Consider the following 57671-nt stretch of genomic DNA (forward strand, 5'->3'; position numbering starts at 1 on the left):
ATGGGATTACATGGGGCGTTTACGCACCGGTCAAAACAGGCCGGCCTTGGACGCGCAGAGCACGGCGGCGATCTTGCTGTTGACGCCCAGCTTCTTGAGGCAACTGCTGATATGAAAGCCCACCGTGCGCTCGGCCAGACACAGGATGGTGGCGATCTCAGACGCTGTCTTGCCCATGGCCGACCAGCGCAGGATTTCCGTTTCCCGTGGTGTCAGCTTGCAAGGAGGGCTGATGCCGGGCGTATCGGCAAATTTCTGCGCGACCACCGCGTGCATCGCATGGCACATCCAGAGCACCTGGCCGGCTTTTTCGTAAAGCTCCTCGGGGCTGACCTCGCGCTTGCCTCGACCCAGGGTCAGCATGCTGAACACGCCCTGGAAATCATGCACCGCCTGCGTCCATCCCTGATGTACGCCAAACGACTTGGCCAGCGCCCATAAATCGGGGGTGGCAGCGAAGGTTTTTTCCTCCCAGACAATAGGCAGCACGCTGCGTTTGCAATGAGCGACTATGGGATCAACTTCAAAGAAGTGAGCTTGTTTATAGGTGCTGGTCCATTCATTTGGGTAATTGTTGAAATTGATGGGTTTCGTTTGGTTGTTGGGTTGTTGTGAGCTCATTGTAAACGAACAGTATTCAAATCCGAGTTCGTAGGTCTGATTAATAACCATCTCATAAACAGTGGTGCTCTTGTTCTCGCCTTCCAGCTTGGAAAGCCTCGTGTTTCGCCAGTTAACCATCAGGAACGCTCCATGAATTTTGGTGTGACTTGGGTACGTCCCAGCTCCCAACGCGGCACGAAAACAGTGTAGGACATGACTTGCAGGATTGAACGAAAAATCTTCTTTAAATGTCAGATTGGATCTTTGGTTCTTTGTACGAAGACAAGGGCTTTGTATAACTTAATTGATTAAGCGGTTGAATTTCGGCCTGTTTACTCAGAGTTTGCAGCTAATTAAGAGGGGTGTTGGAAGCAGCGTAATAGCGAAATGTTCAGTAATCGTTATAAACATGCGATGCCAAGCAAGTGTGTCTAAAAGTTAACACATTACCCTTCGTTACAGAGTGCCGCGGTGGCAACCAGTGGCAATGCCAGTACAAACCGACGGTGTTTAGCCGCCAGGGTTTGAGGGACACTAGGGCACCTGTAGAACGGAGCCTCCCATGACGGCCAGTGCTGAGAAATTTACCCGCCAGACCTTGCTCGATGTGCAATCGCTGACCCCCAGCCTGTTTACCCTGCGCACTACCCGCGACGCCGGCTTTCGGTTCACCGCCGGCCAGTTCGTGCGGCTGGGCGTGACCAGGGCGGATGGCAGCACCGTATGGCGTGCCTATTCCATCGTGTCTTCGCCGTTCGACGAGCACCTCGATTTCTTCTCCATTGTGGTGCCGGGTGGCGAATTCACCAGTGAGCTCAGCCGCCTGAAGGTGGGCGATACCTTGATGGTGGAACGCCAGGCCACGGGCTATCTGACCCTGAACCGTTTCGTCGATGGACGCGATTTGTGGCTGCTGGGCACCGGCACTGGCGTGGCGCCGTTCCTGTCGATCCTGCAGGATTTTGAGGTGTGGGAAAAATTCGAGCGCATCGTGCTGGTGTACAGCGCCCGCGAGGCGAGGGAGTTGGCCTATCAATCGCTGATCAGGGAGCTGGGTGAGCGCGAGTACCTGGCCGAGTTCGCGCACAAGCTCACGTATGTGCCGATTGTTACCCGCGAGCAGCATCCGGGCGCCTTGAATGGGCGTATCACCACGCTGATCGAAAACGGCGAACTGGAACGCGCGGCCGGCGTTGCGCTTACCCCGGAGCACTCCCGCGTGCTGATCTGCGGCAACCCGCAGATGGTCGATGACACACGTCAGTTGCTCAAGCAGCGCGACCTGCAGTTGAGCCTGAGCCGGCGCCCCGGGCAGGTGGCGGTGGAAAACTACTGGTAAGCAAAAAGGCGCCCGCAGGCGCCTTTTGCGAAAACCGTTGGGCCTACAGCGGCTTGTCGTTCTGCGCCTTGAGCAGATCGCGGATCTCACCCAGCAGCACTTCCTCTTTGGTCGGCACTGGTGGCAGGCTGGGGGCCTTGGCTTCTTCACGCTTGAGGCGGTTGATGACCTTCACGCCCATGAAGATCGCAAACGCGACGATGAGGAAGTCGACCACGCTCTGGATGAACTTGCCGTAGGCCAGCACCACGGCCGGTGCATCGCCCTGGGCTGCCTTGAGCGTTACCGCCAGGTCGCCGAAATCGACGCCGCCGATCAACAGGCCCAGGGGTGGCATCACCACATCGCCCACAAATGAGGACACGATTTTGCCGAAGGCGGCGCCGATGATGATACCGACAGCCATGTCGACCACATTACCTTTGACCGCGAAGGCCTTGAACTCACTGATCACGCTCATAGGTTTATTCCTTGTTACACATGAGAAGGGTGGGGCTCAGTGTAAGGCAGTCATAGCGGGCTCGCCCGACACAACTGTTAACACTGCCAGGTTTTATCGACACACCAAATCGCAAATAGTTTGCAAAGTGCCACCAATCGCGCGCGAAATACGCGCTATTTGACGGGGTTGCGAGAATAATTTCTCAATCGGCCTGGTGGGCTTTTTCTATTTATCTTCTGACTCCCGGGTCACTAGCCTCTGGCAAGCACAACTGAATGTGCGCTAAAAAAACCAGAGGAAACCTCGATGAATATTTCAACGAACCGTGGGCCCATACTGGCGCGACATGCCTTGCTGCTGGCCACCGCCAGCCTGCTCTCGCTGTCCGTACAGGCCGCCAACCTCACCCGTGACAACGGTGCCGCCGTCGGCGACAACCAGAACTCCCAGACCGCCGGCCCCAATGGCCCGGTCCTGCTGCAAGACGTGCAGCTTATCCAGAAACTGCAGCGCTTTGACCGCGAACGCATCCCGGAGCGGGTGGTGCACGCGCGTGGCACTGGCGCCCACGGCACCTTTACCGTCACCGACAACCTCAGCGACCTGACCAAGGCCAAGGTCTTCGCCGCCGGCGAAGCCACTCCGGTGTTCGTGCGTTTCTCGGCCGTGGTGCACGGCAACCATTCGCCGGAAACCCTGCGTGATCCACGCGGTTTCGCCACCAAGTTCTATACCGCCGAAGGCAACTGGGACCTGGTCGGGAATAACTTCCCGACCTTCTTTATTCGCGACGCCATCAAGTTCCCGGACATGGTCCACGCGTTCAAACCCGACCCGCGTACCAACCTGGACGATGACTCCCGTCGTTTCGACTTCTTCTCCCATGTACCGGAGTCCACCCGGACATTGACCGAGCTGTACTCCGACTCGGGCACGCCGGCCAGTTACCGTGAGATGGACGGCAACGGCGTACATGCCTACAAACTGATTAACGCCAAAGGCGAAGTGCACTACGTCAAGTTCCACTGGAAGAGCCTGCAAGGCATCAAGAACCTTGATCCCGAGCAAGTCACCCAAGTGCAGGGGCGTGATTACAGCCATATGACCAATGACCTGGTCACTCATATCAACAAGGGCGACTTCCCCAAGTGGGACTTGTATGTGCAGGTGCTCAAGCCTGAAGACCTGGCCAAGTTCGATTTCGACCCGCTGGACGCCACCAAGATCTGGCCAAACGTACCCGAGCGCAAAGTTGGGCAAATGGTGCTGAACCGCAACCCGGCGAACGTCTTCCAGGAAACTGAGCAGGTGGCCATGGCCCCGGCCAACCTGGTGCCGGGCATCGAGCCTTCGGAAGACCGTCTGCTGCAAGGTCGGGTGTTCTCCTATGCCGACACCCAGATGTACCGCCTGGGCGCCAACGCCTTGCAATTGCCGATCAACGCGCCACGCGTAACCGTCAACAACGGTAATCAGGACGGCACCCTCAACAGCGGCAAAACCACCAGCGGCGTGAACTACCAGCCAAGCCGTCTAGAAAATCGCGAAGAGCCGCAAGCCGCGCGTTACAGCCAGTCGGCCCTGACCGGCAGTACCCAGCAGGCGAAGATCCAGCGCGAGCAGAACTTCAAGCAGGCCGGCGACCTGTATCGCTCCTACACCCCCAAAGAGCGCCAGGACCTGATCGACAACTTCGGTGGCTCGCTGGCCACTACCGATGACGAGAGCAAGCACATCATCCTCTCGTTCCTCTACAAGGCGGACCCGGAGTACGGCACCGGCGTGACCAAGGTCGCCAAGGGTGACCTGGCCCGCGTGAAGGCGCTGGCGGAAAAACTCAAAGACTGACCCGCAGGCTGTGGTCGGCGCCCCCAGGGCGCCGACCCTTTGGAGAACACTATGCGTATTTCCATCGGTTTACTGATTGCCATGCTGGCCTTTGGCGCCCATGCCGAATCGCCTGACCCGGTCGCGCTCAAGGCGCAGCTTCAGGACTATTACTTCGACGCCGCCCGCCGTGGCGACCTCGACATGCTCAACACCTTCATCGAGTCGGGCTACGCGCTCAACACCCAGGACGACAAGGGCTACACCGCGTTGATCCTCGCCGCCTATCACGGCGAAAGCGCCTACGTTGAGCGCCTGCTGGCGGCCGGTGCCGATGCCTGTGTGCAGGACAAACGCGGCAACACCGCGCTGATGGGGGCGATCTTCAAAGGCGAGCTGAAAATCGCCCAGCGCCTGCTGGCCACCGACTGCAACCCCGACCAGCGCAATGGCGCCGGGCAGACGGCGGCGATGTACGCCGGGCTGTTCAAGCGCGTCGAACTGCTCGACGCGCTGAAGGCCAAGGGCGCCGATCTCAATGCGCAGGACCCGGTCGGCAACAGCGCGGCACGCTTGGCCAGCGGTGAAATCCGGACCCCGGCCTCGCGCTGAGCTATCATCGCGGTTTTTCGGTTGGAGGTTCTCAAATGGCAAAGGCCAAGCGCATGTACGGCTGCACCGAGTGCGGCGCGACCTTTCCCAAGTGGGCCGGCCAGTGCACCGAGTGCGGTGCGTGGAACACCCTTACGGAAACCATGATCGAGAGCGGCGGCGCTGCGGCCCCCACCGGTCGGGCCGGCTGGACCGGGCAGCAGGCGCAGATCAAGACCCTGGCCGAAGTCAGCGTCGAAGAGATTCCGCGTTTCTCCACCGCCTCCGGTGAGCTCGACCGCGTCCTCGGCGGCGGGCTGGTGGACGGTTCGGTGGTGCTGATCGGCGGCGACCCCGGCATCGGTAAATCGACGATCCTGTTGCAAACCCTGTGCAGCATCGCCAGCCGCATGCCGGCGCTGTACGTCACCGGTGAGGAATCCCAGCAGCAAGTGGCCATGCGCGCCCGCCGTCTCGGTCTGCCCCAGGACCAACTGCGGGTGATGACCGAAACCTGCATCGAAAGCATCATCGCCACCGCCCGTATCGAAAAGCCCAAGGTGATGGTGATCGACTCGATCCAGACGATCTTCACCGAACAACTGCAATCGGCACCGGGCGGCGTGTCCCAGGTGCGCGAGAGCGCGGCGCTGCTGGTGCGCTACGCCAAGCAGAGCGGCACGGCGATCTTCCTGGTGGGCCATGTGACCAAGGAGGGCGCATTGGCCGGGCCGCGGGTGTTGGAACACATGGTCGATACCGTGCTGTATTTCGAAGGGGAGTCCGACGGCCGCCTGCGTCTGCTGCGGGCGGTGAAGAACCGCTTCGGCGCCGTCAACGAATTGGGCGTGTTCGCCATGACAGACCGCGGGCTCAAGGAAGTCTCCAATCCCTCGGCGATTTTTCTTACGCGCGCCCAGGAGGAAGTCCCGGGCAGCGTGGTCATGGCAACCTGGGAAGGCACCCGGCCGATGCTGGTGGAAGTGCAGGCGCTGGTGGACGACAGTCACCTGGCCAACCCGCGCCGTGTGACCCTCGGCCTGGACCAGAACCGTCTGGCAATGCTGCTCGCGGTGCTGCACCGTCACGGCGGTATCCCCACCCACGACCAGGACGTGTTCCTCAACGTGGTGGGCGGGGTCAAGGTGCTGGAGACCGCTTCCGACCTGGCCTTGATGGCGGCGGTGATGTCCAGCCTGCGCAACCGGCCGTTGCCCCATGACTTGCTGGTGTTTGGCGAGGTTGGCCTGTCGGGCGAAGTGCGGCCGGTGCCCAGTGGGCAGGAGCGCTTGAAGGAGGCGGCCAAGCATGGCTTCAAGCGGGCGATCGTGCCCAAGGGCAACGCACCGAAGGAATCGCCGCCGGGCATACAGATTATCGGGGTGACACGCCTGGAGCAGGCGCTGGATGCCTTGTTCGAGTAATCAGCCACACAGTAAAACAATCTGGGGTGGCTGCCGATTTTTCGGCAGCGCCTGCATTTTTTTGCCATCGCAAGGCTCTAGACCAACGTGGGGGGTGGCCTTTAGGGCAAGGAGCGCTAAACTCCGAATGGCTGTCTTTCTGTCCACCCTGGCTGGAATATAAAAATGAAAAATAATAATAGCCTGCTACGCCACCTGCCCTGGCTGGTGCTGGCAGTTGTAGGAGCATGCGCCCTGGGCGTAGTGGCCTTGCGCCGCGGCGAGGCGATCAACGCCTTGTGGATTGTGGTCGCGGCCGTGGCCATCTATCTGGTCGCGTACCGTTATTACAGTCTGTTCATCGCTAACAACGTGATGCAACTCGATCCACGTCGGGCCACGCCCGCAGTGGTCAACAACGACGGTCTGGACTATGTGCCGACCAACAAACACATCCTCTTCGGGCACCACTTTGCGGCGATTGCCGGTGCAGGCCCGTTGGTCGGCCCGGTGCTGGCGGCGCAGATGGGCTATCTGCCCGGCACACTGTGGCTGATTGCCGGCGTGGTACTGGCCGGTGCGGTGCAGGACTTCATGGTCCTGTTCCTGTCCACCCGCCGTAACGGCCGCTCCCTGGGCGACATGGTGCGCGAAGAGATGGGCCGCATTCCCGGCACCATCGCGCTGTTCGGTTGCTTCCTGATCATGATCATCATCCTCGCGGTGCTGGCGCTGATCGTGGTCAAGGCCCTGGCCGAGAGCCCATGGGGCATCTTCACGGTGATGGCGACCATCCCGATTGCGATGTTCATGGGCATCTACATGCGCTACATCCGCCCCGGCCGTATCGGCGAGATCTCGATCATCGGCGTGCTGTTGCTGCTCGGTTCGATCTGGCTGGGCGGGCAGATTGCCGCTGACCCGGTCTGGGCCAAGGCCTTTACCTTTACCGGTATCCAGATCACCTGGATGCTGATCGGCTACGGGTTTGTGGCAGCGGTGCTGCCGGTGTGGCTGATCCTCGCGCCACGTGACTACCTGTCCACGTTCCTCAAGATCGGCACCATCATTGCCCTGGCCATCGGCATCCTGGTGACCATGCCCGACCTGAAAATGCCGGCACTCACCCAGTTCATCGACGGCACCGGCCCGGTGTGGAAGGGCGGTCTGTTCCCGTTCCTGTTCATCACCATCGCCTGTGGCGCGGTTTCGGGGTTCCACGCGCTGATTTCCTCGGGCACCACGCCCAAGCTGCTCGCCAGCGAAAGCCACGCCCGTTACATCGGGTACGGCGGCATGCTGATGGAGTCGTTCGTGGCCATCATGGCGATGGTTGCCGCGTCGGTGATCGAGCCGGGCGTGTACTTCGCCATGAACAGCCCGGCCGCGATTGTCGGCACCGACGTGGTGACCGTGGCGCAGACCGTCAGCAGCTGGGGTTTTGCAATCACCCCCGAGGCGTTGTCGGCCGTGGCCCATGACATCGGTGAAACCACCATCCTGGCGCGTGCCGGCGGTGCACCGACCCTGGCCGTGGGGATCGCGCAGATCCTGCACAGTGTGCTGCCGGGTGAAAACACCATGGCGTTCTGGTACCACTTTGCGATCCTGTTCGAAGCGCTGTTCATCCTGACCGCAGTGGACGCCGGCACCCGTGCCGGGCGCTTCATGCTGCAGGACCTGCTGGGCTCCTTCGTGCCGGCGCTCAAACGCACCGAATCCTGGACCGCCAACCTGATCGCCACCGCAGGCTGCGTGGCGATGTGGGGCTACCTGCTGTACCAGGGCGTGATCGACCCGTTGGGTGGCATCAACACCTTGTGGCCGCTGTTCGGTATCTCCAACCAGATGCTGGCCGGTATCGCGCTGATGCTCGCCACCGTGGTGCTGATCAAAATGAAACGCCAACGCTACATCTGGGTGACCATGGTGCCGGCGATATGGCTGCTGATCTGCACCACCACCGCAGGCTTCATCAAGCTGTTCGACGCCAACCCTGCGATCGGTTTCCTGTCGCTGGCGAAGAAGTATAGCGATGCCCTGGCCAATGGTCAGATCCTCGCGCCGGCGAAGAGCGTCGACCAGATGCAGCACGTGATCTGGAACGCCTACACCAACGCAACGCTGACGGTGCTGTTCCTGTTCGTGGTGTTCAGCATCCTGTTCTATGCGCTCAAGGTTGGCGTAGCGGCCTGGGGCAACAAGGAACGTACGGATAAAGAAGCGCCATTCCAGGCCGTACCGGACGCATAACCGAGGATTGCAAACATGTTCAATGACATCAGTCGCCTCGGTAAATACCTCGGTCAGGCCGCACGCCTGATGGTCGGCATGCCCGACTACGACACCTACGTCGAGCATATGCAAACCAAACACCCGGACAAGCCGATGATGGACTACAAGGCGTTCTTCCGTGAACGCCAGGAGGCGCGATACGGCGGCAAGGGTGGGCCCAAGTGCTGCTAGCCCGATAACCTCGGGATGGCGGTGATCCCTTGTGGGAGGGGGCTTGCTCCCGATAGCGGTGTGTCAGTGATACACAAGTGCCTGACACACTGCTATCGGGAGCAAGCCCCCTTCCACATTTGTTTTATGTTCCTTCAGTTATAAGGAGAACTGTCTTTGTCCTCTCCCATTCCGGTAACCGTTCTCAGCGGTTTCCTCGGCGCCGGCAAGACCACCTTGCTGCGCCACCTGCTCAAGGCCGAGCACGGTCTTAAAATCGCCGTGATCGAAAACGAATTCAGCGATGCCGGCATCGATACCCAGCTGTTGGGCGCCGAACCCGTGCAAGTCATGACCCTGTCCAACGGCTGCGTGTGCTGCACCATTCACACCGACCTGACCAAAGCCCTCTACCTGCTGCTCGAACGTCTGGACAGTGGCGAGATCGCCTTCGACCGCCTGGTGATCGAGTGCACCGGCCTTGCCGACCCCGCGCCGGTGGCCCAGACCTTCTTCATCGACGAGGACTTGCGCGAGCGCTACATCCTCGACGGGATCATCACCCTGGTGGACGCGGCCCACGCCGAGCACCACCTGACCCAGACCATCGCCCAGGCGCAGATCGGCTTTGCCGACCGCCTGCTGGTGAGCAAGCGTGACCTGGTGGACGACGCCACGTTCGACGCCCTCAGCGAGCGCCTGAGCCGCATCAACCGGCGCGCGCCGATTCGCGTGGTGGACCACGGCAACATCGACCTGGCCGAATTGCTCGATGTGCGCGGTTTCAATCTCAACGCTGGCATGAGCCTGCGCCCGGTGAGCAAGGCGCCGTCCATCGATCGTATTTCCAGCCTGGTGCTGCGCACCGATCAGCCGCTGGATATCGACCGGCTCAGTGAGTTCATGAACGAGCTGCTCGAAGACCACGGCAAGCAACTGCTGCGCTACAAGGGCGTGCTCAATATTGCCGGGGAAGACCGGCGCATGGTGTTCCAGGGCGTGCTGAAGTTGTACGGCTTCGATTGGGATACCGAATGGGCCGAAGGTGAAGCGCGGGAAAGTGTGATTGTGTTTATTGCCGATGAGTTGCCGGAAGACAAAATCCGCGAAGGCTTTGCGCGGGTCTACCAACCCTGACCTGACTGACTTGAAATGCAATCAAATGTATTTCAAATTTGGAATTGGCATAAAAAAGCCCGGCTCTAGAGCCGGGCTTCTTGTTCAAGCAACTGCAATCAGGCGCCGTACACCGGCAGCTTCTTGCAGATGGCCTTGACCTTCTCACGAACAGAATCAATCACTGCTTCGTTGTTCAGGTCAGCCAGGATGTCGCAGATCCAGCCGGCCAATTCCTTGCACTCGGCTTCCTTGAAGCCACGGGTGGTCACTGCCGGGGTGCCGAAGCGCAGGCCGGAGGTGACGAACGGCGAACGTGGGTCGTTCGGCACGGAGTTCTTGTTCACGGTGATGAAGGCTTTGCCCAGCGCAGCGTCAGCGTCCTTGCCGGAAATGTCCTGCTTGATCAGCGACAGCAGGAACAGGTGGTTCTCGGTACCGCCGGACACCACGTCAAACCCACGCTCGATAAACACGCCGGCCATGGCCTTGGCGTTTTTCACCACTTGCTGCTGGTAGGTCTTGAACTCAGGCTGCAAGGCTTCCTTGAAGCAGATCGCCTTGGCCGCGATCACGTGCTCCAGCGGGCCGCCCTGGGCGCCCGGGAATACCGCGGAGTTCAGCTTCTTCTCGATCTCGGCATTGGCGCGCGCCAGGATCAGGCCGCCACGTGGACCGCGCAGGGTCTTGTGGGTGGTGGTGGTGACCACGTCAGCGTAAGGCACCGGGTTCGGGTAGACGCCAGCGGCGACCAGACCGGCCACGTGGGCCATGTCGACGAACAGGTAAGCACCGACCTTGTCGGCGATGGCGCGGAAACGCGGGAAGTCGAGGATCTGCGAGTAGGCAGAGAAGCCGGCCACGATCATTTTCGGCTTGTGCTCAACGGCCAGGCGCTCGACTTCGTCGTAGTCGATCAAGCCGTTGGCGTCGATACCGTATTGAACGGCGTTGTACAGCTTGCCGGAGGAGGACACGCTGGCGCCGTGGGTCAGGTGACCGCCGTGGGCCAGGCTCATGCCCAGGATGGTGTCGCCGCCTTGCAGCAGGGCCAGGTACACCGCGCTGTTGGCCTGGGAACCGGCGTGTGGCTGGACGTTGGCGTAATCGGCGCCGAACAGTTCCTTGGCGCGGTCGATGGCAAGCTGCTCAACCACGTCGACGTATTCGCAGCCACCGTAGTAGCGCTTGCCCGGGTAGCCTTCGGCGTACTTGTTGGTCAGTACCGAACCTTGAGCTTCCATCACCGCAGGGCTGGTGTAGTTTTCCGAAGCGATCAGCTCGATGTGCTCTTCCTGGCGCACGGCTTCTTGCTCCATGGCGGCGAAGAGATCGGCGTCGTACTTGGCAATAGTCAAATCACGGCTGAACATGGCAGTCCTCAAGGATCGGGGGCAGAAAAGGAGGGCATTCTAACCCAACGGGTTTTGGATGGCATATGAAAGGACATCATGTCGCGGACAAGCGGGATTCACTTAGGGGCAAGGGGTGCCTTTTGGCGAGCGGGATTGCTGTGGCGAGCTGGCATGCTGTGGCGAGCGAGCTTGTTGTGGCGAGCGGGCTTGCCCCGCGTTGGGGCGCGAAGCGGCCCTGAGACAGTCGACGCGGTTTTTCAGATAGAAACATAAGTCAGGTTTTGGGTCTGCTACGCAGCCCAACGCGGGGCAAGCCTGCTCGCCACGACAAGCCCGCTCGCTACAGGTAAGAGTTCAGTCGAACAGGAACAGCGCCTCATTGCTGAACTGCGCCTCGAACCGGTTCGCTGGCATCGGCCGCCCGAACAGGTAACCCTGCACCTCGTCACACCCGTGCTCGCGCAGGAAGTCCAACTGCTCGTGGGTCTCCACGCCTTCGGCGATCACCGCCAGGTTCAGGCTGTGGGCCATGGCGATAATGGCGCGGGCAATCTGCGCGTCCTGCTCGCCGGACGGCAGGCCGTCGACGAAGGTGCGGTCGATCTTCAGCACGTCGATGGGGAACTGCTTGAGGTAATTGAGCGAAGAATAGCCGGTGCCGAAATCGTCCACCGCAATGCTCAGGCCCAGGTTTTTCAGGCTGGCGAGGATCTGCATGGCTTCGTTGACCTCGCGCATCAGGATGCTTTCGGTCAGCTCCAGCTCCAGGCACGCCGGCGGCAGGCCGGTGTCCTTGAGGATGGTGGCGATGCGCGTGCCCAATTGGCCATCGGAGAACTGCCGCGCCGAGATGTTCACCGAGACTTTCGGCACGCGCACCTTGTTCTGGTGCCAGGTTTTCAACTGGCGACAGGCCTCGCTGAGCACCCAGTCGCCCACGTCCACCACCAGCCCCAGCTCTTCCAGCACCGGAATGAAGTCTCCCGGCGGCACCAGCCCACGGCGCGGGTGACGCCAGCGCAGCAGCGCCTCGGCGCCGGTCAGGCGTTTGCCGTCGCCGCTGAACTGCGGCTGGTAATAAAGCACGAACTCGTCCTGCTCCAGTGCATGGCGCAGGTCGCTTTCCAACTCCAGGCGCTCCAGGGCGCTGGCGTTCATGTCGGCCTGGTAGAACTGGAAGTTGTTCTTGCCACGTTCCTTGGCGTGATACATCGCGGTGTCGGCGTTTTTCATCAACTGGCTCAGCTCATTGCCGTCCTGCGGGCTCAAGGCAATGCCGATACTGGCGGTCACGAAGAACTCGCGGCCCTCGAGCACAAAGGGTTTTACCAGGCTGGCGAGGATTTGCTCGGCCACATTGATCGCCCGGTTCAGCGCCAGTTCGCGACTGCCCCGCGGTTGCAGAAGCAAGGTGAACTCGTCGCCGCCCATGCGCGCCACGGTATCGTCCTCGGCCACGCAGCCCAGCAGGCGCGTGGCCATTTCCTTGAGCATGCGGTCGCCGGCGGCATGCCCGAGTGAGTCGTTGATCGGCTTGAAACGGTCGAGGTCGAGGAACATCAGCACCACCCACGACTTCTGCCGCTCGGCCGACTGCAGCGCGGTGTGCAGGCGGTCCTGAAACAGCGTGCGGTTGGGCAGGTGGGTCAGGGCGTCGTAATACGCCAGGCGGTGGATGCGCTGTTCGCTGGCCTTGCGTTCGCTGATATCGCTGAAAAAGCACACATAGCTGGCCAGGTCGCCTTCGTCGTCGAACACGGCGGTAATCCCTACCCAGGCCGGATAATGCTCACCGTTGCGCCGCTTGAGCCACACTTCGCCTTCCCAGGTGCTGTGCTGGTGCAACTGCTTGAGCACGTAGCGCAGGTGGGCTTCCTGTTGTTCATCCACGGTGAGCATGTTCGGCAACTGGTCGAGCACATCCGTCACCGCATAGCCGCTGACCCGGCTGAACGCCTCGTTGGCCTGCACGATATAACCGGCCGGGTCGGTGATCAGGATCGCCGAGGTGGAATGTTCGAATACCGTGGCCGCCATGCGCAGGTCTTTCTCGGCGCGGCGTTGCTGGCTGATATCGCGGCCCACGCCGAGGATGCCCTCGAAGGCGCCGTGTTCGTCCCACACCAGCACCAGGCGCATCTCGATCGGCACTTTGCGTCCATCGGCGCGCAGGCAGTCGAACAGGAACAGTTGCGTGTGGGTTTCATCGCGCAGCGCCGCCAGCGCCAGCGGATCGCCCGCCGCGCGGTTGACCTGTTCGAACAGCGCGCTGATGCCGGTCAGTTGCTGCGGGTTGGCAATGATCGACTGCCAGCCGTGCTTGAACACCCACTCCACGTCATAACCCAGCACCGCATTGACCGAGGGGCTGATGTAATTGAGGGCCATTTGGCTGTCGGTGGAGCAGATCACGTCACTGATGCTCTCGGCCAGCATGCGGTAACGCTGTTCGCTGTCACGCAGGGATTCGCTGGCTTCGATCTGGTCGGTAATGTCTTTGGCCACGCCAATGATGCGCGTCACCTGGGCGCTGTTGTCGCGGGCCAGGGCCTGTTCGCGGATATCGAAACGCCGCCATTGGTTGTTGCGATGGCGAAAGCGCAGTTGGCAGTGCAACTGGGTCGAATAGCCGACCTCGCGCTGCTGCTGGCGCTGATCCTGATAATGCTCGGCGTCTTCGGGGTGCAGCAGGATCTCCCAGAAATACTCGCCCATCTGCGTAAGTTCGGGCTTGTTGTAGCCCAGGGTATGGCCGAGGTGATGGTTGCTGAAGATCATGCGCTGGCTGATCACGTCCTGCACATACAGGTGGTCCGGCACGGTGCGCACCACGTCCGACCAGAAGCTTTCGCGTTCCACCAGCGACAACTCGATCAGCTTGCGGCTGGTGATGTCATTGATGCTGAGGATCACCGCCTTGAAGTCGTCCAACTGTTCCGGCAGGCGCATCACCAGCCACAGGTATTGCGGGTTGCCGGCGACATCGTTGAGCTGGATCTCCAGCTCCAGCTGTTTTTGCTGGGTCAGCACCGCTTCGAGCACCTGGTAGCCAATCGAGGTGGCGTTGTGCGGTGAGTCATCGAGCAGGCGCTCCCAGGCCTGATCGCAGGAGCTGACATTCAATAAGCGCACGGCCACCTGGTTGACCTCGGTGATCCGCAGCCCTTTGAGCAATTGCCCGCGCGCCTCGGGATTGTCCTGCAGCCAGGCGTGCAGTTGCTCGCGACTGTGCAACTGTGCCTTGTCGAAGAACGCCTTGAGGCTCGACAGGTCGAGCACGCACAGGGCCACGCCGGTGCCTTCGAAAATATCCTGATAGCGGCGCCGGCCTTCATTCACCTGGCGTTGGCGCCGACGCATGTTCAGCAGCACGATCACCGGAATCAGCGAAAATGCCAGGCCCAGCAGGCATTTGCCGATAAACGCCGGCAGCAGTTCTTCAAGCACCGCGCTGCGGTCGAACAGGCCGCGCAACTGCCAGTCGCTTTTGCTCAACGGCGTGATCAGCACGCTTTTGTTCAGTTCGTCGGTGGTCAGGTTGTTGACCCCTTGCGCCGACATACCGCCTTCACGGCTGACCACCTGATGGTTGATGCGGTTTTCGATGGCCCACATCGGCCGCTGACCCTGGCCGTCCTGGCGGGTGAGGTTGGTCAGGTAGTCGGGCGCCAGGCGCAGCGCCCAGTACATCCGCGAGCCGCCGCTGGGCTGGTGCAGCAGCAGGTAGATAAGACTGCCGTCTTGGTTGTTGCTCAGGTAATAGGACTGGCCGTGGCTGCGTTGCACCAGCTCTTCAAGCCAGGCGCTGTCCTGGCTGTCGGTGGCGCTGTCGCTGATGATCGCGCCGCTGGGGGCGAGCAGGGCGAGGCTGCGCAGCTCGGGCAGCGAGCGTTGCAGGCTGCGCATCAGGGCTTGTTGCTGTTCGTTGTCACGCGGGGGCTCGACCATGGGCAGCAGGTTCAACGCGATTTTCGCGCTCAGGGCCATATTCAGGCTGATCTGCTCGGCCAAGTCGGCGCTGTAGTCGATGGTGTATTGCTGCTGGTTTTTCTGGTTTTGCTGCAATTGGTCAAGCAACTGCCAGAACAGCAGCGCGAGCAGCATCAGCACAAGGGTCGCCAATGCGCCTTTGAGGGTGCCGTGCAGGGGCGCTCCCGGTGCCAGATGGGCGGCGCGCAGGGGCGAGGGCGGCGTGACGTTGGACAAGCTGTGATCCTGCGGTTTGGCGGACTGGCGCGGCGTGCACTATAAGCCTGACGCCCGGAGGGCGGCTAGCATGCCTTGACTTGTGGCAAAGTGCCAGCCCTGGCCTGGCTGGACTGACCAGGCGCATTCAGGTAGCTTTGCCGGTTACGCGGGGGCGTTCCAGCCCCAGACATTCAGGCTTTTTCCGCTCGCTGGCATTGATCATAGTCAAAGGCCCGCGCCGCGCATGGCCTGGCACGGGCTTCGCCCGCTCAATTCATCAGTCACTGACGCTAGGTTCACCATGGCTCAATACGTCTTCACCATGCATCGGCTGGGAAAAGTTGTTCCGCCGAAGCGGGAAATCCTGAAAAACATTTCGTTGTCCTTCTTCCCCGGCGCCAAGATCGGCGTGCTCGGCCTCAACGGCTCGGGTAAATCCACCCTGCTGAAAATCATGGCCGGCGTCGACACTGAGTTCGAAGGCGAAGCGCGCCCGATGCCGGAACTGAACATCGGTTACCTGCCGCAAGAGCCGATCCTGGACCCGACCAAGACCGTGCGTGAAGTGGTCGAAGAGGCCGTCAGCGTGATCAAGAACGCCCAGGCGCGCCTGGACGAGGTCTACGCCGCTTACGCAGAAGAAGACGCCGACTTCGACAAGCTCGCCGCCGAACAGGCCAAGCTCGAAGCCATCCTGCAGGCCAGCGACGGTCACAACCTGGAGCGCCAGCTGGAAGTCGCCGCCGACGCGCTGCGCCTGCCGGCATGGGACGCCAAGGTCGAATTCCTCTCCGGTGGTGAAAAACGCCGCGTGGCCCTCTGCCGCCTGCTGCTGTCGGCCCCCGACATGCTGCTGCTCGACGAACCGACCAACCACCTGGACGCCGATTCCGTCGCCTGGCTGGAGCATTTCCTGCACGATTTCCCGGGCACCGTGGTTGCGATCACGCACGACCGTTACTTCCTCGACAACGTCGCCGGCTGGATCCTCGAGCTCGACCGTGGCGCCGGTATCCCTTACGAGGGCAACTACTCCGGTTGGCTGGAAGCCAAGTCCGACCGTCTGGCCGCCGAATCCAAGCAGCAATCGGCCCACGAAAAGGCCATGAAGGAAGAACTGGAATGGGTGCGCAAAGGCGCCAAGGCCCGCCAGTCCAAATCCAAGGCACGTCTGCAACGCTTCGAAGAAATGCAGTCGCAGGAATTCCAGAAGCGCAGCGAAACCAACGAGATCTACATCCCGGCCGGCCCGCGCCTGGGTGACAAGGTCATCGAGTTCAAGAACGTTTCCAAAGGCTACGGCGACCGCGTGCTGATCGACAACCTGTCGTTCTCCATGCCAAAAGGCGCAATCGTCGGCGTTATCGGCGGTAACGGTGCGGGTAAATCCACCCTGTTCCGCATGCTGATGGGCAAGGAAACCCCGGATTCGGGCAGCATCGAGATCGGCGAAACCGTGCAGCTTGCCTGTGTCGATCAGAGCCGCGACGACCTCGACGGCAGCAAGACGGTGTTCCAGCAGGTGTCCGACGGTTCCGACCAGATCCGCATCGGCAACTATGAAATCCCGTCGCGCACTTATGTGGGCCGTTTCAACTTCAAGGGCGGCGACCAGCAGAAGTTCGTCAAGGACCTGTCCGGTGGTGAGCGCGGTCGCTTGCACTTGGCCCTGACCCTGAAAGAAGGCGGCAACGTGTTGCTGCTCGACGAACCGTCCAACGACCTCGACGTTGAAACCCTGCGTTCCCTGGAAGAAGCCCTGCTGGACTTCCCGGGCGCCGCCATTGTGATCTCTCACGATCGGTGGTTCCTTGACCGCGTCGCGACTCACATCCTGGCGTACGAAGACGACTCGCAAGCGGTGTTCTTCGAAGGCAACTACACCGAGTACGAAGCAGACCGTAAAAAGCGCCTCGGCGATGCGGCGGCGCAGCCGCACCGGGTGCGGCACAAGAAACTGGCCTGATTCAGGCGGGTTGTTTGTAAGAACGGAGCCTTCGCGCTCCGTTTTTTTTGCGTTTTTTCAGGAATACCGAGGTGAGTTCATCGGGAGCAAGCCCCCTCCGACAGTTGGAATGCATTCCCCTGTGGGAGGGGGCTTGCTCCCGATAGCGGTATAACTGCCAGCACCCTCTTGGGCTAAGCGTCGGGCTCGATGCGCAACACTTCAATCACCTGATCGCCGACCGGCCGCTTCCACATCACCTCGTCGCCCACCTGAGCACCCAGCAGCGCGCGACCCAGGGGAGAGCCCCAGTTGATCAGGCCGGCATTGGCGTCGGCCTGGTCTTCCCCGACCAGTTGAATGCGCTGCTGTTCGTCCTGCGCGTTGGCGAAGGTTACCCAACTGCCAATCTGCACCTTGTCGGTCGACGTGGCCGGTGCAACGACCTGAGCGCTGTGTACCCGCTGGTTGAAGTAGCGCAGATCCCGCTCGAGATCAGCCTGGCGTTGTTTATCCGCCTTTTCGCCCCTGGCCGTCTCGGCACTGTGCTCGGCCTGCAACTGCGTAACCCTGGCCTGCAACTGCGCCAAACCGGACGCGGTGAGGTGATTGGGCTGCTCGCTGACCTGGCGTTCCACCGGCTGATCAGCCTGGGCGGCGGCGTTGTCTTCGTTTACAAAAGCTCGGCTCATGACATTCTCCTCAATGGAGGTTGGGCCCTGTGCGCCGCGCGATCGTTCCCGCGTTCTGCGTGGGAGCGATCTATTGGGCGCGGTAGGCCCTGGCGGCGTCGCGGTCTTTCTCCCGCTGCCAGGCACGCTCGCGGTAGTCCCAGCGATTGTCTCTGTAGTCACGCAGCTCTTCATGTTCACGCATGGCCTTGCACTGGCGAAAGCCGTCTTCCCAGCCTGAGGCGTATTCCCGCTCTTTCAGGTAGCGCGGGACATTTTTGCGAAACTCCCCGCTGATCACCCCGGCTGCCTGGCGTCCGCTGCTGCAGCCATCATCGAAGCCATCGGCAAACACCGGTGGATAACCCTTGGCCAGCAGATCCTGATGGGTTGTTTGGCAACCCGACAACCACAACACCGCGCCCAGCATCACCGCATACCGCCACATGGCGTACTCCCTGGCCGTTTCTCGGCTTATGGGAGGAAGTCTAGTCAGGGAATTGTCGGGGCGGCGTGAAAGGCGGGTGAGAACGCTGTGAGATGGGCCCTCTCACCGTTTAATTTTCATCTGGTTTGGATCGGTGCCCAACGTTCCCTGGCTGTGTCTTGGCGAACCACCACCAGACGCCCACCCCCAGCAAGGTCGCCAGCACGGCCAACATCAGGATCACCGATTGCGTGCCCAGCGGCGCCGCAAGCAATGCCACCAGCAGGCCTGCGAGAGGCTGCGACAGGTTGTTCAACAAGGTGATCACGCCCACGGTCTTGCCGAAGTCCTGGGGCGGGATCACCCGTTGCCGGAGGGTGCGCAGGTAGACGTTGAACATCTTGTCGAAGCCTGTAATCAACAGGAAACCCAGCACATAGCCGCCGAGGTTCGGGCTCAGCGCGCTGATCAAAGCCCCCGTGGCGATCATCGAATAGCCGACACCGCCCAGCAGCCGCAGAGGCAGTGCCACTCGGGCGAGGAAAAACAGGATCACGATCGTCGTGACCGCGCCCGCCGCCTGCAGCCCGGCATAGCTGTCCTTGCCGGCGCGGTAGTGGCCGATCACCATGGCCGCCGAGGTGGCCAGGGTGACGCCGACGATCAGGTTCACGCCTACGGCCAGCAGGATGACTTTTTTCAGCTCCGTGAGACGGCGGATATGCGCGAACGCGATTCGCAGAGGTCGCAGCCAGATACCCTGATGCTGCTCGAAAACCTCCAGGGTCACGCGGCTCAGGCGTTGCCACGCGAGCATGCTCAGGTCCGCCAGCAAAAACAGCCCGGCGACCCCCAGCACTGCCCAGTGCCAGGCCCACACCTCCAGCATCAGTGCCGCCAGCAGTGGGCCGAGGACCAGGCCTGTCTGGTCGGCGATCTGAGAATACGACAGGGTTTTGGTATAGCTGTAGTGCTCGAAGATATGCGGCATCAGCACTTCGCGCGCCATGATGCCTTGCGTAGTCAGCACCCCGCACAGCGCCGACAGCACCACCACCCAGGTGATACCGCCAAAAAAAGCGTGGAGCGCCACGGCCAGCACACACAGCAAGGCCCGGTAGACCTGGCTGATATGCAGGATTTTTATCGGGGAGTATTTGTCGCACAGGGCGCCGCACAACGGAAACGCGAGATAGCGCGGCAGCGATTCGACGAAGAAGGCCAGCCCCGCCCAGGCGACACTGTTGGTGGTCTGGAATACCACCAGCGGCACGATGAACAGCAGGATCTGATCGGCCAGCCTGGATAGAAACAGCGAGATGAAAAAAGCCAGGTAGTCCTTACGCATCAAAGCTCTTCTGTCAGCGAAGACGGGGCGACGATATTTTTCAGCACCGCCGCAAGCCTCCGTGGCGAGCGGGCTTGCGCTAATGCCGTTCAGTTAAGCGCAGATTCCCTGTGGCGAGCAGGCTTGTCCTGCGTTGGGCTGCGCAGCAGCCCCAAAGCCAGGCGCTGAGCCGTATCAGGTACACCGCGTTTTGCTCGATTGGGGGCGCTTCGCACCCCAACGCGGGGCAAGCCCGCTCGCCACAATAAGCCCACACATTTTCCTTAACTGAACGGCATTAGGGCTTGCCACAGAGGTCCTATGGGTTGGCGTGGGTCAGTAGTGATACCACTTCACTTCCAGCATCACTTCATTCACCGGCGTCGACAGGTGGCTGTACTCGCGCTGGGCGCTCAGGCGCAGGCCCAGGTTGCGGGACAGCTCCCACTGCTGGTTCAGGCTGATGCTGCGGCGCACTTCGCCATTGGTGAAGAAGTCGCCCTTGGCCTCCAGGCTGAGGTTGCCCAGCGGGTTTTTCCACAGCACGCCGGTGTTGAAGCCGGCGGCGGGGGAGATAGCTTCGCTGAAGTCGTTGTTGTGTTCCACGCGCACGGTGCCGAGGGCGAAGCCGAGCATGTCGTCGCTCAGCTGCCAGGTGCCGCCTGCGCCGCCGTTGACGTGGGCCACCAGGGTTTCGTCGTCGTGTTTGCCCGGCACGCGCTCCAGGCCACCGGTGACTTGCCATGACCAGGGTTGCAACAGGGCGTTGCGCGGGGTCAGGGAGCGGATGGTGGCCAGGTCCAGTTGCTGCAGTTGCCAGTGATTGCCTTCGTACTGGCGCAGTTTCATCTGCAGGATTTCGATCTGCGCACCCAAGGGGAAACCTTCGGCGTTGTCGTTGAGGTCATGGTAGGCCATGCGCAGGCCGTATTCGCCGAAGGCCTTGTCGCCTCGGGTGCCGATGCCGGCCTGCCAGGTGCGTGATTCGTGGCCGTTTTCCGGAAGGCCCGGCGGCGTGATTTTCAGGTCCGGCGCAGGGTTCTGGTTGATCGCGCGCAGCAATTCGAAGCTGCGCTGGGAGCGGGCGGTGTCGCGCTCCAGGCCATTGGCGCGGTAGCGGCCCAGGCGGTAGGCGGCGTCGATGACCAGCGCCTGGCGGTCACGCGGCAGCGCCTTGAAACCCGGCGCCTGCAACTGCTTCTGGTCGTCACTGATCTTCAGCACCCATTGCTGCTCATCGCCGTCCAGCGGCTTGGCGCGCTCCAGCAACTCGCGCTCGCGGGACGGGCGGTAGTCGATTTTTTCTACCAGGCCCGCGTCCTTGACCGCCTTGACCGTGTCGGTGGGGATGGCGGTGAGGGGGAATTGCTCGGTCAGGCGCAGGCCGGGGCGTGCCACTTGCAGCAATTCCAGCAGGCGATAGGAGCAGTTTTCATCGAAGAAGAAGTAGTCGAACTTGATCTGCTTGAGTTCCCACACATGCTCGACCATGCGCTTGGTCTCGACTTCGGTGAGGTTGAGGCGGTATTCCCACAGGTCACGGTTTTCGAGGCTGCGGTATTCCGAGAGTTTTTCCTGATACGGCACCAGGGCGAACAGGCCGGGGTAGCCGCCGGCGAGGCCCTTCCAGGCGTAGAGAATGCTGTTGTCAGAGCCTTCGATGTAGGCGCCGAAGTTGATCGCGTAGCTGAGCAGCGCGGTCTTGTCCCGTTGCACATCCGCCTGGTCGATACGCAGCAGGGTATGGCCGAACATCGACGACGGGCTGTTGAGGTACGCCGCCGGGAAGATCATCACCGCGCTGTGGGGCGCGACGTCCTTGAACCACTGGGTGAATTCCTTGCACTCCAGCGCAGGCAGGTCGTTGAGTTGCAACTGCGCCTTGAGCCAGCGGGTGCGCGCGGGGTAAACGCATTGGGCGTGTTTTTCGCCAAGGCTGGCCGGCGCATACAACGCTTCAACGGTGGCCTTGAGCTCGGCATCCGGGTGGTGGGCACCGTCGGCTGCGAGAAAGAATTTTTTGTCGCTGACATAGCTGCGCCAGCCTTTGATCTTGCCGGCTTCGTAATGGCCCAGAGATAGCCAGAACGGATCGTTGGCCAGTTGCTGCAAACGTTGATCATCAATATGCGGGGCCGCGTACAGCGGGGCGCAGGCGAAGAGTGCCAGCCAGGCAAAGCGTTTGAGCATAAGGGCTACTTAAGTCGGAAAAAGTGAGACCCAAAGGGGAGGCGGGCCCAAAAAATAAAACCCGCGCCTCAAGAGGCGCGGGCAGGTCGAGCTTAAGCCTGGGTAGCGTATTTCGCCAGACGCGAATCACTTTTCAGTACAGCAAGGGTGTTGTTGTGCACGTCGTCAGCGGTCACGTCAGCCTTGCTGAAGATCTGCTGGAAGTGCTCGTGGGTCACGGCAGCAAAGTGCTCGCGGTCTTCTGGCGCCACGCCCAGTACCACGGCGTAGGTGGTCAGTGCTTCGCCGTTGCCCTTGGCCATGTCTTCGGACAGCTCGTTCATCATGCCATTCATGGCAATCCAGGACTTGCCGCCGTAGGTCAGGGCGCTGTTGGTGCTGCAACCGTTGGTGCCCGAGGTCATGCCGAAGGTGGCGTTACCCGAGGTGCCGTTGGTGGTGGAAGCCAGGAAGTGAGCTGGAGTGCCGCGCTGGCCTTCGAACAACATGTTGCCCCAACCGCAGTTCGGGCCGCCTGGTGCTTCTGCCATTGCATTGAGGGAGACGACGGTGAAAAGAGTACCAAGAAGGATCCGTTTCATAGCTTTGTTCTCTTTGTGTGCAAACCAATGGACAAGGGGTTCAGGCGCTTGATCGCGCCCTAGGGGCCAGTTATTAGTCCAACCCGCGCAGTTTGGAGTTTAGGCACGTTCGAAGGGTTCCGTGGGTTTTTATAAAACAATCGCCGTTGTCGCGATTTTTTTGCAGGACGCACTCGCTGTCTATGCTTTCCCTACGGCTCGCCTTGCCAGAGCGCGCAAGGGGGAGCCAGAATGCCGTTATCTGCCCCGCCTGATGTAAGGAAGCCCGATGCCTGATCCTGTTGCTGCCAGCTTGCGTCTAGCGCCCGAAGCGCTGACTCGCCCTTTCTCCGCTGAACAGTTCAGCTTCTCGACCACCAATGATTTGGAGCCCTTTCGCGGTGTGCTTGGCCAGGAACGTGCGGTTGAAGCCTTGCAGTTCGGTGTGGCCATGCCACGCCCCGGTTACAACGTGTTTGTCATGGGCGAGCCGGGCACGGGTCGCTTTTCGTTCGTCAAACGCTACCTGAAAGCCGAAGGCAAGCGCCTGCAGACCCCGTCGGACTGGGTCTATGTGAATAACTTCGACGAGCCGCGCGAACCGCGTGCCCTGGAATTGCCGGGCGGCTGCGCGGCGGCGTTCATCGCCGATATCAACGGGTTGGTCGACAACCTGGTGGCAACCTTCCCGGCGGTGTTCGAACACCCGACCTATCAACAGCGCAAAAGCGCCATCGACCGCGCGTTCAACCAGCGCTACGACAAGGCCCTGGACGTGATCGAGCGCCTGGCCCTGGAAAAGGACGTGGCGCTGTACCGCGACAGCACCAACATCGCCTTCACCCCGATGCTCGACGGCAAGGCGCTGGACGAGGCCGAGTTCTCGCAGTTGCCGGAGGCTGATCGCGAGCGCTTCCACTCGGACATCTCCGAGCTGGAAGAGCGTCTCAACGAGGAACTGGCCAGCCTGCCGCAGTGGAAGCGTGAGTCGAACAACCAACTGCGCCAGTTCAACGAAGAAACCATCACCCTGGCCCTGCAACCTTTGCTCGCGCCGCTGTCGGAAAAGTACGCCGAGAACGCAGGCGTTTGCGGTTACCTGCAAGCCATGCAGGTGTACCTGCTCAAAACCGTGGTCGAGCAACTGGTAGACGACGCCAAGACCGACGCCCAGGCGCGCAAGCTGCTCGAAGAGCAATACTGCCCGAGCCTGGTGGTGGGCCATGCGGTCAACGGCGGCGCGCCAGTGGTGTTCGAGCCGCATCCGACCTACGACAACCTGTTCGGCCGCATCGAATACAGCACCGACCAGGGCGCGCTCTACACCACGTATCGCCAACTGCGTCCGGGTGCCCTGCACCGCGCCAATGGCGGTTTCCTGATCCTTGAGGCCGAGAAAATGCTCGGCGAGCCGTTCGTGTGGGACGCGCTCAAGCGCTCCCTGCAATCGCGCAAACTGAAGATGGAGTCGCCCCTGGGCGAACTGGGCCGCCTGGCCACCGTGACGCTCAACCCGCAAATGATTCCGCTGCAGGTCAAAGTGATCATCATCGGTTCGCGCCAGCTGTATTACGCGTTGCAGGACGCCGATCCGGACTTCCAGGAGATGTTCCGGGTGCTGGTGGACTTCGACGAAGACATTCCGATGGTCGACGAAAGCCTGGAGCAGTTCGCCCAGTTGCTCAAAACCCGCACGTCGGAAGAAGGCATGGCGCCGCTGACCTCGGATGCCGTGGCGCGGCTGGCCACTTACAGCGCGCGGCTGGCGGAACACCAGGGGCGCCTGTCGGCGCGCATCGGTGATTTGTTCCAGTTGGTGAGCGAGGCGGATTTCATTCGCCACCTGGCGGGCGACGAGATGACCGATGCCGGGCATATCGAGCGCGCGCTCAAGGCCAAGGCCACGCGCACGGGGCGGGTCTCGGCGCGGATTCTGGATGACATGCTCGCCGGGGTGATCCTGATCGACACCGCCGGCGCTGCCGTGGGCAAGTGCAACGGCCTGACCGTGCTGGAAGTCGGCGACTCGGCGTTCGGCGTGCCCGCGCGGATTTCCGCCACGGTGTACCCGGGCGGCAGCGGCATTGTCGACATCGAGCGCGAGGTTAACCTTGGGCAGCCGATTCACTCCAAGGGCGTGATGATCCTCACCGGTTACCTGGGCAGCCGCTATGCCCAGGAATTCCCGCTGGCGATCTCGGCGAGTATTGCGCTGGAGCAGTCCTACGGTTATGTGGACGGCGACAGTGCGTCCCTGGGCGAGGCGTGCACATTGATCTCTGCGCTGTCGAAAACGCCGCTCAAGCAGTGCTTTGCCATCACCGGTTCGATCAACCAGTTTGGTGAAGTGCAGGCGGTGGGCGGGGTCAACGAGAAGATCGAGGGCTTCTTCCGCCTCTGTGAAGCGCGCGGGCTGACCGGCGAGCAGGGCGCGATCATTCCCAAGGCCAACGTGGCCACGCTGATGCTGGATGAGAAAGTGCTGCAGGCCGTGCGCGCCGGGCAGTTTCACATCTACGCGGTGCGCCAGGCGGATGAAGCGCTGAGCCTGCTGGTGGGCGAGGACGCCGGCGAGCCCGACGACGAAGGGCAATTCCCCGAAGGCACGGTGAATGCGCGGGTGGTCGAGCGTCTGCGCGCGATTGCCGAGATGATCAGCGAGGAAGACCTGAAAGAAGCGGAGAAGGAGCTGGCGCAGTTGGCGCTGGCCGAAGCCAAACCGACCTGACGCTGAGTAAGCAGTGTGAGAGGGGGCAAGCCCTAATGCCGTTCAGTTAAGCGCAGATTCCCTGTGGCGAGCAGGCTTGTCCTGCGTTGGGCTGCGCAGCAGCCCCAAAGCCAGGCTCTGCGCAGTGTCAGGTACACTGCGTTTGTCTTGATTGGGGGCGCTTCGCACCCCAACGCGGGGCAAGCCCGCTCGCCACAATAAGCCCGCTCGCCACAGAGGTTCCAGTTTGCTGCGAGACGTTAAATTGACGGTTTATCGCCGTTGGTCTCTACAGCCTTGGTTTGTCTTGGTTTTCTTCTATTCTGAGTTAAACCAGTCTACCGAGGGGCGCCGCCATGCCGCGCAACCTTTGCCTTATCCGTCAATGCCTGGGCCTGGAAACCCGTATCGAATGCACCGTGCGCCCGCTCGCGGGGGACAGCGGGCTGTGGATGTTGTTATTCGCAGCAGGCATGGCCGGCGAGCAGCCGTCCGCCATCAAGGCCGAGGGCCCGTTTCATGGGGCCTGCGCCGCTGAAACCCTACTGGGCACCATCGTCGACGGCCTCACGCTGCAAGGCTATGTGCAGAGGCGCGAGCCGCCGATATGGGGCCTGCATTTGCAGGCCTATCTGCGCCAACTCAATCGCAGGCAAGAACGCCTCGCCCTGTAATCGCCGCGTTATTTGCTTTCCGGCTTGTCCAGCTTGACCTCGAAGCCGTATTGCACGGTGCTCAGGTCGGTGCGCTGGTAGCCTTCCAGGCGGGTCGGCTGGCCGTAGAAGTAATGCACGTCGAACATCGCCGTGCCGTATTCCTCGGCGCGGTGGCTGACGCCGAGGATTTCCTTGAGGTAATTGCCGCTGGCGTCCTTGGCGTAGAAACGCCAGCTGTCGGCGGGGAAGGCTTGTTGATCGACAATCAGCGCGTTGTCCTTGAGCGCCAGGCCCTTGGGCAACTTGGCCGCATCCAGCGTGGTTTTTTCGATAGTGGCCAGGAACAGCGGGATCGAGCCCACCACGAACGCCGGGTTCTCCGGGAACAGGTTGAGGTCGTAGGTGAGCATGCCGCGCGCCGGGTTCAGTTCGAAGGCCTCGGTGGGCAACTCGATAGGGTCGCCGCGCTCGCCTTTTTCGTCGGCGGTAAAAAACGTCACCGGCGCCTCACTGCTGTTGCGCTCGGCGCCCACCAGGTCGTCGTTGAAGGTAAAGGGGTGATCGAACACCACATGCGCAGCGCTGGCATCGTCGACGGACTGGCTGATGGTGACGCTGTTTTTCAGCTGGTCTTCGGTCATCGACGCGTCCTTGAGCCAACTGGCGGCACCGTCGTCGTACACCGTGACAGGCATCGGCAAGGCTTGCACGGTCTTTTCCAGGCTGTTTTTGTCAAACCGCAGGACCGGCAGGTCCAGTTCCTTGCGGGTGACGGTGACCGTGGAAAAGTCCAGCACATTGACTTGCAGGGAGTCGATCACGCCATTGAAGTAGACCTTGGCGTAAGACCGGTGCTGTTTTTGCTCGAAGGCTTTTTGCTCATCGGTCAGCTGTTTTTCAAGGGCCGGTGACCAGGCTTTTTGCTTTTGCAGCTCGGCCAGTTGTTTTTCGTAGAACGCCACTTGCGCAGCACTTTCGTTGATCGAGCCCGAGCGCGTCAGAAACTGCCCGGTAACGTCCCGTGCCTGGACCAGCAGCGGATTGGGCGAATCATCCGCCAGTTCCGGCGCCAGGGGCGCGCTGTTGGTGAGTTCGAGCTCGGCGTAGTTCTTTTCAAGCAGTAGCAGGTTGACGCTGACAGTGCCTTCGGTGCGCGTGTGACCGACGTCCTTTTTCGACAGGTCGAAGCTGAGCACCTTGCCGGGCGCTACCACTTCCACCGCGCCCTTGAGGCTCACCGGCTGCGGCTGGCTCTTGTTTTCGGTCTCGATACCGTCGAAAAACGGGTAGGTCACCGTCAGGTCGTCAGGGTTGGTCAGGTTGGAGCTGCTCGGGCTCAACTGAATGCCGGGATCGGTTTCCGACCATTCCGGCTGGAACGGAATCACCTTGTTGTTGCTCAAGGTGACCGACTGCCATTCCAGGTTGTGGGGGAATGGAAACTGCTCCGGCACATTGAACGTAAAGGGGAATACCGGCTGCAAATCTGTCAGGTAGTCCGAATGGGAGGCCCTGCGCAGCACGAACAGGCCGTTGATGTAGGTATCGACCAGCGCCTGCGGCGTGGGGTAGTGCTTGAGCAGGGCCAGGGTGTCTTCGCCGTACTCGGGCTCGATGGGTTTGCTGGCGAGCTTGGTTTGCGCGCGCTCGAGCAGCAACAGCGAACCGCCGAGGTCAGCGATGGCGTCGCGCAGCTTGGGGTCCTGGATGCCGTCGAGAGACTGTTCGAACTTGGCGGTTTTCTCTTCGAGGGTGGCCTGCTTCTGCTCTTCGCTGGGAGAGCAGCCGCCGGCCAGCAGCAGTGCCGCGCACAGGCCGACGCTGGCCAAGGGAGATCGCACATCCATCATTGCAAGTTTTCCTGTCCGACAACATTGAGTCGATTTGATGGGCTCGACACTAGCAGATAAACGCGCTTACAGATGCCGTACACGTCAGTTTTCTCGCGGTGACAGGCGGCTGGCAGCGGCTGGTATACTCGCCGCCATTTCTAGCCACGCTGTGTGAGATTCAATGGAACGTTTTATCGAAAATGCTATGTACGCCTCGCGCTGGCTGCTGGCGCCGATCTACTTCGGTCTGTCCCTGGGCCTGCTGGCGCTGGCGCTGAAATTCTTCCAGGAAGTGATCCACCTGCTGCCGAGCGTGTTCTCGATGGCCGAGTCCGAGCTGATCCTGGTGCTGCTGTCGCTGATCGACATGGCCCTGGTCGGCGGCCTGCTGGTGATGGTGATGATTTCCGGCTACGAGAACTTTGTCTCGCAGCTGGACATCGATGACAACAAGGAAAAGCTCAACTGGCTCGGCACTATGGACTCCTCGTCGCTGAAGATGAAAGTGGCGGCGTCCATCGTGGCGATTTCCTCCATCCACCTGCTGCGCATCTTCATGGACGCCAAGAACGTCGATCCGCAGCATTTGATGTGGTACGTGATCATTCACATGACCTTCGTGGTCTCGGCGTTCGCCATGGGTTACCTGGACAAACTCACCAAACACTGATGCACCGCGCCCGCCTTACTGCTCGATGAAGTAGTAAGGCTGGCGATTGATCGACATCTGTTTGGTTACCGTGACCTTTTCCTGCAGTTGCTCGGTGCGATCCAGCAGCGCCACATTGCCGGGTTTGGCGGCCAGGTAGCTGCGCAATTGCGCTTCGGTTTGCAGGATCGGCAGGTAAGCCCGCAGGTAAAACACACTGGCGCCCGCGATCCGCTCGTTGGGTTGAAACAGCACCACGTTTCTGCCCTGGTCCAGCAGGGTCTGGATCTCGCTGATCACCGGCACGAACGAGTGGCGCACGTCCGCTTTGGGCGCGAACCAGAAGGCCGCCGTGAGGTAGCAGGCGATGGCCAGGATAAACACCGCGCCGATCACGCGCCGATGGTGCGCGTACAGCGCAGGCTTGTGTTCCTTGAGCCACGCCAGCAGCACGCGCACATATTCGGCGGCCAGCACGGCGGCGGCCGGCGTCAGCGCCATCAGGTACACCGTGCGCTTGCTGGACGCCAGGGTCAGCAAGGTAAATTGCGCCACCAGCCACACGCTGAAAAACAGGCGATAACGGTTGCGCACCAGGCTTTTGCGAAAGTGCCACAGGCCCAGGTACACCAGGATATTCCACGGCAAAAACGCCTCGGGCAGCTTCACCAGGTAGTAGTAAAACGGCTCGTAATGCCCGGCTTCGACAAACGAGCCGCTGAAGCGACCGACACTGTTGGTCAACAGCACCTCGCCCACCGCCTGCATCCCGTCGCGTTGAAACAGAAACCCCAGCCAGATCACCAGCGGCACCAACGCCAACAGGGTAAACAGCGCCGGCTTGAGCCAGTCGCCGATGCTCAGGCGCTTGTCCATCAGGCTGACGCTGACCAGGTACACAAAGATCACGATGCCCGGCATCGCCAGGCCCAGCACGCCCTTGCTCAGGGTGGCGATGACCATTCCGGCCGCGAACAGCGCCCAGGCCCACGTGCTGGAGCCTTCGCGATCAGGCCGCACGGCCTGGTAAAACGCCAGCAGCGCGGTCGTCACGCCGAGACTGAGCAATGAATCCTCACCCACGCCGCGCACATTGCCCCAGTAACTGGCCATGGTCGCCAGGATCAGCGCCGCGCTGAACGCCAACGTTTTTGGCCGCCCGAAGGTGCGCAACATCCCGTACAACAGCATCACACTGAACAGCCCGGCAAACGCCGACGCCAGACGCACCGCCCCGGTGCTGGCGCCAAACAGCCGAATCGCGCCGGCGTCGAGCCACAGGCTCAGAGGCGGTTTTTCCAGAAACGGCTCTTGAAACAGTCGCGGCACCACCCAGTCGTTGTCCAGGTGCATGGCCATGGCGATCCCGGCCACACGGGCCTCGGTGGAACCTTGCAATTCATGGTTACCCAAGGCGAAGAAGAACAACAGACCAACGAGCAGAAGCAGCAGAGGAACGGGACGCGTCATGGAGTGTGGCTACCGGGGCAGGGGACCGCTCGGGGGAGCGGACATGGCAATCGGCAAGTATAGGGAGGTGTTTCTTAACAATTCGTGAACGAGCGTGCGGTTTTTGCTCGCGTCCTGCCTGCGGTTTTCTGCAGGCTGCACGCGGCAATCGAGCTAATCCCTCGTTGCGCGTGCAACCTGTGGCGAAGCGTTCAACTCAATTGGCTGTCTTGATACGCCCAATCACGCAGCCAGCCTCGAAATAAGCACCTGCCTGTTCGGCAATCTGAACATCGCCGGCACAGGGGGCGAGGATCGAGGTTTCCATTTTCATCGCCTCCACCACGGCGATCACTTGGCCGGCGCTGACCGAGTCGCCGTCGCCGACGACCCAGGCATGCAGGTTGCCCGCTACCGGCGTCAGCACCGCTTGTGGATCTGCGGCCTGGCTGGGGCTTGAGCTGGCGCTGGCGGGAGCCGGTCCGTTCAGGCTGATGCCGCGCAACAGGGCGGCGGGCAGGCCCAGTTCGTGGCGCTTGCCGTCGATTTCGACGAAGGTGCGCAGCACCTCGGGGTCGGCCGACAACGCGCTGCGTGGGGCGAGGGTGATCTGTTCGGCGAAGTCGGTCTCGATCCAGCGGGTGTGCACGGCAAATCGGTCGGCGCCGGTGAAGTCGGCATGCTCCATCACGGCCCGATGAAAGGGCAGCACCGAGGCGATGCCTTCGATGTTGAACTCTGCCAGGGCACGGCGGGCGCGGGCGATGGCCTGTTCGCGGGTGGCGCCGCTGACGATCAGCTTGGCCATCATCGAATCGAAGGTGCTGGGCACGCTCGAACCCGTGACCACGCCGCTGTCCAGGCGCACGCCGGGGCCGGAGGGTGGCTGGAACGCGCTGATGTGACCGGGGGTGGGCAAAAAGCCTTTGCCCGGGTCTTCGGCGTTGATGCGAAATTCAAAGCTGTGGCCGCGCGGCACTGGCGTTTCGCTGAACGACAACGGCAAACCGTCGGCGATACGCAGTTGCTCGATCACAAGGTCCACGCCGGTGGTTTCTTCGGTGACCGGGTGCTCGACTTGAAGACGCGTGTTGACCTCCAGAAACGACAGCGTGCCATCCTGGCTGAGCAGAAACTCCACCGTGCCGGCGCCGACGTAACCGGCCTTGGCGCAAATAGCGTGGGCCGACTGATGGATACGCTCGCGCTGGGCGTCGCTGATGAACGGCGCGGGGGCTTCTTCCACCAGCTTCTGGTTGCGGCGTTGCAGCGAGCAGTCACGCGTGCCGACCACCACGACCTTGCCATGTTTGTCGGCGATGACTTGCGCTTCGATATGCCGAGGACGGTCGAGGAACTGCTCGACGAAACACTCACCACGGCCGAACGCCGCTTCGGCTTCGCGCACGGCCGAGGCGAACAATTCGGCGACCTCGTCCAGGCGCCAGGCCACTTTCATGCCGCGCCCGCCACCGCCAAAGGCGGCCTTGATGGCAATCGGCAGGCCGTGCTGCTCGGCAAACGCCAGTACTTGGGCCGCGCTTTCGACCGGGCCTGGCGTACCGGCGACCAGCGGAGCGCCGACCTGCTGCGCCAGTTTGCGCGCCTCGACCTTGTCGCCCAGCACGTCGATGGTCTCGGGGTTGGGGCCAACCCACACCAGCCCGGCGTTGATCACCGCGCGGGCGAAGTCGGCACGCTCGGACAGAAAACCATAGCCTGGGTGCACGGCATCCGCGCCGCTGCGTTTGGCAATGGCCAGGAGTTTTTCGATATCCAGATAGGTGTCTGCCGGGCGCTGGCCGTTCAGGGCATAGGCTTCGTCGGCCTGGTGCACGTGCAGGGCGTCGATGTCGGCGTCGGCGTACACCGCCACCGATTGCACACCATAGTCACGGCAGGCGCGGGCGATGCGGACGGCGATTTCACCACGGTTGGCGATCAGTAATTTTTTCATGGGGTTTTCTTCGCATCGGCAGTTGAAAAAGAGGCATCTGTGCGCGGTTGGATTTCGCTGAATGCGCTCAGCGGGTTGAAGCGAATCTGCGCATTGATCGGTATCTGCCCGGCCAGGTCCAGGTGGTGACTGGCCACGGCGGCGATCACCGGGTAGCCGCCGGTCAGCGGGTGGTCGGCCAGGAACAGCACCGGTTGCCCACTGGCCGGGACCTGGATGGCGCCGACGGCGGTGCCTTCGCTGGGCAATTCCTGGTGATTGCTGCGTGTGAGCGGCATGTCTCCGGCCAGGCGAATGCCGACGCGGTTGGACTGCGAGGTGACGCGCCACAGCTGACTGCTCAGGCGCTGCACGGCGTCTTCGGTAAACCAGTCAGTGCGTGGCCCCATCACCACGTCGAGGGTGACGATGTGCGCTGCCGTCGGCAGCTCGAAGGCCGGCGCTTCCTGCAGCGATACGCTGGTGCCGGTGGTGCGTGGGGTAAAGCCCAGGCGGTCGCCGACGGCGAGCGCCGGGGGGCCGACCTGGGCCAGGGTGTCGGTGGACAGGCTGCCGAGCACCGGCGTGACGTCAAAGCCGCCACGCATCGCCAGGTAGCTGCGCAGCCCCGCCAACGGTGCGCCCAGGCTGACACGATCACCCATGGCCAGTTCGATGGGCTGGTAGTTGTCGGCCGTCCATTGCAGGCCGCTGGCGCTGGTAATGGTGATCGGCGTGCGCGCGCCAGTGACCGCGATCACCCCATGGCCGTGGCAAACGAAGCTCAGGCCGCCGAGTACCGATTCCACGCAGGCCATGTCCGAGCGATTGCCCACGGCGCGGTTGGCCGCGCGCAGGGCGCCGAGGTCCAGCGCGCCGGAGCGCGACACGCCCTGATCGGTCTGGCCGGGGCGGCCCATGTCCTGCAACACGCTGTGTAACCCGGGGCTGATGATTTCCAGGCAGGCGCCGCTTGGGGCGGCGGCACGCGCGGCGGCGCTGGTAGCGGGCAACCCGCCGGCCGGGAGCGGGCCGGCGTCGGTGAATCGCACTTTATAGCCAGGGCGCAGCAGGGCCGGTTCGGCGCGGTTCAGGTCCCACATCTGCAACGGCGTGACGCCGATGATCTGCCAGCCACCGGGGCTGGCCTGGGGGTAGACGCCACTGAAGTCTCCGGCCAGGGCCACGGCGCCCGCCGGTATGCGGGTGCGCGGGGTTTGCCGGCGCGGCACCTGGAAACCGGCGGCGCCGGTGAGGTAGGCAAAACCCGGTGCAAAGCCACAAAAGGCCACGCTGTAGTCATGGGCGGTGTGGCGCTGTATCACTTCGGTGCGGCTGATGCCCAGCAGGGTGGCGACTTCGTCGAGGTCTTCGCCGTTGTAGTGCACGGGGATTTCCACCCGGCGCAGCTCGCCTTCGCGGCGCTGGCTCAGGTCCCGGCCGGCGATACGCTCGACCAGCGCCTGGCGCGCGATGGCGCTGGGACGAAACTGGATCAGCAGCGTTCGCGCGGCGGGCACGATTTCTTCGACGCCGGCAATCGGCTCCGCCATCAGGGCGTCGAACAGGGCCAGGGTTTGGTCGAGGTCGTTCAATTCGACGAGCAGGGTGTCCAGGTTGACCGGTAGAAAGCGCACGGGAAACTCCTAGACGTGGTAAGTGCTGTCAGGCACATCGGTGATGAACATATGGCCGGGCGCGTGGGTGATGGCGAAGGGCACGCCCGACGCCGCCACCGCCGCCTGGGGCGTCACGCCGCAGGCCCAGAACACCGGCACCTCGCCAGGCTCGATGCGCACCGCGTCGCCAAAGTCGGGTTGGCTCAGGTCCTGGATGCCCAGCAGTGCAGGCTCGCCGATGTGCACCGGGGCGCCGTGGACGGCGGGATAGCGCGCGGAGATTGCGCTGGCCTCGGCCACCCGATCCGGTGGGATCGGGCGCATGGACACAACCATTTCACCGTGCAGGCGTCCCGCCGGGCGACAGGCGCGGTGGGTGCGGTACATCGGCACGTTGCAGCCATCGGCGATGTGCCGCACTTCGATGCCCGCTTCCTGCAGGGCGGTTTCAAAGGTGAAGCTGCAACCGATCAGGAACGCCACCATGTCGTCGTGCTCGGCCCAGGCCTGGGTGGCGTCGCTGACTTCGTCGACCATTTTTCCGTCCCGCCAGATGCGGTACAGCGGCAGGCCGGTGCGCAGGTCTGCGCCTTGCGCCAGCAGCGTGCTTGGACTGCCCGCGTCGCTGACGTCGAGGACCGGACAGGCTTTGGGATTGCGCTGGGCGTACAGCAGAAAGTCGTAGGCCCATTCGCGCGGCAGGGCGATCAGGTTGGCCTGGGTCATGCCCGGGGCAATCCCGGCCGTAGGGGTTATCAGCCCGTCACGGTAGGTTTGACGGGCTTGCCGGGCAGCGTCAATGGCCGCCTCGCGGGCGCGGGCGAAGGCATTCATGGGCGATCTCCCGCAAACGGCCGCACGGACAGGTTGGCCTGCTCCAGCACTCGGCGCAGTTCGCGCGCCATGTCCACCGCCGCGGGGCTATCGCCATGCACGCAGATGGAGTCGGCCTCGATGCGGGTGCGCGTGCCATCAATGGCTTCAATGGTGCCGTCTTCGACCAGGCGCAGCATGCGTTGCGCCACCTGTTTCGGATCGTGCAGCACCGCGCCCGGTTCACGTCGCGACACCAGCGTGCCTTGCGGCGTGTAGGCCCGGTCGGCGAAGGCTTCGGCGACACACTGCAAGCCCTCGTCGCGCGCCCATTGGATCAGCGTGGAACCGGCCAGGGCCACCAGTATCAGCGTGGGATCGATGGCGCGGATGGCGGCGATCACCGCCAGCGCCTGGCGACGGTCGTGGGCAATGGTGTTGTACAACGCGCCGTGGGGTTTTACGTAGCGCACCGACGTGCCCGCAGCCCTGGCCAAACCTTGAAGCGCACCGATCTGGTAGATCACGTCGGCGGTCAGTTCATCGCTGGCCAGGTCCATGTTGCGGCGACCGAAGCCGACCTTGTCCGGGTAGGCCACATGGGCGCCAATGGTGACGTTTTTGCCGGCGGCGGCTTGCAGGGTGCGCAGCATGCCGGCCGGGTCGCCGGCATGAAAACCGCAGGCGACGTTGGCGCTGGTCACCACATCGAGCATCGCGCTGTCGTCGCCCATGCTCCAGGCGCCGAAGCTCTCTCCCAGGTCGCTGTTAAGATCAATTGCACGCATCAAAAGTAACCTCCGGTTAAATCAGGCCGCGCCGATAAAGGCAAAGATGGCACCCGCCGACTTGTAGGCCATGAACCACGACAGCAGACAGGTGAGGATACCCAGCACCAGCAACCAGCGAGGATAGTGGTAGCCGTCCATGAGATCGGAGCGGCGCCAGCCCACGTACATGAAGATGCTCAGACCCAGCGGCAGGATCAGCCCGTTGAAGCCGCCGGCGAACACCAGCAGCGCCGCCGGTGGTTTGCCCAGCATCAGATAAACAGCCAGCGAAATGACAATGAACACGACGGTCGCCAGGTGACGCCCGCGCTCGGTGATGCGTTTTGAAAACACAGTGATAAAGGACATTGATGTGTACGAAGCGCCGATCACACTGCTGATCCCCGCCGCCCACAGCACTAGGCCGAACATCATCATGCCGATATTACCCGCCGCCGCATGGAACGCCTGGGCCGCAGGGTTGGCGCCTTGGCCCGACACGTCGATGACGACGCCACTGGCCACCACCCCGAGAATCGCCAGGAACAGCACATAACGCGCCACGCCCGTGACCAGAATGCCGGTCAGCGCGGCCCTGGAAACCGCTTCAATGTTTTCCACACCCACCGTGCCCCGGTCGAGCAGCCGGTGCGCGCCGGCATAGGTGATGTAGCCGCCGACCGTGCCACCGACGATGGTGGTGATGGCGGCGAAGTCGATGAAATCAGGCCACACCGATTGACGCAGGGCTTCGCCCAACGGCGGATGGGTGGCAAAGGCGGCGAACAGGATCAGGCACACCTTGAGAATGCCCAGCGCCATCATGATGCGGTCCATGGCAATGCCGGCGCGATGGGAGGAGAAAATCGCGATGGCAAGCAGCGCACTCAACGCCCCGCCCCATTTGGGGTCCAGGCCGGTCAACGCATTCAAGCCCAGGCCCGCACCGGCGATATTGCCCAGCATGAACACCAGGCCGCCGGACAGCACCAGCAATGTCAGCAGGTAGCCACTTCCGGGGATTGCCGCGTTGGCCAGGTCCGCTGCGCGCATCCGCGTCAGCGACACGATGCGCCAGACGTTCAACTGCACCACGAAGTCGATCAGGATCGAGGCCAGAATGCCGAACGCAAACGCCGCGCCGAGGGTCGCCGTGAACGTCGCCGTCTGCGTCAGAAAGCCCGGCCCGATGGCCGACGTCGCCATCATGAAAATCGCCGCCACCAGAGAGGCGCGCCGGTCTTTGGTGAACGCTTGAGGGGTCTGTGTCACGGCATCGTTCCTACGGTGAGAGTTACCTCGACTGAGCAATGTGTGTGCCAGAAGCCATGAATCGGCACCTAAGTGTTGGTTGATAAAGGGTTTATTGTTGAACAATCTGTTGTTGATGAGTGATTCATGTGCACTCAATTGTTACCCAAAGCCCGCAAGCTGCTACTTAATGAAGCACGCTCCCTGCGTCATCCTTGTGCCTTGCACCCAGCTCTGATGGAATAACCGCGCGGTTATTCCTACCTTGGATTTCTTATGAACGACGCACCTCCCACTCTTCCTCGCACGCTGGGAGAATCCATCACCCAGGAAATACGCAGAATGCTGGTCGAAGGCGAACTCGTGCCCGGCCAACGCCTGTCCGAAGCCGCACTGGCCGAGACTCTGGATATCTCGCGCAACACCCTGAGAGAAGCGTTCAGAGTGCTGACCCGCGAAGGCCTGCTCAAACACGAACCCAACCGCGGCGTCACCGTCGCAGCGCCCGACATGGCCTCGATCATCGACATCTACCGCGTGCGCCGCTTCATCGAATGCAAGGCCATCGCCCAAGGCTACCCCCAGCACCCCGGCGCCCTGCACATGCAGCAAGCCGTCGAAGCCGGCGCACGCGCACGCGAAGCCAAGGATTGGGTGGCAGTGGGCACGGCCAACATGGCGTTCCACACCGCCATCGTCGAACTCGCCGACAGCCCGCGCCTGCTAGTGTTTTATGGACAAATCTCGGCTGAGTTGCGGCTGGCGTTTGGCTTGCTTAATGATCCGCAGTTTTTGCACCTGCCGTTTCTGGACATGAATGCTTCGATACTTCGGTGTGTGGAGGAAGGGCGTGCGGGGGATGCGGTGGTGATGCTGGAGGGGTATTTGGTGCAGTCGGAGCGGACGGTGTTGGCGGCGTTTGAGCGCAGGGGGAGGGGGTAGGGGAGGTTGCGGGTATAAAAAAGACGTCTGGGGGACGTCTTTTTTTGAAGTGCCATTGACCCTAACGCGCAGCTGTAAACCGTCTCCATCGCTGAGGACGTAGTCCTTGTCTTCGGCTTTACCGCTTTGAGCTGGCGGTCAGAGAGGCGGGAGGCTTGGGCGCACATGAGGTATTCGATGACATCAATTGGTATTGCAAAAATTATCAATGAAAGGCTTGGAATACCACGTGGCGTGGATTGTGCCGGACGTCCATGGACGCTAATAGACCCTAAAGCCCCGTATTTACTGGATTTCAGGCACAAAAAAAGACGCCCTTGGACGTCTTTAGATGTTGAAGTGGTGGAGCCGGGGGGATTTGAACCCCCGTCCGCCAGTACTCCGCTGTCGGTACTACATGCGTAGCCGTTTCTATTAAGTTAACCCTCAGCGACCCGAAGGGCAGGGTGCTTTGGGCGAGTTGTGTAAGTTTTAGCCGCTTCGTCCACAACGTACTGCACGGCGATTCTGTTCTATATGACAATCACTTTGGGTTTACAGACATCCCCTGGTGATTGCTGGACCCGAAGGTACCAGAAGCTCAGGGCTAAGGCTGCTTACGCAGCGAGAGCGAATTCCTGGCCGTAGTTTTCGTCATTGGCAACTATAAGAAGTTGCAACAGTGGATTTACGAGTTCTGTTACCAACTCGGCATGCACCTAAAGTTTCGCGACCGGCGTCGAATCCTAAACGGCCCCGTGCTTGTAACTCGTTGTTTCTTAGTGAGTGACAAGCCTGTGCAGTGTACGTCAAATCGTCGCGGAAGGCCAACCCGAAGGTTGGCCCTCTCGCTTACTGACCGCCTTTGTCGCTGTTTTGCAGGTCCTGCAGGGCCTTGGAACTGATCTCGATGCACTTCTTGTCATCGCCCGCTGCATGAGCAGCCTTGGCCTGGGAGACGGCGGTGTCGATTTCGCCGCTTTTGCCGCTGGCGTCGGTGGCGAGCAGGGCTTTGCCGTTGTTGATTTTGTTGAGGTTGATCTGGCACAGGTCTTTGTCATTACCCGCGGCGAACACAGGGGACGCCAGCATCGCAGCGGTGACAAACAAGCCAGCAAGAGCGGAACGCTTCATGGGGTATCTCCTTGCGCAAAAGGGCTCGACGCTGCTGGCGTTGAACGGCGGCCAGCGACATCACTGATGAGCCTCGTTCGTCGAGGCCTATGCAGATGACTACGCCAGTGCGCAGGGGTTCTGTTTTTTTGCGGGTTTAATGTGTGCGTGCTTTTGTGACGCGGTCAACGAGGTACACCAACCCGTGGTAATCGATGCCGCCATGTTGGCTCAGGCCGATTTCGCAGGTGCGGCTGGTGGAAATGCCTTCACTGCAAGAGTGCACCGCCGTCTTGAGTGAGCGCAGGGCGTGGGCGTTGAGTTCCGGCGTGGTGAAGCCTTTGTCGCCGGCGAAACCGCAGCAGTGGATACCTTCCGGAATGACCACGGTGTTGGCGCAGTGTCGTGCAAGGTCGATCAGTGCCTGGCTTTCGCCCAGGTGTTGAGTGCTGCAGGTGACGTGTACAGCGATTGACGCTTGCTGAGGAGTGAAGTCGAGGCGGTCCATCAGGTGGGTGCGGATAAATCGTACGGGGTCGTAGAGGTCCAGGCGTGTTTCGCCCAGGTCTTGCACCAGGCGCAGTGTGCAGGGGCTGGTGTCGCAGTAGATCGGATCGAGGCCGCCACGGCTGGCCTGGAGCAGGGCGCCGATCAGTTCCTGGCGCTTGTGATCGGCCTGTTCGGCGTAGCCTTTTGAGGCGAAGGGTTGGCCACAGCACAGGCTGTCGAGGTTGTCGGGGATGACGACTTGGTAACCGGCTTTTTCCAACAGGCTGCGGGTTTTGTCGTACAGCGACATTTGCTCTTTATCTGCCGCCGCCGGCCCCATCGCGCGTGAGACGCAAGCGGCGAGGTAGACCACGCGCGGACGTCCGTCGGTGGCTGCGAGGCTGAAGCGAATGGTTTTTTCCGGTTGCGGCATGGCAGTGGTCCACTGCGGGATCTGCCCCTTGGACAGTCTGCTCATCTGCGCCGACAATTTTGCCAGGCGCGGGGCGCCCAATAGCATGCGCGCGCCGTTGGCGACATGCAGGGTGAATCGCATGCCTTGCAGCGCAGTGGCGAAATGGGTGGCGAGCCATTCGGCAGTTTTCCTGCGGTCGGCGTCTCGGCTGCGCAGCTTTTTCATCAGGTCACCGGTATTGATGCCTACAGGGCAGCGCTGGGCGCACAGCCCGGTGGCGGCGCAGGTATCGATGCCCTGGTACTGGTAGGCGGCTTCGAGTTCGGCGGTATCCACGCCCGCGCGTTTCCTGGCCTGGATGTCACGCCAGATCACGATGCGCTGGCGCGGGCTCAGGGTCAGGCCATTCGACGGGCACACCGGCTCGCAAAATCCGCACTCGATACACTTATCCACAAGCTCGTCGGCAGCCGGCAGGGGCTTGAAGTGCTTGAGATGGATTTGCGGGTCTTCGCTGAGCACTACGTCCGGGTTGAGAATGCCGTTGGGGTCGAGCAGGCGCTTGAGCTGCCACATCAGTTGATAGGCCTCGCTGCCCCATTCCAGTTCGACGAATGGCGCCATGTTGCGGCCGGTGCCGTGTTCGGCCTTCAACGAGCCGCCGAATTCCACGGCCACCAACTGCGCCACGTCATCCATGAACGCTTGATAGCGTGTGATTTCTTGCGCGCTGTTGAAGCCTTGGGTGAACACGAAGTGCAGATTGCCCTCCAGGGCGTGTCCGAACAGGATGGCTTCGTCGTAGTGATGTTTGTCGAACAGCGCGATCAGACGGTTTACGCCGATGGCCAGTTGCTCGACCGGGAAGGTCACGTCTTCGATGATGACGGTGGTGCCGGTCTTGCGCACCGCCCCGACGGCGGGGAAGGTGTCTTTGCGGATCGCCCACAGCCGGGCGTTTGCCACGGGGTCTTCAGTGAAGTCGACCTGCTTCTCCACCGCAAAGGAGGCCAGGGCCTTCATGATCAGCGCCAGTTGCTCACGGAGTAATGACGGCGACGCCGCGCGGGATTCAATCAATAGGGCGCAGGCTGTTTCCGATAGGTGCTGTACGAATTCGGGCATGCCTGGCTTGTTTTGCACGGAGCGCAGGCTGCGTCGGTCCAGCAGTTCCACGGCGGAAACTGGCTGGGTTTTCAGGGCGGTTACGGCGTTGCAGCAGGTCTCGACATTCGGGAATACGATCAGCGCCGAGGCTTTGTTCGGATGGTCGACCACCGTGTTGTAGGTCACGGCACTGATAAACCCCAGGGTGCCTTCGGAGCCCACCAGCAAGTGGCTGAGGATCTCCAGTGGGTCATCAAAATCCACCAGGGCGTTGAGTGACAGGCCGGTGGTGTTTTTCAGTCGGTATTTATGGCGGATGCGTGCGGCCAATTCGGCATTCGCCCGCGTCTGGCGACCGAGTGTCGCCAAGCGTTCAAGCAGCGCGCCGTGCCGATTGCGAAATACCGTGACGCTTGCCGCGTCTTCGGTGTCCAGGCGGCTGCCATCGGCCAACACCAAGCGGATGCCGGCGAGGGTGTGATAAGTGTTCTGCGCCGTACCGCAGCACATGCCGCTGGCGTTGTTGGCGACTATGCCGCCGATTTTGCAGGCATTGATTGACGCCGGATCCGGCCCGATCTTGCGCCCGAACGGGGCGAGCCAGGCATTGGCCTGGGCACCGATTACGCCTGGCTGCAGGCGGATTTGCAGGCCTTGCCCGCGAATCTCGCGGCCGTTCCAATTGTCGCCCAGGACGATCAGTACCGAATCGCTGATGGCCTGCCCGGACAGGCTGGTTCCCGCTGCGCGGAATGTCACGGGTACGCCATCGCGTTGCGCCCATTGCAGCAGCGCGACCACTTCGTCTTCCGACTCGACGCGGATCACCAGGTGTGGGATCAGTCGGTAAAAACTGGCATCGGTACCGAAGGCGAGCGTTGAAAGTGGATCGTCGAAACGCCGATCTTTCGGGATCAGTTGTGCGACATCGCTCAGGAAAGCAGTAGGCAGACTCATCGATCCTCCAGAAACAGCAGACGCCGGAGACGCTGTCCGGTGTCGATTCCTATCCTGTTACGCGCAGGTCATCAGCATACCGGTGAACCGGTAAGTGTGCGCTGGCGTTATCGGGAGCTGTATCGGGAGGAGGTCTGTGGGAGGCGAGGGCATGTAGCCACGGGAGGTTCCCGGGGCTACGCCGTGACAAGGTTAGTCTTCCTTGCCTTTGTTGCGTACGGCGCGATGCAGCTCGCGATTGGAATCGCGCTCACGTTCGGTGTCGCGCTTGTCGTATTCCTTTTTACCCTTGCCCAGCGCAATCTCGCACTTGACCAGGTGCTTGCTCCAGTACCAGGACAGGCAAATGCAGGCATAGCCTTTCTGTTGCACGGCAGCGGCGAGCTTTTCCAGTTCGCGGGCGTTGAGCAACAGCTTGCGTGTGCGTACCGGGTCGGCAATCACGTGGGTGCTCGCGGTGGTCAGCGGGGTAATATGACTGCCGAGCAGCCACGCCTCGCCATCCTTGAGCAGCACATAGCTGTCAACCAACTGCAGCTTGCTGGCGCGCAGACTTTTTACTTCCCAGCCGGCCAGGACCAGACCAGCCTCGAAACGGTGTTCGATGAAGTAATCGTGTCGCGCCTTTTTATTTTGCGCGATGGTCCCTGTAGGGTGTTTCTTTTGTTTAGCCATAGGGGCGGCATTATAGGGAGTTGCGAGCGTGTCGGCTACGGTCAAGCTGCGTGCTTGAGCGTGTTGAGCGAATCCCGGACAATGCGGGCAGTTCTTTGGTTTTTTTCTCTCGCGGATTGGGCTGTTTTTTTCGCGATGTTTGTCTCAGCAGTGGAAATAACGCTCACATGACGACGCATATTCAACGTTCGGCCCTGCTGCCTTATCCGGCGCAGGCGCTCTATGACCTGGTCAACGACGTGGCGCGTTACCCGGAATTTCTACCCTGGTGCTCGACCGCTGAAGTGCTGGAAGGCAGTGGCGAGTACATGGTTGCCAGTGTTGGCGTCGCCAAGGGCGGCCTTAGCCAGCACTTTGTCACGCGCAATATCCTGGTGCCTGGCAAATCCATCGAGATGAATCTGCAGGAAGGCCCTTTTACGCAGTTGCATGGCGTGTGGGTATTCAAGGCATTGACCGAGAAGGCCTGCAAGATCAGCCTGGATCTGTCCTTTGATTACGCCGGGCCGATTGTGCGGGCGACGTTGGGGCCGCTGTTCAATCAGGCAGCGAATACGTTGGTCGACGCCTTCTGTGAACGAGCCAAGCAACTGCATGGTTGAGATTGAAGTGGTGTATGCCACCGCCGAACGCCAGGTTTTATTGGCTGTAAGTGTGCCGGTCGGTACTCATCTGCGGGCAGCCGTGCAGGCGTCGGGAATGGCTGCGCAATTTCCTGAAGTGGAGCTTGCCGATTGCCCGTTGGGGATTTTTGGCAAGGTGGTGACGGATGCCGAGACTCGCCCTGTGCAGTCGGGTGACCGCATCGAGATTTATCGCCCGCTGCTGGCAGATCCCAAGGAAGTGCGCAGGCTGCGCGCGGCCAAGGCTGCGCTGGCCAGACAGAGAAACGACTAGGCTTGCCAATTGGCAGGCAACAAAAAGCCCGGCATGCCGGGCTTTTTATCGAGCGCCGCTAACTTACTGCGGGCTGGTGTCCAGAGGCTGTGGCGACGGGACTGGAACAGTTTCCACACCGTCGACGTCTTTCTGGATCTTGTCCAGCAAAGAGCCAGGCTTGGCCGGTACTTCGGACTTGGGCTGCTCACTTTGCTGCGCGGGAGCAGGCACAGGTGCAGTGCCGGTGTCCTTACCAAGCAGGGCTTCATCACGGCTTACGCCAGGCATGAAGTCACCGGAAAGGCTGACGAGCTGATCATTGCCATTGAAAATGACGCTAACGCGTTCCTGCTGGCGTTCACCGCCACCCGGTTGAAGGCTGTACAGATAATCCCAGCGATCGGCATGGAAAGTGTCGGTCAGCAGGGGGTTACCCATGATAAACCGTACTTGCCGTCGGGTCATTCCGGGGCGTAACTGGTCTATCATGTCCTGCGTGACGACATTGCCCTGCTGGATGTCGATTTTGTAAACCCCGGGGAATGAACAACCGGCGAGTGCGAGCAGTCCCACAAAGGTGAAACTGGTTAGCAAGAGCTTGGTGTTTTGCATCGGTGGGCGACTTCCACTATCTTGGCTGGGACAACGTAAACGCCGATCATACCCGTATTAAGAGAAGCTGCGAAGCAGCATCCGCGAGAAAGCTAACCATGGTTGAAAATAGCGAACTACGCAAAGCCGGTCTCAAAGTGACTCTGCCTCGAGTCAAGATTCTACAAATGCTCGATTCTGCTGAGCAGCGCCACATGAGTGCCGAGGATGTCTACAAGGCGCTGATGGAGTCTAACGAGGACGTAGGCCTGGCCACGGTTTACCGTGTGCTGACCCAGTTTGAAGCCGCAGGGCTGGTGGTTCGCCATAATTTCGACGGCGGTCATGCAGTGTTCGAACTGGCTGACGGTGGTCATCACGACCACATGGTTGACCTGGATACCAATGAGGTTATCGAGTTCACCAGTCCGGAAATCGAAGCCCTTCAGCACAAGATCGCTGAGGAGCATGGCTTCGATTTGGTTGACCACAATCTCGTGCTCTACATACGTAAGAAAAAGTAAAAGTCGTTGCAGATTCGCTCTGCAAAACGATAGAAGGCGACCCCAGGGTCGCCTTCGTGCTTTCTATAGGAGGGAGAAGAGACTCAACTCAAGCCTTGGCCGCTACCACCATTTTCTTCGCGTGAGCCAGAGACTCCTTGGTCAAGTCGATGCCGCCGAGCATTCGCGCCACTTCCTCCACGCGCTCGGACTTGTTCAGCTTGGACACGGCCGTATGGGTCGCATCACTGCCTCGGACCTTATGCACAAACAAATGCTGATGGCCCTGGGCTGCCACTTGCGGCAAGTGAGTCACGGTCAGCACCTGGCCGCGATCTCCAAGCCGACGCAACAACTGGCCGACAATTTCTGCAGTTGGGCCGCCAATCCCCACGTCTACTTCGTCGAACACCAGCGTCGGTACGCGTGACGTTTGTGCGGTGATGACCTGGATCGCCAGGCTGATGCGTGACAACTCACCACCGGACGCCACTTTTGCCAGAGCCTTGAGCGGTTGCCCAGGGTTGGCGCTGACCAGCAGTTCCACCTGTTCCAGGCCGTGAGGCTGCAGTTCGTTGTTGGCATTGGCGCGAAGCTCGATCATGAAGCGGCCGCCCGGCATGCCCAGTCGCTGGATCTCTTGTTCCACTGCACCGGCCAGGCGGGTGGATGCCTGCTGGCGAAGCTCGCTCAGCTCCCTGGCCTTTTCCTGATAATGCCGGGCGAACGAAGCGAGTTCATCGCCCAGCCGCTCTATGGATTCATCATTGGCGTTCAGTGTTTCGATTTCATCCATCAGTTTCTGCTGCATCGCAGCCACTTCACTGGGCTGGATGCGATGTTTGCGCGCCAGGGTATAGATAGTGTCCAGGCGTTCTTCGATTTGCTGCAGGCGTGCAGGGTCGGCATCGAAGTGGTCGAGGAAGCGGTTGAGTTCGCCCACGGCTTCCTCGACCTGGATCTGCGCACTGGTGAGCAGAGTAGTGGCTTCGCTCAGCGAGCCGGATGCGTTGTTTACGCTTGAAAGCCGATTGAGGCTGGCCGTGAGTGCATTCAGTACGTTACCCGAATCACTCTCGCTGCATTGCTCCACCACTTGGCGGCATATGCCCAGCAGGGTCTCGGCGTTCGTGAGGTTTTTGTGTTCCTGTTCCAGCTGTTCCAGTTCGCTTTCGCCAAGACTCAGGCTTTCCAGTTCTTCAAGTTGATAGCTGAGCAACTGGTGGCGAGCACGTTGCTCGTCGCCGGAGTTTGAGAGGCGCTCCAGCTCCTGGCGGGTCTGACGCCAGCGCTGGGCGGCCAGTTGGACCTGGCGCGCCAGTTCGGTGGCGCCTGCGTATTCGTCGAGCAGTCGGCGATGGGTGTCGGTTTTCAGCAGCGACTGATGTTCATGCTGACTGTGGATGTCGATCAGCAATTCGCCCAGGGCCTTCAAGTCGCCGAGGGGGCAGGGCGTGCCATTGATATAGCCGCGCGAACGCCCTTCGGCAGTGATGACCCTGCGCAGGATGCAGGGGCCTTCATGGTTCAGGTCGCGCTCGGCCAGCCAGGTTTCGGCCTCGGGGATGTCCGCCAGGTCGAAGGTAGCCAATATGTCGGCCTTGTCTGCACCGGGGCGCACCACGCCACTGTCGGCACGGTCGCCGAGTGTGAGGCCCAGGGCGTCGAGCATGATCGACTTGCCGGCGCCGGTTTCGCCTGTGATTACGCTCATCCCGCGATCCAGTTCGAGATCCAGATGTTCAACGATGGCGTAGTTATGTACGGACAGGTGCACGAGCATGACGGCCGCTCCCAGGCTTTAGGTCTGGTTATTTATACAGTGTTTTATTCAGGGCTGACAATCCTCACGCTTAGCTCGATTTGCTTGGTCAATCGTTTTTTTTAGCGCAATGCAGAATGAATACGCAGGAAGTGTGCGTGAGTACGCGAAAGACTTTTGGTAACGAACGCGCTCTTGAACCTGAAAATTGTGGCCCCATATACCGGAACAGAAGCGCGAGTTGAGTTCGCGCATGATTTTGAAAGGAGAAATCTATGGCTGACGAACAGACGCAGGATACGCAAGCGCCAGACGCCAATTCGGCTGTCGGCGATGAACTGGCGACTCGTGTGCAAGTGCTCGAAGAGCAATTGGTCGCCGCGCAGGACCAGTCTCTGCGTGTTGCCGCCGATCTGCAGAACGTCCGCCGCCGCGCCGAGCAGGATGTGGAAAAGGCACATAAATTCGCGCTGGAAAAATTCGCCAATGACCTGCTGCCGATCATCGACAGCCTGGAGCGTGGGCTCGAATTGTCCAACCCGGACGACGAAAACATCCGTCCGATGCGCGAAGGTATTGAGCTGACCCTGAAAATGTTCCAGGACACCCTGAAGCGTTATCAACTGGAGGCGATCGATCCGCAAGGTGGCGAGCCGTTCAACGCCGAACATCACCAAGCCATGGCCATGCAGGAAAGCCATGACCTGGAGCCTAACAGTGTGTTGAAGGTGTTCCAGAAGGGTTACCAACTTAACGGTCGCTTGCTGCGCCCGGCAATGGTGGTGGTCAGCAAGGCACCGGCACCGGCTGCACCTTCTATTGATGAGCAGGCTTGAAATCCGCCGCAAGGCCCCCATTTATAAGTCAAGCGTTTAAGTGCTACCGCAGTTAGCCACCACTGCTGCGGCATCCAAATTCAAGTTTCGGGAGAGTAAATCATGGGCAAAATTATCGGTATCGACCTGGGGACCACCAACTCCTGCGTCTCCGTGCTGGAAAACGGCGTAGCTAAAGTTATCGAAAACGCCGAAGGCGCGCGTACCACGCCGTCGATCATCGCTTACGCCAACGATGGCGAAATTCTGGTGGGTCAGTCGGCCAAGCGTCAGGCTGTGACCAACCCGCACAACACCCTGTACGCGGTGAAGCGTCTGATCGGTCGCAAGTTCGACGAAGAAGTCGTGCAGAAAGACATCAAGATGGTCCCGTACAAAATCGCCAAGGCTGACAACGGTGACGCCTGGGTTGAAGTGAACGGCCAGAAAATGTCGCCGCCGCAAATCTCGGCTGAAATCTTGAAAAAGATGAAGAAGACTGCCGAAGATTACCTGGGCGAAACAGTCACCGAAGCGGTGATCACCGTTCCGGCCTACTTCAACGACAGCCAGCGTCAGGCGACCAAAGACGCCGGCCGCATCGCGGGCCTGGACGTTAAACGTATCATCAACGAGCCCACCGCAGCCGCTCTGGCTTACGGTATGGACAAGGCCAAGGGCGATCACACCGTGATCGTTTATGACCTGGGTGGCGGTACCTTCGACGTCTCCGTGATCGAGATCGCGGAAGTGGACGGCGAGCACCAGTTCGAAGTGTTGGCCACCAACGGCGACACCTTCCTGGGTGGTGAAGACTTTGACATTCGTCTGATCGACTACCTCGTTGACGAATTCAAGAAAGAAAGCGGCATGAACCTCAAAGGTGACCCGCTGGCCATGCAGCGCCTGAAAGAGGCGGCCGAGAAGGCCAAGATCGAACTGTCTTCCTCGCAGTCGACCGATGTGAACCTGCCTTACATCACTGCAGACGCTACCGGTCCAAAGCACTTGAACGTGAAAATCTCGCGCTCCAAGCTCGAAGCTCTGGTTGAAGACCTGGTTCAACGCACCATCGAACCTTGCCGCATTGCGCTGAAAGATTCCGGCATCGATGTGGGCGCGATCAACGACGTCATCCTCGTCGGCGGTCAGACCCGTATGCCACTGGTGCAGAAGCTGGTGACCGAGTTCTTCGGCAAGGAAGCACGTAAAGACGTGAACCCGGACGAAGCTGTTGCCATGGGTGCTGCCATTCAGGGCGCGGTATTGGCAGGTGACGTTAAAGACGTGTTGCTGCTGGACGTCAGCCCGCTGACCCTGGGTATCGAAACAATGGGCGGCGTGATGACCGCGCTGATCGAGAAAAACACCACGATTCCTACCAAGAAATCCCAGGTGTTCTCGACTGCCGATGACAACCAGGGCGCCGTGACCATTCACGTGCTGCAAGGTGAGCGTAAGCAGGCTGCGCAGAACAAGTCCCTGGGCAAGTTCGACCTGGCCGAGATTCCACCAGCACCACGCGGCGTGCCGCAAATCGAAGTGACCTTTGACATCGACGCCAACGGCATCCTGCACGTCGGCGCGAAAGACAAGGCCACCGGTAAAGAGCAGAAGATCACCATCAAGGCCAACTCCGGTCTGTCTGATGAAGAAATTCAACAGATGATTCGTGATGCTGAAACCAACGCTGAAGCGGACAAGAAGTTCGAAGAACTGGCCGGTGCCCGTAACCAGGGTGACGCGCTGGTTCACTCGACTCGCAAGATGATCGCTGACGCTGGCGACAAAGTGACCGCTGAGGAGAAGGCCGCGATCGAAGCTGCCGTGGTTGCCCTGGAAGCTGCCGTTAAAGGTGACGACAAGGCTGCCATCGAAGCGAAGGTCGAGGAACTGTCGAAAGTCTCCGCGCCGGTTGCTCAGAAAATGTACGCCGAACAAGGTCAGCCGGCCGAGGGTGCTGCGCAGCACGCAGAGCCTGAAGCCAAGCACGATGACGTGGTTGATGCCGAGTTCGAAGAAGTCAAAGACCAGAAGTAACAGGTCGTCCGGTTGACCGCTTTCCAGCGGTGACTGGTAGGATGTCGCCGCGCGGGAGCTTGCTCCCGCGTTGGCGTGTCTGGGGTATGCGAATTTTTACAGCATGCGACAGCGTTCGGATGCTGGCGGTGTGACCGGGAATGCTCCTGCTTTCCGAGCAATAAATACCGCGCTTTTGGCCGGCTGCCTGGCTAAAAAGCAGTAATGACCAGGATCGTTGAATTGACGTGAGTTGGGTCCGGGCCTGTATTGGGGCTCAACGAGTTTGGCGGGGCTCAGGAGGGTCTGGCCGAACGTCCTTAAGAGTGCAAAGACTTATGGCAAAGCGTGACTATTACGAAGTGTTGGGCGTGGAGCGTGGCTCCAGCGAGGCGGACCTGAAAAAGGCCTACCGTCGCCTGGCGATGAAGCATCACCCGGACCGTAATCCGGACAGCAAAGAATCCGAAGAGATGTTCAAGGAGGCCAATGAGGCCTATGAATGTCTGTCTGACCCCAACAAGCGTGCAGCCTACGACCAGTATGGTCATGCAGGCGTCGACCCGAGCATGGGCGGCGGCGGTGCCGGCTTTGGCGGGCAGAATTTCTCCGATATTTTCGGTGATGTGTTCAGTGACTTCTTTGGTGGTGGCCGCGGTGGTCAGCGCGGTGGCGCCCAGCGTGGCAGCGACCTGCGCTACACCCTTGAGCTGAACCTTGAAGAGGCCGTGCGTGGTACCAGCGTCAATATTCGTGTGCCGACGCTGGTCAACTGCAAGCCGTGCGATGGTTCGGGTGCCAAGAAGGGCTCCTCGCCGATTACCTGCCCGACCTGTGGCGGCATTGGCCAGGTGCGCATGCAGCAGGGTTTCTTCTCGGTGCAGCAGACCTGCCCACGTTGCCATGGTCAGGGCAAGATCATTTCTGATCCGTGTGATTCCTGCCACGGCGAAGGGCGTGTCGAAGAGTACAAGACCCTTTCGGTGAAAGTGCCGGCAGGTGTGGATACCGGTGACCGCATTCGTCTGTCGGGCGAAGGCGAGGCGGGTGCCCAGGGCGGGCCTACGGGCGACCTGTACGTGGTGATCAGTGTGCGCGAGCACTCGATCTTCCAACGCGATGGCAAGCACCTGTTCTGTGAAGTGCCGATCAGCTTTGTGGATGCGGCGTTGGGCGGCGAGTTGGAAATTCCGACGCTCGATGGTCGCGTGAAGCTCAAGATCCCGGAAGGCACCCAGACCGGCAAGCAGTTCCGTATTCGTGGCAAAGGCGTTGCGCCGGTGCGCGGTGGCGGTGCGGGCGACCTGATGTGCCGTGTTGCGGTAGAGACTCCGGTCAATCTGGGCCGCCGTCAGCGTGAGCTGCTGGAGGAATTCCGCAGCTCGCTGGAAGGCGACGACTCCCACTCGCCCAAGACCACGGGCTTCTTCGATGGCGTGAAGCGCTTTTTCGGCGACCTGTAAGGAATGAGTATGCGACGTATAGCCGTGATGGGCGCTGCCGGGCGCATGGGCAAGACGTTGGTCGAAGCGGTGCAGCAGCGCTCGCCGGCGTCGGGGCTGACTGCAGCAATCGTTCGTCCGGGCAGTACGCTGATCGGTGCGGATGCCGGTGAGTTGGCCTCGCTGGGGCGCATCGGTGTGTCGCTGTCCGGCAATCTGGAGCAGGTGGCTGACGAGTTCGACGTACTGATCGACTTCACGCTGCCGGACGTGATGCTGAAAAACCTGGCGTTCTGCCGCAAGGCGGGCAAGGCCATGGTGATTGGCACCACGGGCCTCAGTGCCGAGCAGAAGCAGCTCCTGGTGGAGGCGGGCAGGGATATTCCTGTGGTGTTCGCGGCCAATTTCAGCGTGGGCGTGAATCTTTCGCTCAAGTTGCTGGACCTGGCGGCGCGCGTGCTGGGAGATGAGGCGGATATCGAGATCATTGAAACCCATCACCGTCACAAGATCGATGCGCCATCGGGTACCGCGCTGCGCATGGGTGAGGCGATTGCCGATGCGCTAGGTCGTGATTTGTCGAAGGTCGCGGTCTACGGTCGGGAAGGTCATACCGGCGCGCGTGCGCGTGACACGATTGGTTTCGCTACCGTTCGTGGTGGAGATGTAGTGGGTGATCACACCGTGCTGTTCGCCACCGAAGGCGAGCGATTGGAGATCACCCACAAGGCCTCCAGCCGTATGACGTTTGCCAAGGGCGCGGTACGTGCTGCGCTGTGGCTTGAAAGTCGCGAGCCGGGCCTTTACGACATGCGCGATGTGCTGGACCTGCACTAGGCAGTCGTCAAAAAGGGGGCTCAGGACTATTCCTGGGCTCCGTTTTTACCCGCTAAGCGACGCCCTGTCGCATTCCTCTGCCTTCAAGGCTTATTAGCGGTGGACCAAAAAAGGCTTTTTCTGTAACCTACAGCTTTAGTGTGTTCACTAAAAGCGCGCAGAATAATTCAGTGAAGAAGCGGGGTGACGTGTCCATACGTCACTCCGCTTTTTTACAACCTGCGATCGCCCTTTCAGGCTTTATTTACGGGAGGTCTTCTTGACTAAGCCAGCCATACTCGCCCTTGCTGATGGCAGCATTTTTCGCGGCGAAGCCATTGGAGCCGACGGTCAGACCGTTGGAGAGGTAGTGTTTAACACTGCCATGACCGGCTATCAGGAAATCCTTACCGATCCTTCCTACGCCCAACAGATCGTTACCCTGACCTATCCGCACATCGGCAACACCGGTACCACGCCGGAAGATGTCGAGTCTGATCGTGTCTGGTCGGCTGGCCTGGTCATTCGTGACCTGCCGCTGGTAGCGAGCAACTGGCGTAACACGATGTCGCTGTCCGATTACCTGAAAGCCAACAATGTTGTGGCGATCGCCGGTATCGATACGCGCCGCCTCACGCGCATCCTGCGTGAAAAAGGCTCGCAGAACGGCTGTATCATGGTCGGTGACAATATTTCCGAAGAGGCGGCGATTGCCGCAGCCCAGGGCTTCCCAGGCCTCAAAGGCATGGACCTGGCTAAAGTCGTCAGCGTCAAAGAGAAGTACGAGTGGCGCTCCACGGTCTGGGACTTGAAGACCGACAGCCACGCGACCATCGATGCCGCCGAGCTGCCTTACCACGTGGTCGCTTATGACTACGGCGTGAAGTACAACATCCTGCGCATGCTGGTCGAGCGTGGCTGCCGCGTGACCGTGGTGCCGGCGCAAACCCCTGCCAGCGACGTACTGGCCCTGCAACCGGACGGCGTGTTCCTGTCCAACGGCCCGGGCGACCCCGAGCCTTGTGACTACGCGATCCAGGCCATCAAAGATGTGCTGGAGACCGAGATTCCGGTATTCGGCATCTGCCTGGGCCACCAGTTGCTGGCCCTGGCCTCCGGCGCCAAGACCCTGAAAATGGGGCATGGCCATCACGGTGCCAACCATCCGGTGCAAGACCTGGACACTGGCATTGTGATGATCACCAGCCAGAACCACGGTTTCGCGGTGGATGAAGCGACTTTGCCAAGCAACGTGCGCGCGATTCACAAGTCGCTGTTCGACGGTTCCCTGCAAGGCATCGAGCGCACCGACAAGAGCGCGTTCAGCTTCCAGGGCCACCCTGAAGCGAGCCCGGGCCCGAACGACGTAGCGCCGCTGTTCGACCGTTTCATCAATGAAATGGCCAAGCGACGCTGACTGAGCGGCCTGCGGGCGGCCCCGGTTTTCGGTGGCCCCCGCAGGCACTTCAAGATTGTTCAAGACGGCTTGCCGACTGACCTGCGGATTTGAGTGACAAACCCATGCCAAAACGTACAGACATAAAAAGCATCCTGATTCTCGGCGCCGGCCCGATCGTGATCGGCCAGGCCTGCGAATTCGACTACTCCGGCGCCCAGGCTTGTAAAGCCCTGCGTGAAGAGGGCTATCGCGTCATCCTGGTGAACTCCAACCCGGCCACCATCATGACCGACCCGGACATGGCCGACGCCACCTACATCGAGCCGATCAAATGGCAGACCGTTGCCAAGATCATCGAGAAAGAGCGTCCGGACGCCCTGCTGCCGACCATGGGTGGCCAGACCGCTCTGAACTGCGCCCTGGACCTGGAACGCGAAGGCGTTCTGGAGAAGTTCGGCGTGGAGATGATCGGTGCCAACGCCGACACCATCGACAAGGCTGAAGACCGTTCGCGTTTCGACAAGGCCATGAAGTCCATCGGTCTGGACTGCCCGCGCTCCGGTATCGCCCACAGCATGGAAGAGGCCAACGCGGTTCTCGAAAAGCTGGGCTTCCCGTGCATCATCCGTCCGTCGTTCACCATGGGCGGCACCGGTGGCGGTATTGCTTACAACCGCGAAGAGTTCGAAGAAATCTGCGCCCGTGGCCTGGACCTGTCGCCGACCAAAGAGCTGCTGATCGACGAATCCCTGATCGGCTGGAAAGAGTACGAGATGGAAGTTGTCCGCGACAAAAAGGACAACTGCATCATTGTCTGCTCCATCGAAAACTTCGACCCGATGGGCGTGCACACCGGTGACTCGATCACCGTTGCTCCAGCGCAGACCCTGACGGACAAGGAATACCAGATCATGCGTAACGCCTCGTTGGCGGTATTGCGTGAGATCGGCGTTGAAACCGGCGGTTCCAACGTTCAGTTCGGCATCTGCCCGGACACCGGCCGCATGGTCGTGATCGAGATGAACCCGCGTGTATCGCGTTCATCGGCGCTGGCCTCGAAAGCGACCGGTTTCCCGATTGCGCGCATCGCTGCCAAATTGGCTATCGGTTACACCCTGGACGAGCTGCAAAACGAAATCACGGGCGGCGCCACGCCGGCGTCTTTCGAGCCATCCATCGACTACGTTGTGACCAAGCTGCCGCGCTTTGCTTTCGAGAAGTTCGCCAAGGCTGACGCGCGCCTGACCACCCAGATGAAATCCGTGGGTGAAGTCATGGCCATCGGCCGGACCTTCCAGGAATCCTTGCAGAAAGCCCTGCGTGGCCTGGAAGTTGGTGTTTGCGGTCTGGACGAGAAGCTCGACCTGAGCAACCCGGAAAGCATGAGCGTCCTCAAGCGTGAGTTGACCGTACCGGGTGCCGAACGTATCTGGTATGTGGCCGATGCTTTCCGCGCGGGCATGACCGTCGAAGATATCTTCGGCATGAACATGATCGACCCATGGTTCCTGGTGCAGATCGAAGATCTGATCAAGGAAGAAGAGAAGGTCAAGACCCTCGGTCTGTCGTCTATCGACCGCGACCTGATGTTCCGCCTCAAGCGCAAAGGCTTTTCCGATCAACGCCTGGCCAAGCTGCTGGGTGTGACCGAGAAAAACCTGCGCACCCATCGTCACAAGCTGGACATCTTCCCGGTCTACAAGCGCGTTGACACTTGCGCGGCCGAGTTCGCCACCGACACCGCGTACATGTACTCCACCTACGAGGAAGAGTGCGAAGCCGCGCCGTCGGGACGCGACAAGATCATGATCCTCGGTGGCGGCCCCAACCGTATCGGCCAGGGCATCGAGTTCGACTACTGCTGCGTACACGCCGCTCTCGCCCTGCGCGAAGACGGGTACGAGACCATCATGGTCAACTGCAACCCGGAAACTGTTTCCACCGACTACGACACCTCTGATCGCCTGTACTTCGAGCCGGTGACCCTGGAAGACGTGCTGGAAATCTGCCGTGTCGAGAAGCCAAAAGGCGTGATCGTCCAGTACGGCGGCCAAACCCCGCTGAAACTGGCGCGTGCCCTTGAAGCCGCCGGCGTGCCGATCATCGGCACCAGCCCGGACGCCATCGACCGTGCCGAAGACCGTGAGCGCTTCCAGCAAATGGTTGAGCGCCTGAACCTGCGTCAGCCGCCTAACGCCACCGTGCGCAGCGAAGACGAAGCCATCCGTGCTGCCAGCAAGATCGGCTACCCACTGGTGGTGCGTCCGTCCTACGTGCTGGGCGGTCGTGCGATGGAAATCGTCTACGAAGAAGAAGAACTCAAGCGTTACCTGCGTGACGCGGTGAAAGTGTCCAACGACAGCCCGGTGCTGCTCGACCACTTCCTCAACTGCGCCATCGAGATGGATGTGGATGCGGTGTGCGACGGCACTGACGTGGTAATCGGCGCAATCATGCAGCACATTGAACAGGCGGGCGTTCACTCCGGTGACTCCGCGTGCTCGCTGCCGCCGTACTCGCTGCCGGCGCACATCCAGGACGAGATGCGCGAACAGGTCAAGAAAATGGCTCTGGAGCTGGGTGTGGTCGGCCTGATGAACGTGCAGTTGGCGCTGCAGGGCGAAGACATCTACGTCATCGAAGTCAACCCGCGTGCTTCGCGTACCGTGCCGTTTGTTTCCAAGTGCATCGGTGTGTCCCTGGCCATGATCGCTGCCCGCGTGATGGCCGGTAAGACCCTGAAGGAAATCGGCTTCACCAAGGAAATCATTCCGAACTTCTACAGTGTGAAAGAGGCGGTGTTCCCCTTCGCCAAGTTCCCTGGCGTGGACCCGATCCTGGGCCCTGAGATGAAGTCCACCGGTGAAGTGATGGGTGTGGGTGATACGTTCGGTGAAGCTTTCGCCAAGGCCCAGATGGGCGCCAGCGAAGTGCTGCCGACCGGCGGGACTGCGTTCATCAGCGTGCGTGATGACGACAAGCCACTGGTTGCAGGGGTTGCCCGTGATCTGATCAACTTGGGCTTCGAAGTCGTGGCTACCGCCGGGACCGCCAAGCTGATCGAAGCTGCCGGCCTGAAAGTACGTCGCGTGAACAAGGTGACGGAAGGCCGTCCGCACGTGGTCGACATGATCAAGAACGACGAAGTCACGTTGATCATCAACACCACCGAAGGTCGCCAGTCGATCGCGGACTCCTACTCCATTCGTCGTAATGCCTTGCAGCACAAGATCTACTGCACCACCACCATTGCTGCTGGCGAAGCCATCTGCGAAGCGCTCAAGTTCGGTCCGGAAAAGACCGTGCGTCGCTTGCAGGATCTACACGCAGGATTGAAGGCATGACCAAATACCCAATGACCGTCCAGGGCTTCAAGGCCCTGGAAGAGGAGCACGCCCACCTGACCAAGGTCGTACGTCCAAAGCTGAGCCAGGACATCGGTACGGCCCGCGAGCTGGGTGACTTGAAGGAAAACGCCGAATATCATGCCGCTCGCGAACAGCAAGGCATGGTCGAGGCGCGTATTCGCGACATCGAAGGCCGCCTGCAGAATTCGGTGGTTATCGATGTGACGACGATTCCGAAGACCGGCAAGGTGATTTTCGGCACGACCGTGGAAATCGCCAACGTCGAGACTGATGAAAGCGTCGTCTACCACATCGTGGGCGAGGACGAAGCTGACTTCAAACTCGGCAAGATCTCCGTAGGTTCACCGCTGGCCCGTGCCTTGATTGCCAAGGAAGAGGGTGACGTGGTGGCCGTTAAGACGCCGGGTGGTGTGATCGAGTACGAGATTGTTGAAGTTCGTCACGTCTGAAAGACGGCGCCCGCTGCGTGCGGGCGCCATGCTTTGGCAATTGGCCCAGATGCTGTGGGTCGGTGGCCTGTGGTTGTTGCACATCGGCGTGTTGCCGGCGTTGGGCCTGATTGGCCTGGCGCCGATGCTGATCGATGAGATTGACGGATTATTGAGTGCGCTGCTGGTGGGTTTTTCAGCGGCGTGCGTGACGCTCCAGGCGCTGGTGCTGGTTACGGCTGAAGGCGCTGGGAGTTTGTTGCGGGATATTCGCGGGCAACTGCTGTTGATGGCGCTGTATGCCTGCGCGATGTTTTGCGCGGTGCATCTCTGGCTGCCGGAAGCGTTGCGCTGGCAGCTGTTCAGCTATCTTGTGTTAGGGTTTTCCGGCCTGGTGCTGGTGATGCAGCCGGCGCCGGGGTGGAGTGGCGGGGCGCGCGAAGCACGCCCGTGACCCTTTTCGTTACTTGAAGCGATGAACGTTCGACAGTTGCTTGTTGACGCTGAAGTTCTTGCGGTACAGCAGCGCCATCTTGCCGATGACCTGGACCAGGTCTGCCTTGCCGACCTTGCACAGTTCTGCAATGGCCGCCAGGCGCGCTTCGCGGTCAAGGATGTTGACCTTGATCTTGATCAGTTCGTGATCGCCCAATGCGCGTTCAAGTTCGGCTAAAACACCTTCAGTCAAACCGTTGTCAGCCACAATCAAAACTGGTTTCAGATGGTGGCCAATGGATTTGTACTGTTTCTTCTGCTCTTGAGTGAGCGGCATAATCTGACCCCTGCGTCTGATCTTGTAAAAAGCGGCGGCCAGTTTACCCGAGCGAGTCCGGGACCGCCCAGTTAATCACGACCCGTTTTATTTTCGAGGTGGCCCGTGGCCCGTTCCAAAACTAGCCTTAAGTGGCTGCAAGAGCATTTCAACGATCCTTACGTCAAAAAGGCGCAGAAGGACGGCTACCGTTCCCGGGCCAGCTACAAACTGCTGGAGATCCAGGACAAGGACAAACTGATTCGTCCAGGCATGAGCGTCATCGACCTGGGTGCGGCACCGGGTGGTTGGTCCCAGGTGACCAGTCGTCTGATTGGTGGGCAAGGCCGGTTGATCGCTTCCGACATCCTTGAGATGGACAGCATCCCCGATGTGACCTTTGTGCACGGCGACTTCACCCAGGATTCTGTCCTGGCCGAGATTCTGGAAGCCGTGGGAAATTCTCAGGTGGACCTTGTGATTTCCGACATGGCCCCCAATATGAGTGGGTTACCGGCTGTCGATATGCCGCGCGCCATGTTCCTCTGTGAACTGGCGCTGGATCTGGCGGGCCGGGTGTTGCGCCCTGGTGGTGATTTTCTGGTGAAGGTCTTCCAGGGCGAAGGTTTTGACGAGTACCACAAGAACATCCGCAAGCTGTTCGACAAGGTTCAGACACGCAAGCCAGACTCTTCCCGGGACAGATCCCGTGAACAGTACCTGCTGTGCCGCGGGTTCCGCGGGGTAGAAGGTGCGGCAAGCGAAGAGCGATTCTGATGTGTTCGAGCAGGGCGATAGGTTTTTTTAAATCGCTTTCGTAATGAAGCTTTACGAATATTGTGTAGTCAAAGTTTCACAAAGGGTTACAGACGGCGTCTGCAAGAGTTGTAGGTAATGTAGTAAGTTAGGCCGGTGAATATCATGCGAAGCGCGCGCCAGCAGCGGAGCTTGCTTCAGAGGGTAGTTAATTGAACGATATGGCAAAGAATCTGATCCTGTGGTTGATCATTGCGGCTGTCCTGGTGACGGTGATGAACAACTTCTCCAGCCCTAACGAGCCGCAGACCCTCAACTATTCCGACTTCATCCAGCAGGTCAAGGATGGCAAGG

47 protein-coding genes, 1 other RNA gene and 1 pseudogene (1 of these 49 running past the window's edge) are annotated in these 57671 nt (G+C 60.7%); 25 read left to right on the top strand and 24 right to left on the bottom strand.

What is annotated here, in order from left to right; all coding sequences use genetic code 11:
* Positions 1-30: 30 nt before the first annotated feature.
* Positions 31-741 carry a helix-turn-helix transcriptional regulator gene (locus LUB09_RS11320; RefSeq protein ID WP_231422599.1) on the bottom strand — a complete coding sequence of 237 codons (711 nt, stop codon included), beginning with the start codon at positions 739-741 and terminating at the stop codon, positions 31-33.
* A 424-nt stretch (positions 742-1165) separates the two neighbouring features.
* Between LUB09_RS11320 and LUB09_RS11325 the strand changes: the two genes are divergently transcribed.
* Positions 1166-1942 carry a ferredoxin--NADP reductase gene (locus LUB09_RS11325; protein WP_057008678.1) on the top strand — a complete coding sequence of 259 codons (777 nt, stop codon included), beginning with the start codon at positions 1166-1168 and terminating at the stop codon, positions 1940-1942.
* 43 nt (positions 1943-1985) lie between these two features.
* On the opposite strand, the gene mscL is transcribed toward LUB09_RS11325, so the two are convergent.
* Positions 1986-2402, bottom strand: a complete 417-nt coding sequence (gene mscL, locus LUB09_RS11330; protein WP_057008679.1) for a large-conductance mechanosensitive channel protein MscL — start codon at positions 2400-2402, stop codon at positions 1986-1988.
* A gap of 288 nt (positions 2403-2690) precedes the next feature.
* On the opposite strand from mscL, the gene katB reads away from it, so the two are divergent.
* From katB to yjiA, 6 genes are all read left to right on the top strand, one after another.
* Positions 2691-4232, top strand: a complete 1542-nt coding sequence (katB, locus tag LUB09_RS11335) for a catalase KatB (protein WP_231422600.1) — start codon at positions 2691-2693, stop codon at positions 4230-4232.
* A gap of 51 nt (positions 4233-4283) precedes the next feature.
* On the top strand, positions 4284-4823 hold the full coding sequence (locus tag LUB09_RS11340) for an ankyrin repeat domain-containing protein (protein WP_209985009.1): 540 nt from the start codon (positions 4284-4286) through the stop codon (positions 4821-4823).
* A gap of 35 nt (positions 4824-4858) precedes the next feature.
* On the top strand, positions 4859-6226 hold the full coding sequence (gene radA / locus LUB09_RS11345) for a DNA repair protein RadA (RefSeq protein ID WP_003235145.1): 1368 nt from the start codon (positions 4859-4861) through the stop codon (positions 6224-6226).
* 165 nt (positions 6227-6391) lie between these two features.
* The gene (locus tag LUB09_RS11350) at positions 6392-8458 is read left to right on the top strand and encodes a carbon starvation CstA family protein (RefSeq protein WP_057008682.1); all 2067 of its coding nucleotides are present in this window, start codon (positions 6392-6394) and stop codon (positions 8456-8458) included.
* A gap of 15 nt (positions 8459-8473) precedes the next feature.
* A complete protein-coding gene (locus LUB09_RS11355) occupies positions 8474-8671 on the top strand; it encodes a YbdD/YjiX family protein (protein WP_003176208.1) in 198 nt (65 codons plus the stop codon).
* Between the two features lie 156 nt (positions 8672-8827).
* Positions 8828-9787 carry a GTPase gene (gene yjiA, locus LUB09_RS11360; RefSeq protein ID WP_231422601.1) on the top strand — a complete coding sequence of 320 codons (960 nt, stop codon included), beginning with the start codon at positions 8828-8830 and terminating at the stop codon, positions 9785-9787.
* Between the two features lie 98 nt (positions 9788-9885).
* Here the strand turns inward: yjiA and glyA are convergent, their stop codons facing one another.
* Positions 9886-11139 carry a serine hydroxymethyltransferase gene (gene glyA / locus LUB09_RS11365; protein ID WP_057008684.1) on the bottom strand — a complete coding sequence of 418 codons (1254 nt, stop codon included), beginning with the start codon at positions 11137-11139 and terminating at the stop codon, positions 9886-9888.
* A 336-nt stretch (positions 11140-11475) separates the two neighbouring features.
* Positions 11476-15327 (bottom strand): bifunctional diguanylate cyclase/phosphodiesterase, encoded by a 3852-nt coding sequence (locus LUB09_RS11370; RefSeq protein ID WP_231422602.1) that lies wholly within the window; start codon positions 15325-15327, stop codon positions 11476-11478.
* A 283-nt stretch (positions 15328-15610) separates the two neighbouring features.
* Here LUB09_RS11370 and ettA point away from each other — a divergent pair, with 283 nt between their 5' ends.
* Positions 15611-17275 carry an energy-dependent translational throttle protein EttA gene (gene ettA, locus LUB09_RS11375; RefSeq protein WP_057008686.1) on the top strand — a complete coding sequence of 555 codons (1665 nt, stop codon included), beginning with the start codon at positions 15611-15613 and terminating at the stop codon, positions 17273-17275.
* 173 nt (positions 17276-17448) lie between these two features.
* On the opposite strand, the gene LUB09_RS11380 is transcribed toward ettA, so the two are convergent.
* The 5 genes from LUB09_RS11380 to LUB09_RS11400 all read right to left on the bottom strand — a co-directional run bounded on the left by LUB09_RS11380 (position 17449) and on the right by LUB09_RS11400 (position 22450).
* The gene (locus LUB09_RS11380) at positions 17449-17946 is read right to left on the bottom strand and encodes a GreA/GreB family elongation factor (protein ID WP_231422603.1); all 498 of its coding nucleotides are present in this window, start codon (positions 17944-17946) and stop codon (positions 17449-17451) included.
* Between the two features lie 70 nt (positions 17947-18016).
* Positions 18017-18373, bottom strand: coding sequence for a hypothetical protein (locus LUB09_RS11385; protein ID WP_231422604.1), 357 nt, complete (start codon positions 18371-18373; stop codon positions 18017-18019).
* A 109-nt stretch (positions 18374-18482) separates the two neighbouring features.
* Positions 18483-19700: an MFS transporter gene (locus tag LUB09_RS11390; protein WP_231422605.1), complete on the bottom strand. Its 1218-nt coding sequence runs from the start codon at positions 19698-19700 to the stop codon at positions 18483-18485.
* A 315-nt stretch (positions 19701-20015) separates the two neighbouring features.
* On the bottom strand, positions 20016-21869 hold the full coding sequence (locus LUB09_RS11395) for an Lnb N-terminal periplasmic domain-containing protein (protein WP_231422606.1): 1854 nt from the start codon (positions 21867-21869) through the stop codon (positions 20016-20018).
* A 92-nt stretch (positions 21870-21961) separates the two neighbouring features.
* Complete coding sequence (locus tag LUB09_RS11400; protein WP_017253712.1) at positions 21962-22450, bottom strand: DUF3015 domain-containing protein; 489 nt, start codon at positions 22448-22450, stop codon at positions 21962-21964.
* 268 nt (positions 22451-22718) lie between these two features.
* Here LUB09_RS11400 and LUB09_RS11405 point away from each other — a divergent pair, with 268 nt between their 5' ends.
* Positions 22719-25157, top strand: a complete 2439-nt coding sequence (locus tag LUB09_RS11405; protein WP_209984981.1) for a Lon protease family protein — start codon at positions 22719-22721, stop codon at positions 25155-25157.
* 335 nt (positions 25158-25492) lie between these two features.
* A complete protein-coding gene (locus LUB09_RS11410; protein ID WP_209984978.1) occupies positions 25493-25810 on the top strand; it encodes a PA4575 family protein in 318 nt (105 codons plus the stop codon).
* 8 nt (positions 25811-25818) lie between these two features.
* Here the strand turns inward: LUB09_RS11410 and LUB09_RS11415 are convergent, their stop codons facing one another.
* Positions 25819-27642 carry a hypothetical protein gene (locus tag LUB09_RS11415; RefSeq protein WP_231422607.1) on the bottom strand — a complete coding sequence of 608 codons (1824 nt, stop codon included), beginning with the start codon at positions 27640-27642 and terminating at the stop codon, positions 25819-25821.
* Positions 27643-27805: 163 nt separating this feature from the next.
* Between LUB09_RS11415 and LUB09_RS11420 the strand changes: the two genes are divergently transcribed.
* Positions 27806-28294 (top strand): TIGR00645 family protein, encoded by a 489-nt coding sequence (locus tag LUB09_RS11420; protein ID WP_024077486.1) that lies wholly within the window; start codon positions 27806-27808, stop codon positions 28292-28294.
* 15 nt (positions 28295-28309) lie between these two features.
* Here LUB09_RS11420 and LUB09_RS11425 read toward each other — a convergent pair whose 3' ends face one another.
* The 6 genes from LUB09_RS11425 to LUB09_RS11450 all read right to left on the bottom strand — a co-directional run bounded on the left by LUB09_RS11425 (position 28310) and on the right by LUB09_RS11450 (position 36132).
* Positions 28310-29743, bottom strand: coding sequence for an ArnT family glycosyltransferase (locus LUB09_RS11425; protein WP_231422608.1), 1434 nt, complete (start codon positions 29741-29743; stop codon positions 28310-28312).
* 196 nt (positions 29744-29939) lie between these two features.
* Positions 29940-31679: an acetyl/propionyl/methylcrotonyl-CoA carboxylase subunit alpha gene (locus LUB09_RS11430; protein ID WP_231422609.1), complete on the bottom strand. Its 1740-nt coding sequence runs from the start codon at positions 31677-31679 to the stop codon at positions 29940-29942.
* On the bottom strand, positions 31676-33295 hold the full coding sequence (locus tag LUB09_RS11435) for a 5-oxoprolinase/urea amidolyase family protein (RefSeq protein WP_231422610.1): 1620 nt from the start codon (positions 33293-33295) through the stop codon (positions 31676-31678). The genes LUB09_RS11430 and LUB09_RS11435 overlap by 4 nt, the downstream gene beginning before the upstream one ends.
* Positions 33296-33304: 9 nt before the next feature.
* Positions 33305-34111: a putative hydro-lyase gene (locus tag LUB09_RS11440; RefSeq protein WP_231422611.1), complete on the bottom strand. Its 807-nt coding sequence runs from the start codon at positions 34109-34111 to the stop codon at positions 33305-33307.
* The gene (locus LUB09_RS11445; protein ID WP_231422612.1) at positions 34108-34878 is read right to left on the bottom strand and encodes a LamB/YcsF family protein; all 771 of its coding nucleotides are present in this window, start codon (positions 34876-34878) and stop codon (positions 34108-34110) included. Before LUB09_RS11445 ends, LUB09_RS11440 begins: the two co-directional genes overlap by 4 nt.
* A 21-nt stretch (positions 34879-34899) precedes the next feature.
* A complete protein-coding gene (locus LUB09_RS11450; protein ID WP_231422613.1) occupies positions 34900-36132 on the bottom strand; it encodes an NRAMP family divalent metal transporter in 1233 nt (410 codons plus the stop codon).
* 255 nt (positions 36133-36387) lie between these two features.
* Between LUB09_RS11450 and LUB09_RS11455 the strand changes: the two genes are divergently transcribed.
* Positions 36388-37053, top strand: a complete 666-nt coding sequence (locus tag LUB09_RS11455) for a GntR family transcriptional regulator (RefSeq protein WP_209984954.1) — start codon at positions 36388-36390, stop codon at positions 37051-37053.
* 3 nt (positions 37054-37056) lie between these two features.
* Here LUB09_RS11455 and LUB09_RS24055 read toward each other — a convergent pair.
* The 5 genes and pseudogenes from LUB09_RS24055 to smpB form a co-directional block, all read right to left on the bottom strand.
* A pseudogene (locus LUB09_RS24055) lies at positions 37057-37220 on the bottom strand (integrase); the annotation flags it as partial.
* A 173-nt stretch (positions 37221-37393) separates the two neighbouring features.
* Positions 37394-37790, bottom strand: a transfer-messenger RNA (tmRNA) gene (gene ssrA / locus LUB09_RS11460).
* A gap of 94 nt (positions 37791-37884) precedes the next feature.
* On the bottom strand, positions 37885-38166 hold the full coding sequence (locus tag LUB09_RS11465) for a hypothetical protein (RefSeq protein ID WP_231422614.1): 282 nt from the start codon (positions 38164-38166) through the stop codon (positions 37885-37887).
* A 136-nt stretch (positions 38167-38302) separates the two neighbouring features.
* The gene (locus LUB09_RS11470; protein ID WP_231422615.1) at positions 38303-41113 is read right to left on the bottom strand and encodes an FAD-binding and (Fe-S)-binding domain-containing protein; all 2811 of its coding nucleotides are present in this window, start codon (positions 41111-41113) and stop codon (positions 38303-38305) included.
* A 192-nt stretch (positions 41114-41305) separates the two neighbouring features.
* Positions 41306-41788, bottom strand: coding sequence for an SsrA-binding protein SmpB (gene smpB, locus LUB09_RS11475; protein ID WP_003235073.1), 483 nt, complete (start codon positions 41786-41788; stop codon positions 41306-41308).
* Between the two features lie 167 nt (positions 41789-41955).
* Between smpB and LUB09_RS11480 the strand changes: the two genes are divergently transcribed.
* A complete protein-coding gene (locus tag LUB09_RS11480) occupies positions 41956-42390 on the top strand; it encodes a type II toxin-antitoxin system RatA family toxin (RefSeq protein WP_231422616.1) in 435 nt (144 codons plus the stop codon).
* Positions 42383-42685, top strand: a complete 303-nt coding sequence (locus tag LUB09_RS11485) for an RnfH family protein (protein ID WP_231422617.1) — start codon at positions 42383-42385, stop codon at positions 42683-42685. The genes LUB09_RS11480 and LUB09_RS11485 overlap by 8 nt, the downstream gene beginning before the upstream one ends.
* Before the next feature lie 63 nt (positions 42686-42748).
* Here the strand turns inward: LUB09_RS11485 and LUB09_RS11490 are convergent, their stop codons facing one another.
* Positions 42749-43279 carry an outer membrane protein assembly factor BamE gene (locus LUB09_RS11490; protein WP_057008727.1) on the bottom strand — a complete coding sequence of 177 codons (531 nt, stop codon included), beginning with the start codon at positions 43277-43279 and terminating at the stop codon, positions 42749-42751.
* A 98-nt stretch (positions 43280-43377) separates the two neighbouring features.
* On the opposite strand from LUB09_RS11490, the gene fur reads away from it, so the two are divergent.
* On the top strand, positions 43378-43782 hold the full coding sequence (gene fur / locus LUB09_RS11495; protein ID WP_003194220.1) for a ferric iron uptake transcriptional regulator: 405 nt from the start codon (positions 43378-43380) through the stop codon (positions 43780-43782).
* Between the two features lie 88 nt (positions 43783-43870).
* Here fur and recN read toward each other — a convergent pair whose 3' ends face one another.
* Positions 43871-45544: a DNA repair protein RecN gene (gene recN, locus LUB09_RS11500; protein WP_231422618.1), complete on the bottom strand. Its 1674-nt coding sequence runs from the start codon at positions 45542-45544 to the stop codon at positions 43871-43873.
* A gap of 254 nt (positions 45545-45798) precedes the next feature.
* Here recN and grpE point away from each other — a divergent pair, with 254 nt between their 5' ends.
* The 8 genes from grpE (at position 45799) to LUB09_RS11540 (ending at position 56264) form a co-directional block, all read left to right on the top strand.
* Positions 45799-46359, top strand: coding sequence for a nucleotide exchange factor GrpE (gene grpE, locus LUB09_RS11505; protein WP_003235061.1), 561 nt, complete (start codon positions 45799-45801; stop codon positions 46357-46359).
* Between the two features lie 102 nt (positions 46360-46461).
* Positions 46462-48378, top strand: coding sequence for a molecular chaperone DnaK (gene dnaK / locus LUB09_RS11510; RefSeq protein WP_231422619.1), 1917 nt, complete (start codon positions 46462-46464; stop codon positions 48376-48378).
* Between the two features lie 317 nt (positions 48379-48695).
* Positions 48696-49820, top strand: a complete 1125-nt coding sequence (dnaJ, locus tag LUB09_RS11515; protein ID WP_003235057.1) for a molecular chaperone DnaJ — start codon at positions 48696-48698, stop codon at positions 49818-49820.
* Positions 49821-49829: 9 nt separating this feature from the next.
* Positions 49830-50636: a 4-hydroxy-tetrahydrodipicolinate reductase gene (gene dapB, locus LUB09_RS11520; protein ID WP_209984936.1), complete on the top strand. Its 807-nt coding sequence runs from the start codon at positions 49830-49832 to the stop codon at positions 50634-50636.
* A 259-nt stretch (positions 50637-50895) separates the two neighbouring features.
* Positions 50896-52032 carry a glutamine-hydrolyzing carbamoyl-phosphate synthase small subunit gene (carA, locus tag LUB09_RS11525; RefSeq protein WP_003235052.1) on the top strand — a complete coding sequence of 379 codons (1137 nt, stop codon included), beginning with the start codon at positions 50896-50898 and terminating at the stop codon, positions 52030-52032.
* A 104-nt stretch (positions 52033-52136) separates the two neighbouring features.
* Entirely contained in the window at positions 52137-55358 is a 3222-nt protein-coding gene (gene carB, locus LUB09_RS11530; protein ID WP_209984933.1) for a carbamoyl-phosphate synthase large subunit, read from the top strand.
* Positions 55355-55831: a transcription elongation factor GreA gene (gene greA / locus LUB09_RS11535; RefSeq protein ID WP_003235048.1), complete on the top strand. Its 477-nt coding sequence runs from the start codon at positions 55355-55357 to the stop codon at positions 55829-55831. Before carB ends, greA begins: the two co-directional genes overlap by 4 nt.
* Positions 55832-55859: 28 nt before the next feature.
* Positions 55860-56264 carry an MFS transporter gene (locus LUB09_RS11540; protein ID WP_231422620.1) on the top strand — a complete coding sequence of 135 codons (405 nt, stop codon included), beginning with the start codon at positions 55860-55862 and terminating at the stop codon, positions 56262-56264.
* Positions 56265-56273: 9 nt separating this feature from the next.
* Here the strand turns inward: LUB09_RS11540 and LUB09_RS11545 are convergent, their stop codons facing one another.
* Positions 56274-56582 (bottom strand): YhbY family RNA-binding protein, encoded by a 309-nt coding sequence (locus LUB09_RS11545; protein WP_017139256.1) that lies wholly within the window; start codon positions 56580-56582, stop codon positions 56274-56276.
* A gap of 105 nt (positions 56583-56687) precedes the next feature.
* On the opposite strand from LUB09_RS11545, the gene rlmE reads away from it, so the two are divergent.
* Together rlmE and ftsH are read left to right on the top strand one after the other, a co-directional pair.
* Positions 56688-57338, top strand: coding sequence for a 23S rRNA (uridine(2552)-2'-O)-methyltransferase RlmE (gene rlmE / locus LUB09_RS11550; RefSeq protein WP_003235041.1), 651 nt, complete (start codon positions 56688-56690; stop codon positions 57336-57338).
* Between the two features lie 200 nt (positions 57339-57538).
* Positions 57539-57671: the 5' portion of an ATP-dependent zinc metalloprotease FtsH gene (gene ftsH, locus LUB09_RS11555; protein WP_209984913.1), read on the top strand. The gene runs 1778 nt beyond the window's last position; 133 of the gene's 1911 nt are visible here — the first part of the coding sequence; it begins with the start codon at positions 57539-57541; its stop codon lies off the right edge, out of view.

Source organism: Pseudomonas sp. Leaf59 (assembly GCF_920984685.1).
GTDB lineage: Bacteria > Pseudomonadota > Gammaproteobacteria > Pseudomonadales > Pseudomonadaceae > Aquipseudomonas.

Coding starts and splice junctions, on each gene's coding strand:
- LUB09_RS11320 (WP_231422599.1), bottom strand. CDS start 741: ATGGTTAACTGGCGAAACACGAGGCTTTCCAAGCTGGAAGGCGAGAAC.
- LUB09_RS11325 (WP_057008678.1), top strand. CDS start 1,166: ATGACGGCCAGTGCTGAGAAATTTACCCGCCAGACCTTGCTCGATGTG.
- mscL (WP_057008679.1), bottom strand. CDS start 2,402: ATGAGCGTGATCAGTGAGTTCAAGGCCTTCGCGGTCAAAGGTAATGTG.
- katB (WP_231422600.1), top strand. CDS start 2,691: ATGAATATTTCAACGAACCGTGGGCCCATACTGGCGCGACATGCCTTG.
- LUB09_RS11340 (WP_209985009.1), top strand. CDS start 4,284: ATGCGTATTTCCATCGGTTTACTGATTGCCATGCTGGCCTTTGGCGCC.
- radA (WP_003235145.1), top strand. CDS start 4,859: ATGGCAAAGGCCAAGCGCATGTACGGCTGCACCGAGTGCGGCGCGACC.
- LUB09_RS11350 (WP_057008682.1), top strand. CDS start 6,392: ATGAAAAATAATAATAGCCTGCTACGCCACCTGCCCTGGCTGGTGCTG.
- LUB09_RS11355 (WP_003176208.1), top strand. CDS start 8,474: ATGTTCAATGACATCAGTCGCCTCGGTAAATACCTCGGTCAGGCCGCA.
- glyA (WP_057008684.1), bottom strand. CDS start 11,139: ATGTTCAGCCGTGATTTGACTATTGCCAAGTACGACGCCGATCTCTTC.
- ettA (WP_057008686.1), top strand. CDS start 15,611: ATGGCTCAATACGTCTTCACCATGCATCGGCTGGGAAAAGTTGTTCCG.
- LUB09_RS11380 (WP_231422603.1), bottom strand. CDS start 17,946: ATGAGCCGAGCTTTTGTAAACGAAGACAACGCCGCCGCCCAGGCTGAT.
- LUB09_RS11385 (WP_231422604.1), bottom strand. CDS start 18,373: ATGTGGCGGTATGCGGTGATGCTGGGCGCGGTGTTGTGGTTGTCGGGT.
- LUB09_RS11390 (WP_231422605.1), bottom strand. CDS start 19,700: ATGCGTAAGGACTACCTGGCTTTTTTCATCTCGCTGTTTCTATCCAGG.
- LUB09_RS11395 (WP_231422606.1), bottom strand. CDS start 21,869: ATGCTCAAACGCTTTGCCTGGCTGGCACTCTTCGCCTGCGCCCCGCTG.
- LUB09_RS11400 (WP_017253712.1), bottom strand. CDS start 22,450: ATGAAACGGATCCTTCTTGGTACTCTTTTCACCGTCGTCTCCCTCAAT.
- LUB09_RS11405 (WP_209984981.1), top strand. CDS start 22,719: ATGCCTGATCCTGTTGCTGCCAGCTTGCGTCTAGCGCCCGAAGCGCTG.
- LUB09_RS11410 (WP_209984978.1), top strand. CDS start 25,493: ATGCCGCGCAACCTTTGCCTTATCCGTCAATGCCTGGGCCTGGAAACC.
- LUB09_RS11415 (WP_231422607.1), bottom strand. CDS start 27,642: ATGATGGATGTGCGATCTCCCTTGGCCAGCGTCGGCCTGTGCGCGGCA.
- LUB09_RS11420 (WP_024077486.1), top strand. CDS start 27,806: ATGGAACGTTTTATCGAAAATGCTATGTACGCCTCGCGCTGGCTGCTG.
- LUB09_RS11425 (WP_231422608.1), bottom strand. CDS start 29,743: ATGACGCGTCCCGTTCCTCTGCTGCTTCTGCTCGTTGGTCTGTTGTTC.
- LUB09_RS11430 (WP_231422609.1), bottom strand. CDS start 31,679: ATGAAAAAATTACTGATCGCCAACCGTGGTGAAATCGCCGTCCGCATC.
- LUB09_RS11440 (WP_231422611.1), bottom strand. CDS start 34,111: ATGAATGCCTTCGCCCGCGCCCGCGAGGCGGCCATTGACGCTGCCCGG.
- LUB09_RS11445 (WP_231422612.1), bottom strand. CDS start 34,878: ATGCGTGCAATTGATCTTAACAGCGACCTGGGAGAGAGCTTCGGCGCC.
- LUB09_RS11455 (WP_209984954.1), top strand. CDS start 36,388: ATGAACGACGCACCTCCCACTCTTCCTCGCACGCTGGGAGAATCCATC.
- LUB09_RS11465 (WP_231422614.1), bottom strand. CDS start 38,166: ATGAAGCGTTCCGCTCTTGCTGGCTTGTTTGTCACCGCTGCGATGCTG.
- LUB09_RS11470 (WP_231422615.1), bottom strand. CDS start 41,113: ATGAGTCTGCCTACTGCTTTCCTGAGCGATGTCGCACAACTGATCCCG.
- smpB (WP_003235073.1), bottom strand. CDS start 41,788: ATGGCTAAACAAAAGAAACACCCTACAGGGACCATCGCGCAAAATAAA.
- LUB09_RS11480 (WP_231422616.1), top strand. CDS start 41,956: ATGACGACGCATATTCAACGTTCGGCCCTGCTGCCTTATCCGGCGCAG.
- LUB09_RS11485 (WP_231422617.1), top strand. CDS start 42,383: ATGGTTGAGATTGAAGTGGTGTATGCCACCGCCGAACGCCAGGTTTTA.
- LUB09_RS11490 (WP_057008727.1), bottom strand. CDS start 43,279: ATGCAAAACACCAAGCTCTTGCTAACCAGTTTCACCTTTGTGGGACTG.
- fur (WP_003194220.1), top strand. CDS start 43,378: ATGGTTGAAAATAGCGAACTACGCAAAGCCGGTCTCAAAGTGACTCTG.
- recN (WP_231422618.1), bottom strand. CDS start 45,544: ATGCTCGTGCACCTGTCCGTACATAACTACGCCATCGTTGAACATCTG.
- grpE (WP_003235061.1), top strand. CDS start 45,799: ATGGCTGACGAACAGACGCAGGATACGCAAGCGCCAGACGCCAATTCG.
- dnaK (WP_231422619.1), top strand. CDS start 46,462: ATGGGCAAAATTATCGGTATCGACCTGGGGACCACCAACTCCTGCGTC.
- dnaJ (WP_003235057.1), top strand. CDS start 48,696: ATGGCAAAGCGTGACTATTACGAAGTGTTGGGCGTGGAGCGTGGCTCC.
- dapB (WP_209984936.1), top strand. CDS start 49,830: ATGCGACGTATAGCCGTGATGGGCGCTGCCGGGCGCATGGGCAAGACG.
- carB (WP_209984933.1), top strand. CDS start 52,137: ATGCCAAAACGTACAGACATAAAAAGCATCCTGATTCTCGGCGCCGGC.
- greA (WP_003235048.1), top strand. CDS start 55,355: ATGACCAAATACCCAATGACCGTCCAGGGCTTCAAGGCCCTGGAAGAG.
- LUB09_RS11540 (WP_231422620.1), top strand. CDS start 55,860: ATGCTTTGGCAATTGGCCCAGATGCTGTGGGTCGGTGGCCTGTGGTTG.
- LUB09_RS11545 (WP_017139256.1), bottom strand. CDS start 56,582: ATGCCGCTCACTCAAGAGCAGAAGAAACAGTACAAATCCATTGGCCAC.